The following is a 56,635-nucleotide window of genomic DNA, read 5'->3' as shown; positions in this document are numbered from 1 at the left end:
GCGGGATTGCTCGAAGCGGAGCGGGTTGGCAAGTGGACCTTTTACCGGAGGAATGAAAAGACCATTCAGGCGTTCGCGGAGTACATCCGGACCGAATTGTAAACCGAAGGCTTATTCCCGTTACGACATATCGCCTGCCAAGCCTCTGAACAAGGCAAGGGGAGCTGAATATCATCGTGAGTGTTGGTTAGGAAAAAGGAGGAAACTCCTTTTTTTGCGTGCACGTATTTACATATCTAGATAAATGGATATATAATGGCACAGGACTGCGGAGTGAGGCAACCGCGAACGGAGAGTAATGAAAGGTATTGTTCTGTCTCAACATATCTACATATTTAGATATGTAACTTCAACTTGTGAAATGGAGAGATGATAAGATGAATCGAAAAGGGCCGCTGCTTATTTTGATATTGGCCTTGGGCGTTTTTGGCATTATTACGACGGAAATGGGGATCGTGGGCGTTCTTCCCGAGGTGTCGCAGAAGTTCCATATTTCAACCGCGCAGGCGGGGCTTTTGGTCAGCATTTTCGCGCTGGTGGTGGCGGTTTCCGGTCCCTTTGCCACGCTGCTCGCCTCCGGAATGAACCGGAAGCTCGTCCTGGGATTGTCAGTGTTGATGTTTGCGGTATCGAATGTGGTCTACGCGGTGAGCGGCCAATTCGAAACGCTGCTGATGTTCCGTGTCATCCCGGCGTTGTTTCACCCGGTTTTTTTCTCGATTGCACTGGTGGTTGCGGCACAGCTGGTTTCTCCCGAAAAGAGCGGTCAAGCCGTAACGAAGGTATTCGCCGGCATCACCGTCGGCTTTGCGTTTGGAGTGCCTTTGACGTCTTTTCTGGCGGAGCAGATTTCGCTTGAGGCGGCGTTCCTGTTCGCGGCTGCGGTGAATGCGGCGGCTTGCGCGGGGATTTGGCTGTGGCTGCCGTCCATGCCGGTCACAAAGAAAATGTCCTACGGCAAGCAGCTGGGCATTTTGCGCAAACCGGCCGTCTGGTTGAACATTGCGGCGGTATGCTGCTTGTTCGCGGCCATGTTCGCGGTATACGGCTATTTTGCCGAATATCTCGGCCAGGTTACGCACATGAACGGCTCTTGGATCAGCGCCATGCTGATGGCCTTCGGGGTCATTATGATCGCGGGCAACTTCCTGTTCGGAGCTTCGCTAACGCGGAATATGCTCGGGACCGTAATCGCATTTCCGCTGCTGTATATCGTCATTTACCTGCTGGTATACCTGCTGGGTGCATCGCCGCTGCCGATGGCCGCTATGGTTTTCCTCTGGGGCATGATTCACTCGGGCGGCCTGATCGTCAGCCAAACCTGGCTGATGACGGAGATGCAGGAAGCGCCGGAGTTTGGCAACAGCCTGTTCGTCTCGTTCTCGAATCTCGGCATTACGCTGGGGACCTCGCTTGGCGGCTGGTTTATTTCGCGGCTGGGCATTCACCAGCTGATATGGTGCGGGATGCTGTTCGCCGCGCTGGCGCTCGCGCTGGTGCTGCTGAAGCTGAAAGTATACGGCCACAATGCGAAAGAGCAGACCGAGGCCGCCTGACAACAAACCGTTACCTCAGCAGGTGAGTCAGCGCAATCATAGTCAGCAGCCCGAATATGAAGGAGAACGTCGATGCCCGCTCGTTGCCGTCTCCATGGCTCTCGGGGATCAGCTCCTTGTAGACGACGAACAGCATGGCCCCCGCGGCAAAGGCAAGACCGTAAGGAACGACCGCGCGGAAGCTTGCGGTGAATTCAAGCCCGATCCAGCAGGCGGCCAGCTCCAGCACGCCGGTCAGCGTGGCCAGCAGCAGGGCGGTGTGCGCCGGCGAAGTCCATGCGTAATGAGAAATAGCGCGGTGAGGAAGCCCTCGGGAATATTTTGCAGGCCGATGCTCAGTGCGACGATCGTGCCGAGATCATGATTGCTGCTGCCGTAGCTGACGCCAACGGACAATCCCTCCGGGAGGTTGTGCAGGCCCATGGCGGACAGGAACAGGAAGATGCTTGTCCGGCCGCTGTTTGCGCGCTCCGGCGCGTGTTCGAGATTCTGATGGGGAATGAGCAGCTCCAGCAGGGTCAGGACAGCGGTTCCAAGCAGTGTGCCGATCGTCAGAATCCACAGGTTGGACAGCTTGAGCGCGGAAGGAATCAGACCGTAAGTAGAAGCGGCCACCATGATGCCGGCGGTAAACGCCAGCAAAATATCTTTCCCCCGATGCGTCACCCTGTTAAACAGCAGGGCAGGCAGCGCCCCCAGGGCCGTGCAAATGGAAGTAGCCAGACAGCCCATCAAAATGGTGTTCATTAGGTCCTCCTGGATATGGAATGCACAGCTCGACGGCTGCTTGTATCAAAATATGATCAAGCCCTGCGCTCTATGCGCAAAACCATTCCCAAGAATTTTACTCGGAATTTACGGCGAATCTATTGCTAAATGAGATACTTATAAGGTATGATACGACTTAATATTATCTTATCAATTACAAATAAAGTGGAAACAGGTGCTTGAGGAGAGTCACTCCCCTTAAGCTTAAAAGGGAAGTCCGGTGGAATACCGGCGCGGTCCCGCCACTGTAACAGAGGAGCGTTCCTGCATTCGTCCACTGGTCGCCTATGACCGGGAAGGCGCAGGAGCTGCTGAGATTCTGGAGCCAGGAGACCTGCCTGTTTTGACAGCACTGCTTTACCTACGGGAGATAGGGAGGTGTTAAAGATTTCGGAGGCGTTTATTTGTCATACGCTGATAACGGGCATCTTTACCCTTTTTTGAGCTGAGGGGAAGGATGTCCTTTTTGTATTGAAGTCGATGATCACAGATTATGAAGGAGGCTCATTATGGGCAAATTGACAAGCAGCAGCCTGGGATACCCGCGCATCGGCGCGAACCGGGAATGGAAAAAAGCACTGGAAGCGTTTTGGTCAGGAAAACTGGAGGAAGCGGCATTTCTGAAGGAGCTAAAGGCCATTCGCCTGCATCATCTGCAAAAGCAGCAGGAAAAAGGGATCGATCTGATTCCGGTGGGCGATTTCAGCTTCTACGATCATATCCTGGACACGGCAAGCATGCTCGGACTGGTTCCCGCCCGATTCGGCTATGAAGGCGGCATAGTGCCGGTTTCCACCTATTACGCGATGGCCCGCGGCAATAAAGAGGCTTCCGCATGCGAAATGACCAAGTGGTTCAATACGAATTATCACTATATCGTGCCTGAACTGAACGGCCTGTCGCCGGTGCTCACGCAGAACCGTCCGCTGGAAGCGTACCGCGAAGCCAAGCAGGAGCTCGGCATCGAAGGCAAACCGGTGCTAGTGGGTCTGTTTACCTTCCTGAAGCTGTCCAAAGGCTATGAGCCGGCACAGCTGGATGAGCTGATTGGCCAGTATTTGCCGCTGTATGAACAGATCGTGCGGGAGCTGGCGCAAGAGGGCGTGCAGTGGGTTCAAATGGATGAGCCGATCCTGGTCACTTCGCTGGAGCCGGAGGATGTGCAGCGGATTCGCCGCATTTATGAAGCTCTTCATGCGGCAGCGCCGGAGCTGAATATGATGCTGCAAACGTATTTCGAGTCGGTCGAGTCGTACGAAGAGATCGTTCGCCTTCCCGTTCAGGGGGTTGGACTGGACTTCGCTCATGGAGCCCAGCGCAATCTGGAAGCGATTGAAAAGCACGGCTTCCCGCAAGATAAGGTGCTTGGCGCGGGCGTGATCGACGGCCGCAACATCTGGCGTGCGGATCTGTCCGCGAGCCTGGATCTGCTGAACCGGTTGTCCGCTGCCGTCCCGTTTGAGCGCATGATCGTGCAGCCGTCCAGCAGCTTGCTGCATGTACCGGTTACGACGGCTCCGGAAACGGCGCTGGATCCGGTATTGTCCGCGGCTCTGGCCTATGCCGATGAAAAGCTGGACGAAGTGGTCCTGCTCGCCCGCGCGATTCGTGAAGGAGCGGATGCGGTGCAGGCTGAGCTCGATGCTTCCGTGCAGGCCGTTGCCGCGCTGAACGCGTCCGCTTCGCGCAGCAACGTCAAGGTACGCGAGGCTGCCGCTAATATCGACAGCCAGCCGTGGACCAGACACAGCGCGTTTGCAGAACGCCGAGTGCGGCAGCAGGAGCGCTTCCGGCTTCCATTCCTGCCGACTACGACCATCGGCAGCTTCCCGCAGACGCCGGAAGTGAGATCCGCACGCCAGAAATGGAGAAAAGGCGAGTGGAACGACAGCCAATACGAGGCTTTCGTGCAGAACGAAATCCGTACCTGGATGGATCTGCAGGAAGAGATCGGGCTGGACGTGCTCGTGCACGGCGAATTTGAGCGGACGGATATGGTGGAGTTTTTCGGCGAGAAGCTGGCCGGCTTCGCATTCACGAAAAACGGCTGGGTGCAGTCTTACGGCTCCCGCTGCGTCAAGCCGCCGGTCATTTACGGGGACGTTGCCTTTATCGAGCCGATGACCGTCAAGGAGAGCGTATACGCGCAGTCGCTGACTGCCAAACCGGTGAAGGGCATGCTTACAGGTCCTGTTACGATCCTCAACTGGTCTTTTGTCCGGAATGACATTTCCCGGGAGCAGGTGGCCTACCAGATCGCCCTGGCTTTGCGCGAGGAAGTAGAGGCGCTGGAAGCTGCGGGCATCGAGATGATCCAGGTCGACGAACCGGCCATCCGCGAAGGCCTGCCGCTGAAGCAAAGCGAAACGGACTATTACTTGGACTGGGCTGTCCTGGCATTCCGTCTTTCCACTTCGACGGTGAAGGATACCACGCAGATCCATACGCATATGTGCTACTGCGAATTCCATGATATGATCGAGTCCATCCGCGCGCTCGATGCCGATGTGATCTCCATCGAAACCTCGCGCAGCCACGGCGAGCTGATCCACAGCTTTGAGGAATTCACATACGACAAAGGCATTGGCCTCGGCGTGTACGACATTCACAGCCCGCGCGTGCCGGAGGTAGGGGAAATGGTATCGATGATCAACCGCGCGTTGGAGGTGCTGGATCCTACCTTGTTCTGGATCAATCCGGACTGCGGACTGAAAACGCGCGGACTGACCGAAACGGTGGCGTCGCTGCGCCATATGACCGAAGCCACGCGTCAAGTACGGGAAGAGCGCAAAGAGGGAGCGACCGTCTGATTCGTCATTTGAACGAGAACGAATGAAGCTGTCCTCTTAGCCTGCAACTTGATGTTATAGGCTTTTATACACCATAAAAAGAAGCGCCCGTCAGCAGAGCTGAAACGGGCGCTTCTTTTCATCGTTATCTGAAAGCATAAAATCCGGTCCTTGGCAGAATTTATTTTTCCTTGATGTCGATGCTGTCGATCGTTACTTTCTCGGTTGGCTTACTTAACTCGCCGCGAGCATCGGCTTCGACGGGAGTTGCGGCGATTTTTTGCACGATGTCCATACCTTCGGTCACTTTGCCGAAGATTGTATAGTTCGGCTGCTGATTCAGGAATTCGCTGTCCGCGCCGGTGCAGATGAAGAACTGGCTGCCGTTCGTATTCTCGCCTGCGTTCGCCATGGCGACGATGCCGGGCTCGTATTTGTAGCTCGTTTTCTCATCCTCGAAGGCATATCCGGGACCGCCTGCGCCGGTACCCGTCGGGTCGCCGGTCTGGATCATGAATGTCTCCATAATGCGGTGGAACGTAACCCCGTTATAGAAGCCTTCCTTGGACAGGAATACGAAGTTGTTGACGGTTTTGGGCGCATCCTTGGCAAACAGCTGGATCGTAAACGATCCTTTGGACGTTTTGAATGTAGCCTCGTAGGTTTTATTGGTGTCGATTTGCATCGCCGGAGGGCTTGTCCAGCTTTTCGTTTCCGTCTTTGCCGGTTCTTCTGTTTTAGCCGGTTGTTCCGATGTGGCTGGTTCCTCTGTTTTGGCCGCATTCGTCGGTTCGTTTTTCTTGCCGCAGCCGCCGAGCGCAAGCACCAATACGATCAGCAGGATCAGCGGAAGGGCTGCTTTTTTCAATTTCATGAAATGTATGTTCACTCCTTTGTGCAATCTTCCCTAATCATATCGATTTTCGGCCGTAAAATCTAGCATGCCTCCGAATGGGCAGCGGCATACGGTAGCCGGGCAGACCGGACGTAATTTATTGAAACTTCTCGGGGGCATACGCGTTAAAGAAGGTAATGAATGTAAACTCTCGTATGGAGATGGAGGCTGGCGAATGTTTGAAACCGAGAATACACGTCTGACGGAATTGAAGGAAAGCATGAGAAACAAGGCCAAGTGGGAGAAGCGTCTTCAGGAGCTGGACGATGAGCTGAAGACGCGGGAAGGGGAGGTGGAAGACTGGAAGCGGCGGCTTGCGGAGGAAGAGAAGGACGTGGATCGCTTGACCGGAGCTTCTTTATCAAGCCTTTTCTATGGGATGATCGGCAAAAAGGAAGAGAGGCTGGAGCGTGAGCAGCTGAAGGTTCTGGAGGCTAAAGCCAAGTATGACGCGGCCGTACGGGCAGCCGAAGATATCAGGAAGCAGATTGGGGATATGACGGAGCTGCTGAAGGATGTGCGTTTTTCCGATTTCGAGTACGAACGCATTTTGAAAGAAAAAGAATCGATTCTTTTGCGCCAGGACGAGAAGCTGGCGGAGCTTGCGGAACGGAGGGCGGATACGGAGCTGCAGTTGAAGGAACTAAAGGAAGCGGTTCAGGCCGGGCACGCCGTTCTCTATGACCTGGAACAGGCACGGGACTACCTTCAATCGGCCCGTAACTGGGGAACCTACGACATGCTTGGCGGGGGGATGATGTCCACGTATCTCAAGCACGGCAAAATCGATGAGGCGATGGACTATATCCATGATGCGCAGCGGAGTCTAAGCAGGTTCGGGAAAGAGCTGCGGGACGTGCAGATGAATCTGTCCATCGAAATCGACATTGGCAGCTTCCTCCGCTTCTCGGATTATTTCTTTGACGGCTTTATTGCCGACTGGATGGTGCAGGGACGTATCAAGGATACGCTGAATCAAGTGGAGGATAAGCTGGATGCGGTCAAGGATGTCGTGCGTCATCTGGAAACGGAAGCGCGGAGCCTGGAGACCCGGTTATCCGATGTCAGAAGAAGATATGAATCGTTCATCGAGCAGGCGGAATGAAATATCCTAAATCATGGAAAATGAAACTTTAGCCGCATGACCCCGCCGGGGAGGTCCTTTATAATTAATTCTTAATACCTAACATCACGATGCTTTCAGAACAAAATTCGAAAGGAGATGAGGTTGTATGAGTTTTTTTGACAAGCTGAAATCGGGCGTTGCCGAAGCGGGCAACAAGGCCAAAATCGCGGTGGAAGTGAATCGTCTCAAAATGCAGAATTCCACCAAGCAAAAGGAGATCGACCATGAGTACCAGCAGATCGGTAAAATGGTGTTCAATTCCCTGAAGCGGGAAGAAGGAATGTGCGGTCCGGAGCAGCTTCAGCCGATGGTCGAGCGCATTTTGCAGCTGCAGGATGAGATTCAGCTGAACCAGCATCAGATCAATGTGATTTCGGATGAAAAGAAATGCGCTTGCGGACACACTGTTCCGATTGCGGCGCGCTTCTGCCCGGAATGCGGCCACCAATTCGTGGAGATTGAGAAGCAGGAGGAAGATGTGTAATGCAGCAATTTTCCGTGGTTTTGCAGGAGACGAGGAAGTGGTTCCAGTCGTTCCGGCTGTACGGGGTGCTGGCCCCGTTTGAGCTCTATTTGTTGTTCGGGGGTCTGGGAATCCTGTTTCTAAATAAGCTGCTGTATTCGATCTTTCCTATCACGTCCTATCATGAGTTGAACGTTATTTTCTACACGATTCCGCTTAGTACCGTCGCCCACTATGCATTCTGGGTTGGAGCCTGGCTGACGCTCGTTTCGGCCAACGTCAAATATCTTCCGTACGCGCTCTGGATGAATGCATTCCTGATTTTATTTCCGTTTACACGGATCGGATTATCCGGGCTGATTAGTGCGCTGGTTTACGTGTTTATGGGGTATATGCTGTTCCGATATACCGCTTCATCCTACGCCCATGTCCATTCAGGCAGCCGGGAAACACAGACGTCTACACGATAAGCTTCATAAAGAACGAACATACATAATGCAGTATCCAAAAAAACCCGGGAAGGTTCTCCTTCCCGGGTTTTCTTTGCTTATGCGTCCTTCCATTCCACGCTGTGAAGCAGCTGATGCTTCATCAGGGCAAGAACAAAGTCCGTGTAGTACGATTTGCGCACGATCGCGCCGTATTCATGATTTTTGTAAATATAGAAAAGCGCATCCGTGTAAACGTCGTTATCTTCAAAATAACGCCTGATTTCTTTTAAACGATGGAGATACGGCTCTTCCTGAAGCAGATGAATGCGAAATTCAACATCCTCTTGATTGACGGTTTCGGTAATGAGGGCAACGTCCTCGTTGCAGCGATAGGTTAGCATGCGGGCGCCTCCATTTCGTTTGAATGTGGTGTTCCCCTTACTTCATGTATCACATTAAATATCTCAAATATACATAAGCGCTGGACAAACCGATGGACAAAATCAGGATCGGAAATCCATATTTCATGAACGTGGTGAATTTCAGCGTATACCCTTCTTTGGCGGCCATGCCGGCGACGATCAGATTGGCGCTGGCACCGATGAGCGTACCGTTACCGCCGAGGCAGGCACCAAGCGCAAGACTCCACCATAACGGCTCCAGATTGCTGACGCCCATGCTGCCCATGTCCTGAATCATCGGGATCATCGTCGCGACAAACGGAATGTTGTCGATGAAGGCGGAGGCGATCGCGCTCAGCCACAGAATCAGCATGGAGGTGGAGGCAACGTTTCCTCCGGTAAGAGCAACGGCTTTTTCGGCTAACGTGGCAATGACGCCGGTTTCGATCAGGCCGCCTACCAGAATGAACAGCCCGACAAAGAAGAAAATCGTCGGCCATTCCACTTTGGCGAAAGCCTCTTCGAGCATATGCTCACCCGTGAGCAGCAGCAGCAGGAAGGCTCCGGCCAGCGCCACCGTGGCAGACTCAATGTGTACGAGCTGGTGGATGAAGAAGCCGAGAATCGTGAGTCCAAGCACCGTAAGGCATTTGGCCAGCAGCTTTTTGTCCGTCAGCAGCTCTTTTTCATCCAGATCCATTATGCTCTGCATCAGCTCCGGCGTCGTCTGGATATGTTTGCGGAACAGCAGAATGAATATCGGGATTAACAGAACCAAGATGAATAGGGCGATCGGCATCAGGTTCTGAATGAAAGCCATAAAGGTCAGTTCCTTGACCGCGCTGCCGATCATAATGTTCGGCGGGTCGCCGATCAAGGTGGCGGTGCCCCCGATATTCGACGCAATGATCTGCGTAATCAGAAAAGGCAGCGGATTGACTCGCAACTGGCGAGTAATACTAAACGTGACAGGCACCATCAGCAGCACCGTGGTCACGTTATCCAGAAAGGCGGAGCCGAGGGCGGTCAGCAGCATGAGCACGATCAGGATGGCCAGCGGCCGTCCTTTGGCTTTTTTGGCAGCCCAAATGGCCACGAATTTAAAGAGCCCCGTTTCCGCGGTAATATTAACGATGATCATCATCCCGATCAGTAGACCGAGCGTATTGAAGTCGATATGATGAATAGCCGTTTCCTGGCTTACGATGCCGAAGATCACCATCAGTGCGGCACCGATCATGGCGACGATGGTCCGGTGGATTTTCTCCGAAATAATAAGCGCATAAGCGATTAAAAAGATAGCAATAGCCAAAATTGTTTGTTGTTCCATAGGTTCTAGGATCCTCCCACTTGAGTCTTGATGCGGCTGCAGCAATAGATTTAGCTTTAGGTCATGCTTCCATCCTCCTTTTGCATCAGGAGAATATTGCCACATGCGGACCCCAAGAAGGACGAGTAGGCTAAAAAAGACAAAAAGAGCCCGCACGTGGCAGGCTCCTCCGAATGTTATCTATGCGATTTAAAATAACTTGCCCCGATGTGAAAGGGGATTTGAAAAATGGTTTACAATAATTATAAAGTGTTTGCCGCGACTTGTAAAGAATAGTCGGACCTTAGAGGGGAAGGAGACGGTCATGAACAAAAAGTGGTGGAAGGAAAGCGTTGTATACCAAATTTACCCGATCAGCTTCTTGGATACGAACGGGGATGGTATGGGAGATCTGCGGGGAATTATAGCGAAGCTGGATTACCTGAAGGAACTGGGGATTGATGTCATCTGGATCTGTCCCGTCTATAAATCGCCAAACCATGATAACGGGTATGATATTAGCGATTATCAGGACATCATGAAGGAATTCGGCACGATGGACGATTTTGACCGGCTGCTGTGGGAAGCGCACAGGCGCGGCCTGAAAATCATGATGGATCTGGTGCTGAACCATACTTCGGACGAGCATCCGTGGTTTATCGAATCGAGAGCCTCGAAGGACAATCCGAAGCGGGACTACTATATTTGGCGCAAGGGGAAAAACGGCGGGCCGCCGAATAACTGGGAATCCTACTTCAGCGGTTCAGTCTGGCAGTACGATGAAACAACGGACGAGTACTACCTGCATTTATACTCCAAGCATCAGCCTGACCTGAACTGGGAAAACCCGAATGTGATCAGCAGCATGCATGAGATGGTGGAATGGTGGCTGAAAAAAGGGGTGGACGGCTTCCGTTTCGACGCCATCGCCCATATTGCCAAGGCTGCCGGCCTGCCCGACGGTGCGAATCCGAACCATTTGCCGACCGTGCGGGCCTATGACCTGTTCTCCAACCTGGAGAATGTGCACACCCTGCTGAACAATTTATATGAGCAGGTCCTTTTCCATTACGATATCATGACGGTGGGAGAGACCTCGGGACTCGGTCCGGAGCAGGCGCTCAGTTATGTCGGCGACACCCGAAACGAGCTCAACATGGTGTTCCAGTTCGAACATATGCAGCTGGATGCCGCATCCGGGGGATCGGGAAAATGGAATATCCGTCCCTGGAACCTGCTGGAGCTTAAGAAGGTCATGACGGCATGGCAGGTGGACCTGCATGACAAGGGCTGGAACGCGAACTATTGGTGCAACCATGATCAGCCACGCTGCGTCTCGCGGTTTGGAGACGACAAGAAATACCGTGTGGAATCGGCCAAAATGCTGGCGACCTTCATGCATATGCTGGAGGGGACTCCTTATATTTATCAAGGCGAGGAAATCGGCATGACGAATATTGCCTTCCAGTCGATTGATGATTACAGGGACGTGGAGACGCTCAATTTCTATGAGGAGCAGATGAACAAGGGCGTACCGGAAGATAAAATTATGGAGGTCATCTGGAAAAAAAGCAGGGACAATGCCAGAACGCCAATGCAATGGGACAAAAGCGAGGAAGCCGGGTTCAGCAAGGGCAGATCCTGGATCCGGGTGAATTCCAATTACCCGATGATTAACGTGGAGGACGCGCTGAAGGACCCGGATTCGATCTACTATTATTACAAAAAGCTGATCGCGCTTCGTAAAGAGCATGAAGTGATCGTGTACGGCAAATATGAGCTGCTGCTGCCTGAAGACCCGGAAATCTATATGTATACAAGGACGCTTGGCGATGTCCGTCTGCTCGTCATTCTCAATTTTTTCGGCGGGGAGCCGGAGCTCGAGCTGCCGCAGGGCATGAATCCGAATCCCCGGGAGCTGCTCATCTCCAATTATCCGGTCAAAGGGAACGAGGATCTCACCCGGACGCTTCGCCTGCGGCCGTACGAATCCAGAGTGTACAAGCTCCAGGCATAAGGGCTTGACAGGATTAAAAATCATTGGTAAATTTACCTCATCCTAAACCAAGGGAGAGATTTTGATGACGGTGGTTGTTCTTAACTAATCAAATTCCATATTGAACCACAGGAAAGAGGCTGAGCAAGCTGACCCGATGGAGGCAGCTTTGTTTGCTTACGCTTTTTCCGGCAGGCTAACGGCAGGGCGAACCGGTTATTTTTCGGACGCGGCTTTGCTTGTGTTTCTGCATGGTTCTGGAAATAGTTAAGAACACGCGAAGCATCAAACGGCACCTTGGCTGCTGTTTCATTCTTTGTTATCCATAGGGCTGCTTGATCCGGAGAGATTCCGGAGCGACGCCTTTTGAAAACCGTGCTCTTGCAGCACGGTTTTTTTGCGTATATAGGAGTTGGTTCGGAGCCTGTATACGCATGGAAAAACGGGCTGCTCGATGAGAGCTCGCTTTTCGAGGACGACAAGGATATGAAGCGGAACGGATCACCAAGGGACAAGGAATCGCGTATGCGTTCTTTGTCCTTTTTTTGTTTTTTAAGATTATAGAATTTATAGATTTCAGCGAAGCTGAACCATTCTATAATCGCAAGAAAAACTACAGCTAAACGCGGTCTGACTTCTTTGAAAGTACGTCGATAGACGTTTTTCTTATAACCTTGAGAACATAAAGGAGGTTCATGACATTCATGGACAACATTACGATGAGCATGCTGGAGTATGACAAATTGAAGGAAAGCTTGCGGGAATACGCGGTATCCTATGCCGGCCGGCATCATATCGATGCTTTGGCGCCGGGGAGCCATTTGCGGGCAATCGAAGCCGCGCTGCGGGAAACCGCGGAAGCAAAGTCCTTGCTCGACAAAGGGGCGAGCGTGCCGCTGCCTTCCCTCGAAGGTATTGAGCATATCGCTTCATTGCTGCATACCGGCTACCTGTTCACGGAGCAGGATTTCAGCGCGGTCCAGATCTTTCTGCACAGCTGCGGGCAGCTGCGGAAGTACATGGCGGGCAAAAGTGACATTGCGCCCACGATCAGCATGTATGCATCCTCGATGCAGGAGCTGCCCCGCCTGAAAAGCGAAATTGAGCGCTGCATCCGCTTCGGCAAGGTGGATGATCAGGCCAGCAAGCAGCTGGAAAAGGTTCGCAAGAAAATCGCCGTCGTCAAAGAGCGCATTCAGAAAAAAATGAGCTCCATCCTCTCGCGGCACGGCGCGATTCTTCAGGAGCATCTGGTCAGCGTGCGCGGCGGGCGCTATGTCGTGCCGGTAAAACGCGAGTACCACAAGCAGATTAAGGGTGCGGTGCTCGATCAATCCACCAGCGGCCAGACGGTGTTCGTGGAGCCGGAGGAAATCTCCATGCTGCAAACGGAGCTGGGGATGCTGGAGGCCGACGAGGCGCGCGAGGAAAGCGTCGTGCTGAGCATGCTGACGGGCATGCTCGAGGCGGCGGGCAGCGATCTGCAGCTTAATATCGACATCACGGGCAACTATGATTTTATATTTGCGAAAGCCAAATACGGCCGCTCCATCGGGGGAAGGACGGTTCAACTAAACGATAAGGGATGGATCAAGCTTCGGGGCGCGAAGCATCCGCTCATGCTAAAGACGATGGTACCATTAAACATGGAGATGGGGACCGGATACCGCTCCCTGATCATTACCGGACCCAACACCGGCGGGAAAACCGTGGCTCTGAAGACGCTGGGTCTGCTGACGCTGATGGTTCAATCCGGATTGCTGGTACCTGTGGAGGAAGAGAGCGTATTTGCCGTATTCGGCCAGGTCATGACAGCCATCGGCGACGGGCAGAGCATCGAGCAGTCGCTCAGCACCTTCTCCGCCCAGATCCGCAGGCTGATCGCCATGGTGAATACGGCCAACCCATCGACGCTCCTGCTCATTGACGAGCTTGCGGCCGGAACCGATCCGGGAGAGGGCATGTCCCTTTCCATTGCGATACTTGAGGAGCTGAACCGCCGCGGAGCGATGATGATGGTGACCACGCATTTTAATGAGCTGAAGGGATTTGCTTCCCGTACCTCCGGCTTTCAGAATGCGCGGATGGAATTTGACGTCAACACGCTCGAGCCGCTGTACCGTTTGACGATCGGCGAATCGGGCCAAAGCTACGCGATTGAGATTGCCACGAAGCTGGGCATGCCGCGCGGCATTATCGACCGCTCACGGGATGTGCTGCAGCACCAGAAGCCGCAGCTGACGGCAGCGGAGCCGGCTGAACAGGCCGGATTGGAGAAGCAGGCGAACGATACTTGCGAGAAAGCGGCGATAGAGCCAGAGCCGTCTGAACCGTCCGGAAGCCCCCGGATGACAGGCAGGAAGGGGAAAGAGGGTCTTCGGGAACAACAGGCGGCAGCCGAGGGCTCACGTATGGACATAATGGAACCGGACCCGGAGGCGATCAGGAACAAGCGCCGCCTGGAGGTCGGGGACGCGGTATACGTCAGCTCCTTCGGGCGTACCGGTATTGTCTACCAAGAGGAGGATGCGAAGGGCATGGTCGGGGTCATGATCCAGAAGCAAAAGCTGAAGATCAACCGGAAACGGCTGAAGCTGTATATCGAGAAAGGGAATCTCTATCCGGAAGATTACGACTTCGATATTGTATTTGAAAGCAAGGAGAACCGGAAGAAGAGCAAGCTGATGCAGAAGAGGCATGTGGAAGGGCTCCAGATCATCCGCAAGCCGGAGGATATCTGAATAAGAAAAGGCAGGGAGAGGCCGGATACAGGCTGTCACCCTGCCTTTTCGGCATTTTCGTCTATCCGCCGCTTGAAGCGGTTGATTTTTGATGGAAGGGGTAATGAAAAGTAGGTGATATGTTCTCTTTTGCGCCATAATGTATCGAATGATTCACGGACAAAGCTGCAGGTCCGATCACGCCTTTATGCCATTTAACCATTATATAGATAGAAGAAATAAAGTCTAAGACAGATATTGGAGGGAAATCAATGTATGAAACCAGAAGAAATGGAACGTAAACTGATGCCGGATGTTCAAAGGTTGCCTGAGCAGGATGTGCTGAGTCCTTTCAGCGATGCCTCCGGCGACCGGATTCTGGAGAGCAAGGCCAAAATGCAGCAGTGGACGAAGGAGGATTATCTCAATTCCCAACAGCAGGTGGACCGGATTAACCGTACATTGGCGGAAGCCATCACGGACGGAGAGTCGCCGGAAAGCTCGCGGGTGCAGCATATTATCCGTCAGCATTATGAGTCCATGACGCAGTATTACACGCCAACCGCCGATGTGTACAAGGGGCTGGGGGAACTCTACGTAGAGCAGCCCGATTATAAAAAGCTGTTCGATTCCTATCATCCTCTTCTTGCGCAGTTTCTGCGCGCTGCCATGGCCTATTTTGCCGAACATGAATTAAAGTGAAGCGGTACGGAAGCAAAAAGCCTGGTCCGCCGTTTGCGGCAGAAGACCAGGCTTTTGAAGAGAATGACAGAAAATTACATTTTCAAACTGATGATTTGCGCAAACTGTTCGAGAAACTGGCGTTCTTCGTGATCAAAACGTCCTTTTAGCGGACTGTCGATGTCGAGTACGCCGAGAAGCTGCCCATCTTTTACGAGCGGGATGACGATTTCGCTGTTGGAGGCCGCATCGCAGGCGATATGTCCCGGGAATTCATGCACATCATCGACCACAAGCGTTCTGCGTTCGGCAGCAGCCGTGCCGCACACACCGCGGTTCAGGGGAATGCGGATGCAGGCCGGAAGGCCTTGGAAAGGACCGAGTACCAGCTCTTGTCCATCGTACAAATAGAACCCGACCCAGTTAATATCCGGCAGAAAGCTGTTCAGCAGCGCTGAGGCATTGGCCAGATTGGCGATGGAGCTGGGTTCATCGTGAATGAGAGATTTCAGTTGCTCCAGAACGGCCGAAAACTGCTCGCTCCGGTTTCCTTCATAAGGAAGTGCTTGGAACATCATACTCCACCCTTTCTTTTAACCGATGGTTAATTATTAAAGATAGTATACATGATTACTCCCTGCGTCAAGAAAAAGATGAGGGCTCACGGCGAACAGGTGAACCAGTCTTTGTTTCCTGGCCTTAGAACCAGGGTAAACAATGGTAACGAGCCGAGGACAAAGTCAAGATGGCCGTAAAACAAGCCACTATTGGAGGGAGAGAGGCAGCATGCGTGCAGATATGCAAAACTTATTTATGGGAATTCATATGCTTTTCCATGCCCACTCAAAGGATTTGACCATACGGGATATGGAGCCGGAATTGGCGCGCCATGGCTACAAGGTAGGCGAGCGCGAGGTCAAAAAAGAGCTGGAGCACCTGACCGATCTGAATTTCCTGACTGCGCACGGTGAGGAGTACAGCCTGACGGGAACGGGGATTGAGGAATTCAAGGAAATCCAGGCGATGCTGAAGGAACTGTGCAGCGAAGTGCTGGACCCCGTCGAGCAAAAAGAAAAGGCGAGAACCGAAGCGTAAACATGCTCGGAGCCTAAAGACTCAAGGTTTGTCTGACATCTTAGAAGGAGCAAAAAGATATGATGAAAAGAATAGGAATGACCATCTGGCTGGCTGGTCTGGGCTTGGTGACACGGACGTATGCAGCTTCCGGAACCGAAGTGTCCGGGGAGAAGCAGGCCGCGCATGGAACCTGGTACTGGCTGGTATACAGCGCAGCGATCCTCTTGGTTGGATTTGCGATTTATGTGATGTCGGGAGCCCGCATGAAGCGGCGCGTAAATATGCTGAGAGTCGCGCTTCAGGCGGAGCTGGACAAGGTTAACAGCCTTCTGGCGGAGAAATACGGTTCGGATTTGACCGATCCCAGGGCCGGCCATGTGCAGGAGAGCCGGATTAAGGACCTGAATGAGCTGAAGTCCCGTCTGACGGCCGATCTCAAAGAGCTGAACAGCATGGACGTATCCGTGTTTAACCTGGCGGGTCTGAGTGGCATTGCCAAACGTTTTACCTCTGAGAAGAGGGCGATTCGCGCCCAGCTGCAGAAGATCTGATATTCCGTAAAGGAATCGATGCTTTTCATGTTCTTCGTGGTAAAGATGGGGCGGATCGCGCTTTCGTGACGAGGTCTGTATTGCTAAAAAAGAAGCCGTTGTCCAGAGACAACGGCTTCTTTTGCTTCGTTTTTACCTAATTCCTTACGAAGCATCTCATCTACATTTCATTCATCATTACGTCAGAGCGATGCCGGGATAATCAGCCTCGGCTTCCTCCCGAAGCATGTCCGGAGATGCGGATTCCAAGACGGGTACCGCGCTGCCGCGGAAGGAAAGAGCTTCCTGCACGAATTCCTTGACCGAACGCTTGTACACGCCGGGGTCGGCATCAATCGCAAAGCCGTGTGCCGCGCCTTCGATCAGAACAAGCCGCTTCAAGCCGGATTTTGCCGCGAACAGTTCCTCGCTCATTTGCGGTGGAATGTAGTGATCCTTGGTACCGTGTATGAACATCACAGGGATCGAGCTTGCCGCTATAGACCGGACAGGGCTGACCTGATCGAGTGTAAATCCCGCTTTCCGGCGCAGCTGTGCATTGACCAGCGGCAGGAACAGGGCTGCCGGAATATGATTCAGCTTTTGCATCTGGTGATGCATCAGCCGGGTGAGATCCGAATAAGGACAGTCCGCAATGACGAACTGTACCGCCGGATCAGGAAGCGACAAGTATTCAAGGCAAGTCCCGCCTCCCAAAGAAACCCCGTGCAAGCCGATGATGCATTGATCGCCATAAGTGCCGGTCAGGAACTGAATCCAGGCGGCGACATCATGCTTTTCGCGATAACCGTAGGTCGTGTATTTCCCCTCGCTTTTGCCGTGACGGCGCTGGTCGATCAGCAGCACGTTGAACCCGTCCTCAAGGAACATCTCCATGAAGGGAATCGATGCCGGCAGGGAGGTTGTATACCCGTGCACGAGCATCACCCATTTGTCCGAAGGCTGGTCAGCCTTGACGATCACACCATGCAGCCGCAGGCCGTCATGGCTGTGAATGTGTACTTCCTCCTTTGGAAGCGGATCATAGTATTCCTTCAAGCGGGCTCCTGCCTGTTCCAGCGCGTCAAAGATTTGCCGGTAATTCATGGCTTTCATCTGCGTCATCTGCATGAAAGCGTACTGGGTAATGCCGGCAGCCAAGGCCGCGGCGGCAACAAGCGGGGCAATCCACCATGCCATTTCCCTTCAACCTCCAAACTGGATGCAAATTCAGTAGGGCTTAGTATATACAGGAATATCCATATTTAATCCGTTTCTCATCAGAGAATTTATAAGTTTTCAGCCTGGATGAACCATTTTATAATCGTATTTATAATTGTAAAAAAAGCTATATCCCAAATCGGTCAGTCTTCTGTGAAATTCGCTGATCATGCTTTGCTTCATCAGTCCCATCAAAATCTGTGTATAATTTTCGACGAAAGAACCTTTACCCGGCAGAAGGCGTGCATAACGGCGCTCTATCATATAGCCTTTCAAAGAGTTAGATGCTAGAATAAAGTTGTAGAGAAGTGCTTTGTCACGTCTTATTAGAACATGAACTAAAAGCGATCCAGCAAGGCGCCTCTAACTTTAGTTCGAAGAAAGGAGACGGCTCGCGATCTATGAAACCCAAGAAACAGCCGGTGAATAAGGCGGCACAGCGAAAAGCCGAACGGGAACGGCAGGAGAAGCGAATGAAGCGGGTCATTTGGATCACGGCGGCATGCATCGTCGTACTGGTCGTGCTGATGCTGGTGATCAAGCCGAATTCATCCAAGGGAGACTTCGATTACAGCGCGCTGCCTGTGATGGGCAATCCCGATGCGCCGGTCAAAATCGTGGAGATGGGCGATTACAAATGTCCAAGCTGCCAATACTTCACGCAGGATATTTCTCCGCAGCTGAAGAAAGATTATATCGATACGGGCAAGGCGGCACTATATTTCAGCAATTACCTCATTATCAGTCCGGAGGCGGATTCCAATACCGCCGCATTGGCTGCGCAATCCGTGTTCCATCAGAACAAGGATGAGTTCTGGAAATATTACGAGGTCATTTATAAAAACCAGGGGGATGAGAGTACCGAGTGGGCAACCCCGGATTTCCTGGTTAATCTCGCGAAAACGGAAAATATTAACGTCGATTATGACAAGCTTCGCAAGGATATCGACGAAAGAACCTATCAAAAAGAAATCGACAGCCAAAACGAGACGGCCAGAAGCCTGCATGTCATGAGCACGCCGACCCTGTTCGTAAACGGCGAAAAAGCTTCCGAAAAAGCATCCATGGACTATTCCGAGCTGAAGCCGTTCATCGAGAAGAAACTGGCTGAACAAAATACAAAATAAAAGCTTGGAAATAAAGATGGAACCGATCCTGGGTGAAAAGGAGTTTTAGGCGATGGAAAACAATCGATTCATGGCGTCCATTCGCCCGTATGCCCTCTACTTGGCATGGATTGTATCTATCGTGGCTGTGGGCGGAAGCTTGTATTTAAGCGAAATCATGCACTATGAGCCGTGCAAGCTATGCTGGTTTCAGCGGATATTCATGTATCCGCAGGTCATCCTTCTGGGAATCGCAAGCTATAAGAACGATCGTAAAATCATTCCCTACGCCATGACGCTCAGCGTTATTGGAGGCTGCATTTCCGTATACCATTATGCGGAGCAGAAAATTCCGGCGCTTGCCAAGGCTCTTCCCTGCACCGTCGGCATTCCCTGCGATTTCGATTATTTGAACTGGTTCGGATTCATCACGATTCCGCTCCTCGCTTTGATCGCATTCATTCTGATCGTTCTGCTTCTGATTGCAGGACGCGAGAAGGAAGAAGGCGCGCAAGAAGCATAAGGAACGAAGGCGCTTGCCCATGAAGGGCAGGCGCTTTTTTTCAGGAGATCAGCAAGGATAACGGCTGAAGCGAGTTCAGCCTGACATCGCAAGAAAACAATGCAGAATGCGTTTCGTCTTCTTTGGAACGACATCGATCGATTGACGTTGATCAATAAGAAACTTGGCTTGGGCTTGATCCACTGCCGCCCTGAGGTGTACAGTGAATGTGATTTTGCAGGAAGAGGAGGACCGACTGTCATGACATACCGGTGTGAAGGACGAATTCCCGAACTTAAGGGAGAACGTGTGATTCTGCGCCCGCTCAACAGAAGCGACGCCGAGGCGATGTTCGCCTGCTGGTCGGACCCGGAGGTGCGACGTTATGCCGATCTGCCGGATATGCCATCCGCATCGGAAGCGGGTGAGATGATCGGTATACTGAACGATTTGTCCCTGACCGAGGATGGAATCCGGTGGGGGATCGAGGCCGAGAACGGCCGGCTGATTGGCAGCTGCGGCCTCAACTGGTGGCAGCTCGAGGGAGCTTACCGCGGGGAAATCGGCTGTGAGCTGGCCCGTTCTTATTGGGGACAAGGATATATGCGGGAAGCGGTGGCGCTGCTGATGGCGTATGCTTATGCCGTGATCGGGCTGAACCGGCTTGAGGCGCTGACGGATTCGCGCAATATACGTGCCGGCCACCTCTTTCAATCGCTCGGATTTAGGCTCGAGGGGACTTTAAAGCAGTACCGCCATATGGACAGCGGATTCGTGGATGCGGATATGTACGCGCTGCTGCGTCATGAATGGGAAACGTTGAACGGCTAGGAGGAAAAAGATGATCGCTTATCAACAACAGCAAACATCGCAGCTTCATCGCATCGACCCGCTCAGCAAGCTGGTGCTGCTGTTTTGCATTGCATGGTTGACCATGCGGCTGCATTCGTCTCTGGGTCAAGCGCTGCTATTGTTTATCGTCCTGCTGACGGCCAGATGGGCGGGAGGAATGCCATGGGGGAGACAAGCCAAGGCACTGGCCTTGCTTGCGGGGTTCGCGATTCCCTACTTTCTGGTTACGCTGCTGACGGTTCCGGGCGAGCAGGTGCTGCTGCATTGGGGACCGCTGAGATTAACCGTCGAAGCCTTGGATACGGCGGGTTCGGTGACGATCCGCATGTTTACTGTCTTTTTGTCCTCCTATGTGTTCATGTTTACGACCGATCCGCGCGATATGGTTCAATCGTTGACCGAGCGGCTGCGGATTCCTTACCGCTTTGCTTTCGGCATATCGATGGCGCTGAGCTTTCTGCCGCTCCTTGAGGAGGAAGCGAGGAGCATATCGGCTGCCCATCAAGTCCGAGGCCAGGGGAAACCGGACGGGCTGCACGGCAGACTGGAGTGGTGGCGCATATTCGCTTCCGCCCTGATCCATAATGCGGTCAGACGAATGCAGCAGACCGCCGGCGCGATGGAAGCGAAGGGCTTTGGAGCCTATCCGGACCGCACGTTTCTGCGAGAAGGCATGCCGATGCGAAAAGGGCTGGCTTTGGCCGTATCTGCCGTCATGTTAACGGCCGGATTATGCTGGTATATCTATATTGTTAACCTTTGAAAATATAAAAAAGTTGACGCTTGGCTTAGGAGGATGCAAAATGACATGGAGAGCTTCAGCGGATGGAAGCGCGCTACAGCATGAGCTTCATCCCACCTCAAAGCTCATCCTTTTTACGGTTTAGGAGTTGACATGAGATGGAAACCTCATCAAAATCTAAGAGACGTTATCTTTCCTTTACAACACTGGATATTGTGCTAATGGCTATGCTGGCTACAGCCAATGCTGTCATGACTTTTTATTTGTCCTATATCAATAAAATGCTGAACAGCCTGGGCGGCCCTGTAGCGACATCAACCATCGTCGGGGTGTATATGGTTTACGGCCTGCTCGCATATTACATTATACGCAAGCCCGGTACGGCCGCCATTACATACGGAATAGGCGGAGCCATCCAGTGCTTTGTAGGGACGACTTACGGGATCGCGTCCGCCATCGTGGCGGCGCTGTGCTACATGGTGGTAGCGGAAGCGGTATTCGCGCTTACCCGCTACAAACGCTGGGGCACAGGCATGATGATGCTTGCCGGAGGAGCCATGGTTCCTCTATGGTTTGTGTGCGCAGCCAATATGTTTGGCTATACGGCGTGGAGCGGGCAGGTGCTCGCCATCACGCTGGTCATGCGTCTCTTAAGCGGTATCGTACTTTGCGGTTTACTGACCAAGGTGCTCGGCGACATGCTTTCGCGAAGCGGACTTCTGCGGCGGTTTGCCATTGGAAGGAAGAAGGCGGAGCATGCACAGGGTATCCATTAAATGTTCGAATCTATCCTATTATTACGATGACGAGCGGGAACCCGCTCTGCAGGAACTGACCCTGTCGATTCCGGAAGGGGAATGGACGGCGGTCATCGGCCCGGGCGGCAGCGGCAAATCTACGCTGTGCCAGCTGCTGAGCGGCTATCTGCCGCGCAGCGGCGGGGGGACGAGAGAAGGCAGCCTTGAAATCGCCGGCATCGATCCGGCGGCCTGTGATATCGCGGATATCGCGCAGCGGTGCGGGATCGTATTCCAGGATCCCGATGCCCAGCTGGTGCAGGGAACGCCTGAGGATGAAGCAGCCTTTGGCCCGGAAAATCTGCGGGTGCCGCCGCCGGAAATAGGGCGGCGGGCCGAGGAGGCGCTGGCGGCGGTGAATCTTACCGACCGGCGCCACTCCCCGGTGCGCGAGCTGTCCGGTGGACAGCGCCAGCGCACGGCGATCGCCGCGGTGCTCGCGCTGCGCCCCCGCATCGTCGTATTCGACGATGCGTCGGCAAGCCTGGACCCCGCGGCGCAGGAGCAGTTCGTGCAGCTTTGCCGCAAGCTGCACGGGGAGGGCCGGACGCTGGTGACCGCGTCCGGCCGGTTCGACGATGCCGCGCGCTCTGCGGAGCGCGTCATCGTCCTGGACGGCGGCCGCGTCCTATTGGACGGGCCACCGCAGGAGCTGCTGCGCGACAGCCGGGAACGGCTCGCGCAGCTCGGGCTGCTGCCCCCGGTGAAGGGGGCAGCCCTCCAGGCGGGTCCCGGCCGCAAGGCGGACCCGCTTGCTCCGGAGGCGCCGGCGCATACGTCCGGCAGCCTCCTTCGAGTTGAGCGGCTGAGCTATGCCTATGCCGGCGGCTCGCGGGCGCTTCACGAGGCCAGCTTCACGATGAAGCCGGGGGAGTGGGGCATGATCACCGGCGAGAACGGCTCGGGCAAGACGACGCTGGCCCGCCTGCTGATGGGGCTGCTCCCGGTGCCGCCGGGAACGGTCTTTTGGGAAGGACGGGACTTGGCTGCATGGCGCGTCCGGCAGCGGGCCGCAGGGATCGGCTATGTCTTTCAGCAGCCCGAGCATCAGTTTGTCGCCCACACGGTATGGGATGAGCTGGTGTACGGGCTCGGAAGCAAGAAGGGGCGCGTTACCGTTCTGGATGATGCGCAGCGCACAGCTGCCGAAGGGCTGCTGACCGCAGCCGGGCTTGAAGGCAAACGCGGCGTCTCGCCGTATTTGCTCAGCCAAGGGGAGAAGAAGCTGCTCAGCATCATCGCTCAATTTGTTCATCCGAAGGCGCTGTATATTTTGGATGAGCCGACCTCCGGGATCGACTACGGCGCAGCGAGCAAAGTGCTGCAGCTGTGCCGCGAGAAGACGGGTTCCGGTGCCGCCATATTGATGATCACCCATGATCCCGCGCTTGCGGAAAGGGATGCATCATTCCTGTTGAAGCTTCATCCGCAGGCTGCGGCCGAATATGTAAGGCTTGCACCGGCCTAGGCAACACCTGCTGCAGCGATTCGCTTGCCGCAGGCTGTAAATCCGCCTTTAGGCAGTAGAGCCTTCGTTCTCCCGGGACGCACGTGCCGCTTAACTCTTGCGCGGGCGGATATGTTTCGTTTCAGGGATGCCGCTCCCGTCTCGTCAGAAGAGAAAGGAATCCAATGTCTGTACATTCTGGCATCAACCCGATGCAACGCAAATTTATATTGACCGGAATTCTGGTCTCGACCTTTTTATCTGCTATAGAGGGCACGGTTACGGGGCCGGCCGGACCGGCTATTATCAGCAGCTTCGGAGGGATGAAGCTGCTAAGCTGGATTTTCACGGCCTTTTTGCTTACGATGGCCGTATCTACCCCGGTTTTCGGGAAAATCAGCGACCTTTACGGCCGCAAGCCGGTATTTCAAATCGGCTCGCTGCTGTTCATCATCGGTTCCCTGCTCTGCAGCTTTTCGCAAAACATGGAGCAGCTGATCTTGTTCAGGGCCATCCAGGGGATCGGCGCGGGAGCCATCGTGCCGGTCACGTTCACGATTATCGGGGATGTGTACCGGATTGAGGAGCGTGCCAAAATCCAGGGCATGATCAGCTCGGTATGGGGCATCTCTTCGCTGATCGGACCGCTGGTTGGCGGTTATTTTGTGGATTATTTGAACTGGCGCTGGATTTTCGGCTTTAATGTGCCGTTCGGCATCGTGTCCATGTGGCTGATCGCCAGGTATTTTCACGAGAGCCGCGAGAAGCGGGAGAAGACGCAAATCGATGTGGCCGGGGCGGGAACCTTTACCGTCGGCATGACCGCGCTGTTATTCGCGCTGGCGACGGGCGGACAATTTTTTGCCTGGACCTCGCCGCTCCTGATCCTTTGCTTTGTCCTGGCGGTCTTGTTTCTGGGCGCCTTTATTTTTATTGAGAGCCGCGTCGCCGAGCCGATGCTTCCTTTGAAGCTTTTCCGCATCCGCGACATATCGGTGTCGACGGTGGCCAGCATTTTGACCAGCGCGCTGCTGATCGGCCTGACCACCTATACGCCGCTGTGGATACAGGGGGTCATGGGCAAGAATGCGACGATGTCCGGTCTCACCATGGCGCCCATGTCGATCGGATGGCTGTTCGGCTCCGTATTCGGCAGCCGGCTGATCCTGACCGCAGGCTCCCGCAAAACGACGGTCATCGGCCTGGCCGGCATCGTGATCGGCGCTGCCGGACTCGCGATAATCACGGGCTCGACCCCGCATTATATTTTGCTGATCTATACCTTTATCTATGGTCTCGGCTTTGGCTATTCGACCACGGTTTTTACGATCATTGCCCAGTCCTCGGTCGGCTACTCGCTTCGGGGCGCTTCTACGGCGCTGAATACGTTCGTGCGTTCCTTGGGACAGACCGTTGGCGTTGCGGTATTCGGGACCTTCATCAATGTGAGCATTGCGAACCGAATCGCAGCCCAGCCCGGGCTTGAGAACGTGAAGCAGGAGGAAGTGAACCAGCTGCTGACTCCAGAGGGCAGCGCGAGCATGCCTCAGGAGCTGTGGGGCGAGCTGAAGCATATTCTGGAGGGAAGTCTCCATTCGCTGTATGTGGTCATGGCGGTCATTGCCGTGGTCAGCCTGATCTCCGTGCTGGCGCTGCGCAATACCGTGCCTTCGGCAGAGGAAGAAGTGCAGCCGGCTGAGCAAGCCTAAGCCTTCGTGCGCAAGCCGATGAAAAAGGACACCTCGTTTACGGTCATCGTAGACGTGAAGGTGTCCTTTTTGCTGCCGGTATGTTGTTTAACCCAACGTCAGACGGATATAGAAGCCTGTTACTTACGCAAGGAAGGCGTCAGTCTTTCCGCCTGCATGCCCAGTTTTTTCAGCAAATGGATCAGCTGAGACTTTTCCTCATCGTTTAGGCCGCTGAAGGCATGATGAATGCGCTCGGAATATTTGGGATATAGATCGTTCATCAGCGCCTCGCCAACGGGCGTGAGCTCCGCATAGATGACGCGGCGGTCATTCGGGCAGGGTCTGCGGTGAATGTACCCGCGCTTCTCTAGCTTGTCGATCACGTAAGTGACGTTTCCGCTCTGCAGAAGCAGCTTGGAACCGATTTGCTGAATCGGCTGCGAACCCTTGTAATACAAGACCTCCATAACCGCAAAGGCCGTAGGGTTAAAGCCTTCGACTTTACTGCTGATCACGGCATGCTCGTTGATGCTTTTAAAGCTTTTGGCGAACACGCGGTACAGGTGCAGAGATAACTGGGCATCACGTTCCTGTGTTTGAATCATGATTATTCCCGCCTTTATTTTCAATTAATGCTGCATTGCGTAACATGCCGGATTCCTGCCGCAGAAGGGGAAAAATGGACATCGCAGAAGGCTTGCAAAAGCCATTTCGAGCCATTAAGGGCGCAATTTTGCATAATCCTTAGTTTCGTATGTTTATCATAGCGCTTGACCCGCGCGAAAAACATGTGATTTGTCACATTCCATCGGGGTTTGAAACTTTAAAATTTGTAGTAAATTTCATTCTGCGGATCGAAGCGGCATCGGTCTAAGGAAGGATGGATGAACGCCCCATGTATATTAAGGTTACGGTATCGATTGGTTTGCCTGCTCGCTTTGACCCATGTATTCTTATTAAGAGAGGTATGTTGGCCGTTTTACTGTAATTGACGGGGAATGGTGAATTGAACGATACGTTGCCGGAATTGCACTCATGCACGAAAATCATCATCTGTATTCATATAAGGGGGATCGGGATGGAAACGATCAACGCGGAGTCTGCGATGCTGGACGTAAATATTGAAGAAGCAGGATATGAAGAAGGCCATCCGCGAATCCGCGGCATTGCCTTCCGGATTCAGGCCGGAGAGCTGCTGGGACTGATCGGCCCGAACGGGGCCGGAAAAAGCACGACCATCAAAACGCTGCTGGGACTTCTGAAATATGCGAAAGCCGGCGTTACGATCGGCGGCAGATCCGGAAGATACGCGTATGTTCCGGAGCAGCCTGTTTTTCATGATGACTTGACACTGTGGGAGCATATGGATTTGGCAGCAGCCGTATACGGTCTTGAATACGACTCCTTTTGCCGGTCGGCGGATCTTCTGCTGCGCCAGTTCGGCATGGAGGAGGTAAAGCATGATCTTCCGGGAGGGTTCTCCAAAGGGATGAAGCAGAAGATGATGCTGATGCTGGGATTCCTGAGCGAACCGGATGTGTACATCGTGGACGAGCCTTTTATCGGTCTTGATCCCCGCGCAACCAAGGATTTTTTGCGGTTATTGGATGAAGAACGCAGGCGCGGCGCAGCCGTATTGATGTCCACGCATGTGCTGGACACGGCGGAGAAAATATGCGACAGGTTCGTCATGATATCTTCCGGCCAAACGGTGGCGGAAGGGACGCTGGAGCAGATCCGGGAAAGCGCCGGGCTACCCGCAGCGTCGCTGTTCGACTGCTTTGATACGCTTACATAAGAGCTTCATCCTTGGATCTTCCCTCATGCCGGGTTAGGGCATCTGAAGAAAAAACGGAAGAAAGGAGAGATACATCATCGGAACGAAAAACCAAGGTTATACGTTTCCGAATCCTGCAAACCTGTTCAGGAAGCGGCTGATAAGCCATATCCGAGACCGGGTTCGTGTCTTGCGTTCGGTAGCGGATGACTGGACCGTGTTTTTGTATATTTTGATTCCGGGCTTGCTGCTGGGCGGAAGATTGTATTATGGCTTGTGGAAAGAACCCCTCCCGGCGTGGGCTGCGCAGCTTCCGTTTTCCGTGGTGCTGGCGCTGCTGCTCCTGACCGCTTCCCTCAGCAGTATTTTACTGCTGATCCGTGAGGCTGACGTACTGTTCGTGATTCAGCGGAAGGCGTGGCTTCATGGGGTAATGGTTCGCAGCAGTTTGTACAGCATGGCTGTCGCAGCGCTTAAAACCTCGATCTTTTACCTAATCGTGCTCCCGTTTCTAGTCAGGCAATTTCATCAGGACAGCCTGTCACTCGTCTCGCTGCTGCTCTTTACGATTGCATTCGAATGGGTGCTGATGTGGTCCAAGCATCTGGTCCGTGTACAGACGGGCGGGTGGAGGCGGCGGCTTCTGTATATTCCGTTCGTGTTCGTACCGTCCGGGATGTACGGAGCTTTTGCCGCTTGGTTCAGGCTGCAGCCGTTTGCGCTTGGCTTGGGGACGATCATCCTTGTTGTGGTAAGCCTCCTGCTGATTATCGTGAGGCTTCGGCTCCGTGGAACCTTCATGAATGATGTGCAGGAGGATTTGACGAACCGGACGGATCTGACCAGTGTTGTGCTAAGCCAAACCGTGGACAAGCCGCGCCGGATTCGTAAAAAAACATGGATATACCGCCGGTCGGGACATGTGTTCAGGTCGACGTTGCCTTCCCGGAGAATAGCCGGAGCGATGATCAAAACGCTGCTGCGCCATCCGAAGCAATCCATGCTGTATTTGCAGTTTACGGGCATCAGCTTGCTTGTTCTGCTGACTCTGCCGATCGGGATCAAGGTGATCGCTTTCGCCGGACTGATCATGCTGCTGACCTATTGGCTGTTTCTCCAGTGGTTCGGATTCCGGCAGGATCCGTTCGTGTCCCTGCTGCCCTGGCCGGATGATCAGCATTTGCAGGGAAGCCATCTTGCCATGGGGACGCTCCTGTCTCCGTTCGCTGTGCTGACTTCGGCAGCAGTGCTGTTTACCTCCCCGGTGAATGTTTGGATTGCCGTCATCGGATTTGTCCCGCTGGCGGCTGCGTCCGCATGGATTGCCCCGCAAGCCATGCGCATGTTCATGTTGAATAGAAAATATGGATCCCCTTGAGCCGCATTTATCCGTTTATGACAAGGGCCCGGATTTCTTGTACTGAAATCCGGGCCCTTTGTGTATGTGTCTTCTATATCATTTAAAAGAAAGATCAGATGCACCTCCGGCACGCTTCATGGAATCTAGGAGATGGTCTGCGCCGCATGTTTGCCGGCGGTATAGCCGGTGGAAAAGGCAGCAGTGATGTTATAACCTCCGGTGTAGCCATGGATATCCAGAATTTCGCCGCAGAAAAACAGGCCCGGCATCAGCTTCGATTCCATCGTTTTCGGATGGATTTCCTTCAGGTTAACCCCGCCGCCGGTTACGAACGCTTCCTCAATCGATTTGGTGCCGGTAACCTGAATGACAAACTTCTTCAGCACATCGACAAACGCCAACCACTGCTGTTTCGGCAGATGGGCGAAGGTAGCGTCTCCGTCCAGGTCGGCGCGGTTCAGGAGCAGCGGCAGCATCCGTTCGGGGACATCTGCCTTCAGCACGTTTTTGATGGCCTTTTTCGGCTCTGCGGCGAGCTTGTCCCGCAGCATCCGGTCCAGTTCATGAGGAGGCAGGTCAGGGAACAGATCGATCGCCATCTCCACCTGATTGACCTTGAATTTATGCTTCACCTGGCGGATAAACTGGCTGCATCGCAGGGCGATCGGGCCGGACAGTCCGAAATGGGTGAAGATCATATCCCCGCGGTGTCCGATCGTCTTTTTGCCTTTCGGATTCCATACCGACAGCTCCACGTCGCGCAGCGACAAGCCTTGAAGCTCCTTGGAAGCGATCCAGCTTTCACGGGAAACGATCGGAACCTCGGTGGCATACAGCTCGGTTATGGTATGTCCTGCGGCCTCCGCCCACGGATAGCCGTCGCCCGTTGAACCGGTATGCGGCACCGATTTGCCGCCTGTGGCTAAGATCACGGCCGACGCTTTGAAGGCGCCGCCGGATACAGTACGTACTCCGGAAACCTGCCCATTCTCGTACAGCACTTCCGCTACCGGCGTATCGGTCTTGATTTCTACCCCAAGCCTGCGGACCTCTCCCACGAGCGTGTTGACCACACTGGCCGCCTTGTCCGATACCGGGAACATGCGCCCGTTATCTTCCTCCTTCAAGGCAATGCCCAGGTTTTCAAAAAAGTTCATGATATCGCGATTGTTGAAATGCTGAAAAGCGCTGTATAAGAAACGGCCGTTGCCCGGAATGTGTGCGATGAGCTCTTCGGTTTCCTTGGCGTTGGTCACGTTGCAGCGGCCGCCTCCGGAAATACCGAGCTTGCGCCCAAGCTTGCTTCCTTTGTCGAGGAGCAGTACCTTGGCACCGTGTGTGGCTGCAGCGATGCAAGCCATGAGGCCTGCGGAACCGCCTCCGACGACAATGACGTCATATTGTTTCACGTTTTTCTCTCCTTCAGACAGATGACTCCAGGTCAGGTGTTTTAAATGTACCTTTTTAGGATATATCAGGGTATATTGTAATATAGTGTAGGCTGTGATTTAATCAACATGTACATCACTTTTTTTAAGTTAATTTATTTTCGTCGCTATTTCCTGCAGAATCAGATTTTCCCTGTTTAGCTATCCAAGTGAAATGAATCTGTATTTACGCTGCCCGTATGGGGAGGAGGGGACTTGCGATCATTTATGCACTGAAAAATATTATAACACAGGTGCTCATAGCGGGTTCGTTTGCTTTTTTGTTCCCGCTCACGCTGGATAAATACGTCCGTACCCTGAGGCGTAAGAAAAAGCTGGGTTCCGCGGGCTTTGAATTTGTGATTATCATTTCCAGCGCGTTCAGCATCTTGCTGTGCTCGGTGTTCTCCACCACGCTGCTCCAGCTGATCCCCTTGAACTTGGGTATTCTGCCGCTCTTTATCGGCATGCTTTACGGAGGATACAAAAGCGGTCTTCCCTTGGCAGGGCTCTATCTGCTTTGCGATTTTTATTTTAACGAAAAATGGTCATTCTCCGGACTTTTTCTACATACTGGGTTGTTGTTTTACCCCTTGCTTGTCTGGATGTCCCCAAGTTTCCGGAAGGGTACCCTTACCGATAAGGTCAATAAGCTGTGGATGTGCCTTCTGCCAGCCATGCTCCTCGTTACGGCGTCCCCGATTATTGAGGATCCGGCTTTAAACTTATCTAATGCAGGCCCACTGCTCCTCCTGATGTTTTATATCATGGTTAGCGTCTTCGTCGGAGGCGCGTTGATCTATGTCATCGAATTCGCTCTGGAAAAGCTGCTGCTCAAGGAGCAGATCAAAGGCATTTCCGAAAAATATTTGCGCGAGGAAGAGAAGCTGCAGCAGGTCATGGATGTGGCCCCTCTGTGCATGGTATCCGTCGATACGGATGGCAATGTTACCAGTATTAATGAAATGATGATGAATTTATTCAAAACCAGAATGCCGGAGCTGAACAAAAATGATATTCTCGGGCGGCCGCTCGGGTCTTTCGTCGACATTACCGAAAAAGACTATATCAGTTACCGGATTGCCCAAGCCCTGAAGGGCGTAAAAATGAACAAAGAGCTGATTCGCATCGGATCCCAGATCCACTATACAAGCACCTCGCCACTCACCAATACCTTTACCGGGGAAATTTTGGGGGCAGTGCTGGTTATTCAGGATATAACGGAGCTTGAGAGGCTGCGCAGTGAGCTGGGAAATGTGGAGAGGCTCAGTCTGGTCGGACAGATGGCGGCGAGCATTACCCATGAAATCCGCAACCCGATGGCCGTGGTGCGCGGATTTCTGCAGCTGATGAAGGAGAAAAGCCCGGAATCGCTTGATCATTACTACCGGATCGTCATGGAGGAGCTGGACCGGGCGAACGGCATTATCAATGATTTTCTCTCCTTGGCCCAAAACCGGATCTCCGAAAAGGAACAGTGGCATCTGCACCAAATTATCAATGATTTAAGCCCCTTGCTTTGGGCCGATGCGAATTTGCGCGGCCAAACGATTGAGCTTGTGCTGGATGAGAATGTGCCGAAGCTGAACCTCAATGCCAAAGAAATTAAGCAAATGCTGCTCAACCTGGCCCGCAACGGGATGGAGGCGATGGAGGAGAAAGGGAAGCTTAGCATCCAAACACGCCTGAAAAAGAAGGAGCAAATCGTGGAGCTGGTCATCAGGGATACGGGCGTAGGGATGTCCAAAAGCCGTCAGGAACGGCTGTTCGAGCCCTTTTTTACGACCAAGGCCAAAGGGACAGGGCTGGGATTGGCCCTCTGCCTCAGCATCGTGGAGCGCCATGGAGGCAAGATTATGGTGGAATCGGAGGAAGGTCAAGGCACGACATTTGTGATTCAGCTTCCGCTCGTGGAATCTTGAGCATGTTCCCTGAAGGAGGGGGAGAGCCTTGGATTCCGGTGTTGTCTCTTGATTTCAGACTTGTTGAGGGTATAATATTATTTGTGTGCAATATAAAATGAAAGAAGGGCTTGTCTTCTCTTCATCGGAAGATCTCTATCTTCACGGAGGAGGTTCGCCTTCGTTCAGGTTATATATTTAGCGGATTAGGAGTGATAAGAAAATGTCTATGTCTTTTGACAGATATATGAAGGATATGATTCAACCGATGCGCGATGAGCTTACAAGCCTCGGAATTAAGGAGCTCAGAACGCCGGAAGAAGTGGAAATGCATCTCCAGGATGCTCCCGGAACGACTTTGGTCGTTGTCAATTCGGTATGCGGCTGCGCAGCCGGACAATGCCGTCCAGGCGTAGCCCTGGCGCTGAACAATGACTTGGTGCCGGATCATCTGTTCACGGTATTTGCCGGACAGGACAAGGAAGCAACGGCGAAAGCCAGAGAATATTTTGCCCCATACCCGCCATCCTCTCCTTCCATTGCTGTATTGAAGGACGGCGAGCTCGTTCATTTCATCGAGCGCCATCAAATCGAAGACCGCTCGGCTCAAGAAATCGCCGAGGATCTGACAGAAGCATTTGATCGTCTGTGCCGTTAATCGGCATGCATCTGCATACTGCCCCGAATATCGGATGTCCGATAGGCGGGGCTTTCGTTATTTTTAGGCCTGTGACAGTTTGATGTAAGGGCTGATCTGGACGACCTATTCAGAGATCGACGAGAAACGGGGTGTGCTTCATGAGCTTGCAGGAAGAAATGATTTCGGCACTCGGCGTAAAGCCGGCGATAGATGAAGAAACAGAAGTCAGAAGAAGAGTGGATTTCCTGAAATCCTACGTAAAGGATGCCGGGGTCAAGGGGCTGCTGATCGCCATCAGCGGCGGCATCGACAGCGCCGTCGCGACGGGGCTGTGCAAACGGGCAACGGATGAGCTGACCGAGGAAGCCGGCGAAGAGTATATGACGCTGGGCGTGTTCCAGCCTTACGGCGAGCAGGAGGATATCGACCACAGCTACGCCGTGGCTGAGGCCTTCGGACTGAAGCATACGGTAGAGACTAATATCGAGGATACGGTGACCGAGATTGCGCTGGAAGCGGAGCAGGGCCTGAAGCGGCTTGGTATCCACCGCCACCTCACGCCGCAGGGGAAGGGCAATGTCAAAGCCAGAGCCCGAATGGTCATGCAGTATGCGCTTGCGTTTGAGCTGAAGCTGCTGGTCGTCGGCACGGATCACGCTTCCGAGGCGGCTACGGGCTTCTATACCAAGTGGGGCGATGGAGCCGTGGATATTACGCCGCTCAGCAGCCTGAACAAGCGTCAGGTCCGCCAGCTGGCCCAGTACCTGGGAGTTCCACAGGAGATCCTGGATAAAGCGCCCTCGGCGGGCCTGTGGGCCGGTCAGACCGACGAGCAGGAGCTGGGCATCTCCTACGAGGAGAACAGCGATTATCTGGAAGGCAAAGAGATCAGCGCCAAGGCGAAGGAACGCCTGGAAAGCTATTATGTTAAAACGGCGCATAAACGGAACGCGATTCCGGGAATTTAGTCAGAGGATGCGTACGTGAGTGAAGGTGCATTTTCGCTTTAAATAAGAGAATGAAATAGAACGGGCATTCAAGGTTCCGACCTTGATGCCCGTTTTTGTCGTTTAAAAGTTGAACTACATGCTAGAGCAGCGGAGAGTCTGCTAGAACACGATTGTCTATCATGCGTGGTGACTGTGTCTTGAGCAGTTACGCCATCTCTTTGGTGGAACCGGAAACGCCGGGCACAGCGGGATTCTTTTTCAGGCTGAACACGAGCCATAAGCAGTGCAGGAGAAGGATGATCAGAATAACATAGTCCCATACGGAAACCCCGCGGCCGTCTTGGCCGAGAAACTGGATCAGATTATGAATAAAGTGGTAGATGATGAGCGGAATGATGTTATGGTTCTTCACGATCAGCAGGGCGAGGGCTGCGCCGGTGAGGAGGGCATATACAAGCTGTACGAGGGTATCTTCGGCGCTTTGTCCGGACAGCATGTTAAGGACATGCGTGACGGAGAACAGCAGGCTGGAGGTCAGGACGGCGGCGGTGACGCTTTTGTGCCGAAGCAGAATGTGGAGGATCAGCCCCCGGTACACCGTCTCTTCGACAAATCCGACCATCAGGGTAAAGAAGACGAAAAACATGGCCTCCTTAAGCGTAAAGCTGCGGAACCCGTTCAATGCGACGATCAGCAGCGCGAGCGCGAGCGGCAGGTAATACATCCAGTTGCGCGCGGGAATGGTGCTCAGCGGCCTGAAGCCGTAACGTCCCCAGCTCTTTTTCCAGGTCAGGCAGGCGATCAGGACGATGGAGATCGGAATGAAAGCAATCAGCACGGGTGCAGTATAGCTCAATTCTTGAATGGTCGCATAGGCTCCGGCGACGAACATCGCCACCAGGAGCAAAAGCTCGATCATAACGACGCTCAAAACGGGACGCTTGTCGGTGAATCGGGCGGGGCTAGGGTTTACTTGATTGGCCTGGGCTTTCATGATTCGGATCAGCTCCTTGGATTAATTGTTCGACATACTCTTTTTCCATCTTAAAAAAATGCTTGCCGTACGATAACACGGAGACTCTGAAAAAATGCTTTTGCGGATCGGGAATTTCAGCCAGCTCGCCGGCCACGATCTGCTCTACCGCCTGCAGACGGCCGATTTCCTGATTCAGCTTGCTTCGGTATTCCTCAAGCCGCAGGTTCCGGGTCCCCTCATCAAGGTAATCGTAGAAAAAGACCTTCAGCAAAAACTCGTTCCGGTTCAGGGTGAGGGGCTCGCCAAGCCAATGGAGCAGCTGCTGCCGGCCCTCGGGAAGGAGAGAATAAATTTTCTTGTTCTTGCTGCTGCCTTCCTCTTCCGCTACCGACACCCATTCCTTGTCCGTAAGGCGCTTCAGCGCAGGATACAGGCTGCCGAAGCTGGCCTTGTAAAACATGCCGATGGACAGGTCGATCGTTTTTTTCATGTCATAGCCGCTCATGTTGCCTTCCATCAGCAGCCCCAAAATGATGTATTCAAGCATGTTAGTCACCTCTTATGTATCGGATCGATATATCGTTTCGATATATAATATAACGGAGGAATGATGAACGGTCAATCCTTTTTTTACAAATATTTCTTCGGGCCCGGATGTGAAATCATGCAGACATGGCTCGCATCCCGGAAGGTCTCCTGCTACAATAGGGTTTGAATGTCTTCGGAAGGATGGTGTGGTTCAGTGATTCACGGGATCGGGCATGATGTGCTGGAAATCAAGCGACTTTCGCTTTTGCTGAGCGGACAGCTCGGATACCGTTTCATGGAGCGGGTGCTTACGGAGAAAGAGCGGGAAGAGGCCCGGAGAAGGGGCGGAAAGCTGACGGAATTCGTAGCGGGGCGCTTTGCCGCCAAAGAAGCGATCTCCAAGGCTTTCGGCTGCGGGATCGGGAGCATCATCGGGTTTGCGGACATGGAAATTTTGCCGGATTCCTGGGGGAGGCCCATCGCCGTCCTGAGCCGGGCAGCATGGGAACGCCTTCAGCTTCCGGGTGAACCGGAATATATTATTCACTTGACCATATCGCATCAGACAGAGCTGGCTTCGGCATTCGCAGTCGTGGAGCGGATCGTTTAGAAGCTTTTTCAGGGAGAAGAAAGCCGGAAGGAATTGAATACGTCTTATGAACCAAACAGAGCAGAAGAAGTTCTTCAGCCATCATTTGCTGGAGTGGTATATGCACAACAAAAGGGATCTGCCGTGGCGCCGCCACCGTAATCCGTATTATATCTGGGTATCCGAGATCATGCTGCAGCAGACGCGCGTGGATACCGTGATCCCGTATTTTAACCGTTTCATTGAAAGGTTTCCGACCGTCGAGGATTTGGCGGGCGCGCCGGAGCAGGATGTGCTGAAGTGCTGGGAAGGGCTCGGCTATTATTCGCGGGCAAGAAATCTTCAGGCGGCGGCAAAGCAGGTGAAGGAGCTGCACGGCGGTCAGGTGCCCGATGACAAGGCGGCGGTGTTTGCCCTCAAGGGCGTAGGCCCGTATACGGCAGGCGCAGTCCTCAGCATCGCGTTCAACAAGCCTGAGCCGGCCGTGGACGGCAACGTCATGCGCGTATTGTCGCGCTACTTCCTGATCGAGGAAGATATCATGAAAGCTAGCACCCGGTCGTTTATGGAAGGATTGGTCGTGGAGCTGATTCCGGAAGGACGGGCTTCCGACTTCAATCAGGCGCTGATGGAGCTCGGCGCGCTCGTATGTACGCCGAAATCACCGCACTGCCTGACCTGTCCGGTCATGGAGCATTGCGCGGCCAGGCTGGAAGGGGTAGAAGAGTCGCTGCCGGTGAAGACGAAAGCGAAGCCTCCGCGCCCGGAACACCGGGTGGTAGCCTTGGTAGAAGGCTCCGGAGAGCATGCCGGCAAGGTGCTGATCCGCCAGCGGCCGCAGGAGGGACTGCTCGCCAGAATGTGGGAACTGCCGCATGTGCAGGTTCCTCAAAGCCGCAGCGGGCGCATACCGGACGAGCCGGCGATGGATATCGCGATCGGGTCCTTATTGGAAGAAGGCATTGCCGCGCGGCCGGAAGGATATATGATGGACGCCGAGCATACGTTCAGCCATATCCACTGGAACCTGCAGGTGTACCGCTGCCGGGAAGAATTCATGCCTTTCACGGCGGAGACACGGGCGGCCTATGAAGCGGACGCGGCTGTCCCGGAAAGCACGGCAACCGAATACCGCTGGATCGCGGAAGAGGATATGGCGCTTTATGCTTTTCCGAACGTGTTCCTGAAAATATTGCGCGAGTATTTCAAGTCGCTGCCGGCAGCGACGTAACGGCCTCATAGTGATGAACGCAAAAAAAGAACCGTCCACAGAAGTGGGCGGTTCTTTTGCTATCGGCTAGGCCGCTTGAGGATTGCCTTATTTTACGGCTTCTTCGTAACGTTTGCCTACAGCATCCCAGTTTACAACGTTCCAGAAGGCAGCGATGTAGTCAGGGCGTTTGTTTTGGTATTTCAGATAGTAAGCATGCTCCCATACGTCCAGGCCGAGAACCGGAGTTTGGCCTTCCATGATTGGGTTGTCTTGGTTAGGCGTGCTCGTGATGGCAAGCTTGCCGTCTTTCACAACCAGCCAAGCCCAGCCGCTGCCGAAACGGGTTGTAGCCGCTTTGGCGAAATCTTCTTTGAACTTATCGAAGCCGCCCAGTTCGCTGTCGATCGCAGCAGCCAGCTTGCCGCTTGGTGCGCCGCCGCCGTTAGGTCCGATGATTTCCCAGAACAGGGAGTGGTTCGCATGACCGCCGCCGTTGTTGCGGACAGCAGTACGGATGCCTTCAGGCACGCCGTCGAGGTTCGCGATCAGCTCGTCAAGGCTTTTATTTTGCAGTTCAGGAGCGCTTTCCAGAGCTGCATTCAAGTTGGTTACATACGTGTTATGGTGACGATCGTGGTGGATCTCCATTGTTTGTGCGTCGATATGAGGCTCGAGCGCATTGTTAGGGTAAGGAAGTGCAGGTAATTGAAATGCCATGATAAATACCTCCTGTAAATGTTTTTTATATGGAATCAATTCACATTGACTCCTGTTCATAAAGAAACTTTTGCGGTGCAAAAGCGTCCTTTATTGACCGGATTATGTAGCTCGAAACGTATCCAAGTACAATTAAACCGTATTTTTTCAATTAAATCAACATTTATGTTTAAAAAGTCGGCCGAAGTTTGCAGGAGCGCACATAACCCGTATTATCCATTACCCGATATCCGTATTTTTATGCGTGACAGGTTATCCATAATATGGTTATTTAACTGATATTACAATGAAAACGCTTGCTATAAAGCGCTTTCAAAAGAAAATGCGTGTTTTTTAAAGAAAACTATGATTTAATGAATGATAAAGAAGGAATTTAACGGTTTTTGTCGTAATATTTATTCTGGATTAAAAGAAGAGCTTGATCTTCCAAGGATCCAAACAAGCTGACGAAAAGGGAGATTTAAGACATGCATGTTCGTTCCTTTCAGTTAAGTGATTGTACCCGTGTCACCGAGTTGATGCAGGTTGCCTTGTCCGAAGAGTGTTACCGGAATACGATGGGACCGTTCTCCAGGCAGTTGTCCTGGGATTCGGAGCTGATTATGGTTGCGGAGGAAGACGACGAAATCGTAGGAGCCTTGATCGGCACGATCGAGCATAACCACGGCTGCTACTACCGCATCGCCATCCATCCGGACTATCGCCGCCGAGGAATCGGCAAAGCGCTCGTATCCGCCATGGAGCAGCGTTTTCAGGTTCGCAAGGTAAGCCGGATCATGATTGCCGGAGATGAGCACAACAAAGCCGCTTTGCCTTTATATGAAGCGATGGGCTACGGTGCCAACAAAATTTTGGAAGCCTTTCAAAAGCTTAGCATCATTAGTCCCCAGCACTGATTTATCAGAAAAGAAACGGACGTCAAGCTGATACAAATTATAAACTTCTTGCCGATTCCGTTCAAATGATTCACGTATTTAATCGTAGAATTTTCAAAGATGGACAATCTATTGTGATGACTCATAAACAATATTTTCTATATTGAGCATATCTTTACTGCCGTTGCAAAACGGCGTGAGATATGCTTTTCTGTATATAAGGGGAATTTGTCTAAAATGAGGTGTAGCATGAATCAAGCTCAACAGCATGAACACGGGCCATCGGGCATGGTGCCGGCGGACAAGCCGGGAACGGAACCGAAGCCGCGCAGTCTATCCTCCGAGGTATGGGACTGGGTGAAAACGATCGTGATCGCTTTTGTCATCATGATGCTGCTTAATTTGTTCGTATTCAATCTGTCGATGGTCAAGGGACAGTCCATGCAGCCGACGCTGTATGAAAAGGAAAGGCTGTTTATCGATAAAATCGTATATGATTTCAAAGCGCCCAGCCGGGGGGAAATCGTCGTGCTGCATGATCCGAGCGACGGGCCGGACAAGAAGGAATACCTGGTCAAACGGGTCATCGGCATTCCCGGCGATATGATTGAAGTAAAGGACCACAAGCTGTATGTGAACGGCCAGCTCAAGGTCGAGCCGTATACAGAGGTGGAGATTCAAGACCCCGACTTTGGCCCGCTTAAGCTGGACGAGGATCATTATTTCGTAATGGGTGACAACCGGCATGAAGGAGCCAGCAAGGATAGCCGCTCCTTCGGCAGCGTGAGCGCTAAAGCCATCGTTGGAAGGGCGGAATTTATTTTCTGGCCGATATCCCAAATCCGAGGCTTGTAATGGCGCATCATCCAGGCTGGAAGGAGGCGAGAGAGATGACAGCAATGACAACCTCGGCGTATGCTCCTCCGCCTTCCTACTGGGAGGAGCTGAAGCGTGAGATCAAGGAGGCTGCGGCAAGCTTCGGCATCGACGAAATCGGCTTTGCCGCGGCAGATCCTTTTGTGTCTTTGAAATCCATTTTGCAAAACCACCGGGATCTTGGTTACGAGTCCGGCTTCGAAGAGCCGGATCTGGATAAACGCGTTACCCCCGCATTGCCTTCCGCAGAACCCGCTTCCCTTATCTCCATCGCTGTAGCCTATTCTTCCAAAATGCCGAACCCTCCCAAAAACGAGCCGGGCAAATACCGGGGCGTCTTGTCGCGTTCCTCATGGGGGAAGGACTATCATCATGTGCTGCGGGAGGCGATGGGGAAGCTGGAGGCGTTTATTCGCGAGCGGGTGCCCGAGGCTGTCATGGAGAGTATGGTCGATACCGGAGCGCTGGTGGACCGGGCCGTCGCGGAACGCGCCGGGATCGGCTTCAGCGGCAAAAACTGCTGCATCATTTCTCCGAAGTGGGGATCCTGGATATTCCTTGGCGATATGGTGACGAATATCCCGTTTCCCCCGGATACCCCGGTAACGGAGGATTGCGGGGATTGCACCCTGTGCATCGACGCTTGTCCGACAGGAGCGCTGGTCGGTCCAGGGCAGCTGAACGCGCAGCGCTGCATTTCTTTTTTGACGCAGTCCAAGGGGTTTTTAACGGACGAAGTCATGCGGAAAATCGGCAACCGTTTGTACGGCTGCGATACTTGCCAGGTGATTTGCCCGAAAAACAAAGGGAAGCACTGGACGCATCATGAGGATTTGCTGCCGGTGCCGGAGAAGGACAGACCGCTGCTGTTGCCCATTTTGGATTTAACCAATCGGGAGTTCAAGGAGCAATTCGGGGAAAGCGCCGCCGCTTGGCGGGGGCGTAAACCCATCCAGCGCAATGCCGTCATTGCGCTCGGAAATTACAAAGATTCATCTGCGGTGCCCAAACTGGGAGAGGTGCTGCTGAATGACCCAAGGCCGGAGCTGCGGGGAACCGCTGCCTGGTCGCTGGGACGCATAGGAGGCGAAGAAGCATTGAACATCATGAATAAAGCCCTAGCTTCCGAGCAGGACGAGAAGGTCCGGGACATGCTCGGCGAAGCGAAGGAACAACTTCAATCGCAAACGAAAGCGAACGCAGCAGATCAAGAGAATGAAGCAACGAGGTTTACCGCGACGCTGGACGGTAAGCCTGAAACAATATTTTACGATGAAATGCAGTCCAAGATCGGGCCGCTGACCTTGTGTGCAACGGAGAAGGGGTTATGCCTGATCGAATTTGGCAGCTTCAGCGTCAAGGAAGCCGTTCTGCAGCAATGGTCGCGTACCTGGTGCGGAGGCGGCGACTTCGAGCATGATGATGAGCGGCTTGCCGAGGCCAAGCGCCAGCTTGGAGAGTACTTCGCAGGGCAGCGAAAGGAGTTCGATCTGACCTTGGATTTGCGCGGCACGCCGTTTCAGCTACAGGTTTGGGCGACTCTTGCCGATATTCCATATGGAGAGATCCGTTCTTACGGGAATATAGCGGAGCAGATCAAGAGACCCAAAGCGATCAGGGCAGTGAGCGGAGCGGTGAGCAAAAATCCGGTTCCGGTCATCGTTCCCTGCCACCGGGTGCTTGAGAGCGACGGCAGCCTGACAGGCTACCGCGGCGGTCTGGAAACCAAACGCCAGCTTCTTGGCTTGGAGGAAGCACTTCCCGAAAGAAACACGCGGATCGAAGAGTAAAGCGGTGAGCAGCCGGCCGATTTGAAAGGCAGCCGCTGAAAATCGGGGGAAGAGTCATGAGATATATAAGCATTGATAATGTAGAGCCCGGACAATTTTTAGGGAAAACGATATACTCCGGCAACGGAACCGTTCTCTTGTCTGCTGGCGTGCAGCTGACGGTTTACATGATCAGCACGTTGAACCGGATCGGCGTCACGATGGTATACATCCAGGATCCGCTGTTTGAGGATGTGGACACCGACGATATGCTGAGCGATGCGACCAAGCAGGGGATCATCCAGGAGATGTGCAACATGTTTGAAGCCGTGCGCTCGGGGAAGGATTGGAATACCCATCAAATCGGCAGCAGCGTGGAGAGCCTGCTGGAGGACGTGATGAGCAACAAGGAGATGCTGGTGCAGCTGACCGATATCCGAACGTCCGACAACCACCAGTATATCCATGCGATGAATGTATGCCTGCTGTCATCTGTAATCGGCATCAACATGGGGCTGAATTATCAGCAGCTGAAGGAGCTGGCAACAGGTGCGCTGATGCATGATATCGGGAAAAGCGGCATGGACGAGGAGGACGAGATTCTCCCGGGCCTCAAATCCCATCATACCTGGAGGGGATTCGAGAAGCTGAAAAACAAGAGGGACTTCAGCCTTCTGGTTGCCCATGTGGCGCTTCAGCATCACGAGCGAATTGACGGCTTTGGCCTGCCGCGCGGGCTTACAGGCGATGAAATTCATCTGTATGCCAAAATCGTGGCGGCTGCGGACACGTATGACCGCCTGATTCATCCGATCCTGCCGCAAGCGAAGAACCTGCTGCCCCATGAAGCCTGCGAGGAAATGCTGACCATGTCGGAGAAGCAGCTGGACTACGAGGTGCTGATTCACTTTAACCGGATGGTGTCGATCTATCCGAACGGCGCCGCCGTGAGGCTGTCCACCAAGGAAACGGGTGTGGTGGTCCGCCAGCACCGCGGCCTTCCCGGCCGGCCGGTCGTTCGAATCGTACGGGGCGAAGGAAGCCATTTCGACGTCAAGGAGCTGGATTTGGCCCAGGAAACGACCGTTTTCATTGAAGCGGTTTTAACGTAGAAATCCATTTGCTAGGCGCCTGGGGAAATGCTATGATAGGTTCGTGTTGCTATGCACACGAGAGTATTGATCTATAAATATGAGGTGGCTGAACATGCAATATGTCATTCCTGTGATTACGCTGATTGTCGGTTTGATCGGCGGCTTTTTTATCGGCGTGTTTTATTTGCGCAAGCAAATGGAAAAAATGCAAAGTGATCCGCAAATGCTGCAAAAAATGGCCAAACAGATGGGGTATAATCTGAACAACCGTCAAATGCAGAAAGCTCAGCAAATGATGAAGAACAACCCGCAGTTAACAAACAAAAAAGGCGGGAAACGCAAGTAAGCACGCATTCCGCGATACGCGAATAGTAGATCATTAGGTCACGAGAGGAGGTAAGTGCCGTGGCTGGCGTAAAAGATTACGTAAATACCCAGGTTCAGAATAATCGAGAACAAGTTGAGTATCACATACAAGAAATTTTGAAATTAATCGGTGAGGACCCGCAAAGGGAAGGGCTTCTGGAGACTCCTGCGCGCGTAGCCCGCATGTATGAGGAAATTTTTGCGGGATACGAGGTCGATCCGAGGGATGTGCTGGGCGTTACCTTCGACGAAAACCATGAGGAACTGGTCATCGTAAAAGATATCGTGTATTACAGCCAATGCGAGCATCATATGGCGCCGTTTTTCGGCAAGGTCCATATCGGGTATATTCCTAGCGGTAAAATCGCAGGGCTCAGCAAGCTGGCCCGCTTGGTCGAAGCCGTGACCCGTCGCTTACAGGTTCAGGAGCGCATCACATCGCAAATCGCCGACATTATGGTTGACGTGCTGCAGCCTCACGGCGTGATGGTCGTTGTTGAAGGCGAGCATCTGTGCATGTGTGCCCGCGGCGTGAAAAAGCCGGGCAGCAAAACGGTAACCTCCGGCGTTCGCGGCATTTTCCGTGAGGATTCTGCGTCCAGAGCCGAATTCCTGTCGCTCATAAAAGGATGATTTGCAAATAAAGAGGCATTTCCGAAGCGGGCTGATCCAGCCCGCCGGGAATGCCTCTTTTTGCATGCTCATGAAGATTAGGGTTTGTTTTTGACGAGCGGCGCGTTGTCGATATCCTTCTGCTCCGCCAGCTTCACGTTGCCGAGGAAGGTGGAGACGCGGCGCAGGTATTCGCGCGGATGCTCCCGGAATATAAGCTCATGATGGCTGCCCTGCACGACCCATGCTTCAGAGTATGGATTGGTCTGGTTGGACGCCAGCTTTTCGGCGATGGGATAAGGAGCTTTCTCGTCTTCCGTCCCGTGAATGAAGAAGATCGGAAACGGGTAGTCTTCCTTTTTCACCTGCTGATAAGGAATTTGGTGCAGGCTGGTTCCGTTCAGGACAGGGAAGAGCAGCTCCAGGATTTCAAGCGACGGGTGCCGCGGCAGATCAAGCTGGTTTTTAATGTTATGGTACAGCGTATCCGGCTCCAGCAAAAAGGTGCTGTCCAGGATCATCGCATCGACATCCTTGGTCTGCAGTCCTGCCTGCAGGGCCGTGCCTGCGCCCATTGAAAATCCCCAAACCACGATTTGCTTCGCGCCGCGCTGTTTGGCAAGCTCGATCGCTCCGAGCAGCTGCTGCGATTCCACTTTCCCGCCGGTAGCCACGGCCTTGCTGTTCTGGGATGCAAAGCCGTAATCGAACATGATGACGTTGAAATTCATCCGGTGGGCGTAATGGGCCAGATCATACATCGGAATCCACGTTTCCTCGCGGTTGGCCCCGTATCCATGGCTGAATACGATCGTTTTCTTCGATCCGGCGGCGGGAATGTACCATCCCTGCATCATCCGGCTTCCATCCAGCGCGGGAAAGGTCACGTTCTCATATGCCATATGCTTCGCCTGCATCGGATTGGAATACAGCGGCGCAACGGTGGGATTGGAAAGCACCCATGCGATATACGCGTGCAGCGCGATGAAACAGAAGATCAGGAAGAACAATACCGATAGCAGCAGGGCTACCAAAATATGCTTCACGCGTATGAGACGCGGCGTCAGCGGAAAGGGCGTTTCGGTCGGGGGGCGAGAAAATTGGGCGTCATTTCGTGTTGCCATGCTCATGCTAGCCCCTCCTTAGATCAAAATTGCTAAATAAAATGAACTTCGTTCAAATTATATAGTTATAGTTTATCTTGTAGGTACAAAAACGGAAACAGATAAAATTTTACTCTATATCCTATGCTGTGGGACGCCTAATGTCAATCAGCCAGGCCCATTTGTAAATGAAATGTAATAGAAGATGGACATCTTCTCCGCCTTCTATGGTAAGTGCGCGTATTTTACCGAAAAAGTAGACTTTGGGCGTTGAATTTCATATAATTATTGTAACCATGTTTCATGTGGTGAAACATTAAGAGGGGCGGGAGCTTGAATGGAAGACCGCAAACTGACCGTACGCGCCGTCGAGCGCGCACTTGATATATTGATGTGTTTTACGAGAAGCAGCGAGCTTGGACTGACGGAAATTGCCGGTCAGATTCATCTTCATAAAAGCACGGTGCATCGTCTGCTGACCACGCTCGAAGAAAAGGGCTTTGTGGTGCGGGATGCGGCAACGGAGAAATACCGCCTGGGACTGAAGGTATGGGAATTGTCCACGCATTTATCCAAAAGCGACGATCCTGCGGTCCTGTTCCTCCGGGGGATGGAGCGCCTGCGCGATCGGCTTGGCGAGACGGTGAGCCTGTATCTCAGGGACGGCAAGGACCGCCTGCGGATCCAGGCCGTACAGAGCAACCAGGCGATCCGCAGAGTAGCCCAGGTCGGGGCCCGGCTTCCTTTGTACGTCGGGGCTTCAAGCAAGGTGCTGGTTGCCTTCGCGTCGAAGGAAGACCAGGAGGAGCTGTTTCAGGATCCCGAATGGCCGGATATGCCGGATCCCGGCTCGTACATGCGCATGCTGGAGGAGATCCGCGAGCGCGGATACGCAACGAGCTTTGAGGAGCGGGAGCCGGGCGCGGCCGCGGTTGCCGTGCCGATCGTGAACCGCAGCGGCGTCGTGGCGGCGGCCCTGTCCGTGTCCGGACCTGTCGGCCGGATTTCAAGCGAAACGCTGCATGAATTCGCCCCTGTGCTCAAGGAGGCTGCCCATGAAATGGGCTTGATGCTATAACGCTTCAGAAACGGGATTGAAATGTGCGGGCAGCGGCAATAGCCTCGTTCCCGTCTCTCTGACCAGGAGACAGAATGGATGTATACGCAAAAAGACCACTGGATTGTTCTCCAGTGGTCTTTCTTTAAATAGATCAGAAACAGCGTCTCAGGCCTTTATGAAAGTACGCCGTTTGATTTATTTATCGACGGCTTATCGCTCGATATTCTCTTCAAACCAGCGCACGATATGGGTGAGGCGGCGGGTCCGCAGATGCGGGTTGCCGCTTCGGGACAGATTGTGGTCCGCGCCCGGGAAGCGGATGAGCTGCGTTTTTTTGCCCAGACGCTTCAGGGCGACGAACATCTGCTCACCCTGCTCGATCGGACAGCGCAAGTCCTGCTCGCCGTGAAGAACCAGCAGCGGGGTCTTCACATGGCCCACGTAAGCCAGCGGAGAGTGCTTCCACAGCTTCTCCACATCATCCCAGGCATTGCCCCAGATTTGATCCTCCGTAAAGTGATAGCCGATATCGCTGACGCCGTAGAACGACAGCCAGTTCGAAATCGAACGCTGGGTTACGGCCGCTTGGAAGCGGTCCGTATGACCGACGATCCAGTTGGTCATAAAGCCGCCGTAGCTGCCGCCGGTTACGCCAAGACGGGAGCCGTCCACGTAATCGTAAGTGTTCAGCACATAATCGGTGAATTCCATCAGGTCCTGATAATCCCGGCCGCCATAGTCGCCGCGGACCGTGTTCACATGCACTTGCCCGTAGCCATGCCCGCCGCGCGGATTCGTATAGAAAACCGCGAAGCCGGCGGCAGCGAGCAGCTGGAATTCATGCATGAACGTGTGGCCGTACATGGCCTGCGGACCGCCGTGGATTTCCAGAACGGCAGGCACCTTGGAGCCCTCCTTGAAGCCGATCGGCTTCATGATCCAACCCTGCATCGGCCAGCCGTCGCCGGCCGTGAACCGGAATTCCTCAGGCTCGCTCAGCAGAAGCTCGCTCCAGAGCCCCGCGTTGCAGTCGGTCAGGCGGGTTTCGGTGCCGCTGGCGAGATCCAAACGGAACAGATCTCCCGGATGCAGAGGATCGGCCGCAGCGAGAATGAGATCGCCGCTCGGCGTCAGCGCGAACTGGTAGATTTCGCGATCGCCGCCGGCCATAATCTCATAGTCGGAGCCGTCCAGCGCGAAGCGGGCCACCTCCACGCGGCCGTTCTGGCTGACCTGGATAAAGACGGACCGCTGATCATGGCTGTATACCGGCGGCGTCCCGGCGCCCGCACGCATGTCACTCACGGCGCTGTGACCGAGCTGGATGTCCAGGTCGGTGTACAGCGCTCTGTACTCGCCGCCTTCCGCCGGAATCAGGTAGATGCGGGTCAATGTTGCATAACCGCAGGACAGGTCGTCGGCGAGCATCAGAATGGATTTGCCGTCAGGGGTATAGCTGACATGTCCGATGCTGATTTTGCCGTCCGTCAGCTGACGCGGTGTGCCGCCTTTACGGTCTGTGACATACAGGTCATTGGTGGGTCTGAGATCGGCATCCGGGATGTCCTCTGTAGGCAGCTCCGTCGTATACGCGATGGCCGTCCCGTCCGGCGACCATGCGAAGGCGCCGATATCCAAAGCGCCGGACGTGATCTGTTCACCCGTTCCCGATGCGATATCAAAGACGAATAAATGCGTTCTGCGGCTGCCCATCAGGCCCGCGCCGTCAGCTTTATACCGGATGCGGTCCACGATTTTTTCCTCGGGCAGCGCGTCCTTCGAGTCCGTCTTTTCTTCCTCTCCATCCGGAGCCTCCGCCTTCAGCAGCAGGGCGCTTCCATCCGGCGACCATTTATAAGCGCTTACACCATGTTTGAGATCGGTCACCGCCTGTGCTTCGCCGCCATGCGCCGGCAGCAGCCATACCTGGCGGGCATCGCCTTTCTTGCGGAGAAAGGCGAGCTGTGAACCGTCAGGGGACCACTGCGGCGCTCCGTCCTGCTCGCCTGCGGTGAAGGGTGCGTCGCTGCTTCCATCCGGCTGGATCAGACGGATTTGGGTCACATACCCGTCATGCTTGGTGCTCACCGACTTCAGTATGTACGCAGCCGCCCCGTTTTCAGGAGAGACTGCAGGATCGCTAACCCAGTGCATGCGGTACAGGTCGCCCGCTGTCATCACGCGTTTTTCACTCATCGAAAAAGACCTCCCTATAAGAAAATGAACAATAGCATGTGTTCATTATCCCAGAGAATGGGCAGGAAATCCATCCCAGGACGGTTGAGATGGAGGGCCGGCAATCGGTTTATTTCCGCTTATTCACCCAAGCGGCGATATCGTGAATGAGCTGAGGCGATACGTTGGAAGGCATGGCGTATTCCCCGCCGGTGGATACGCCGTCAACGTCGGCAAGCAGATGGTTCATGCGCGGATACGATTTGAATTCGACGTCTTTGCGGTTCTCCAAGGCGTTTTTCCACCCGTCAAACTGCTTCATCGTCACCTGCCAGTCATTTTCGCCCTGCAGGATCAGCATAGGAATCCGCTGCGTTTGCGCCATTTCGGCCGGCTTGTAATTTTTCTGCTCGAACCACCAGTAGGCAGGGGACAACGGGAACGAATCCGGCATATGATCCGCCGTATACTGAGGGTCGTTGACGAGATTGGCGATACCGTTCCAGACGGCAGCCTGTTGTTCATACGGTGCAGGATCCTGTCCCAACGCCTTGATCCGTTTGACCAGCTCCTGCTGCTGATCGATAAGGGTGTCGGCAAAGCTAGTGCTCGGGCCGGATAGCAGGACGGCGCCCGCAATATCGTGATCCGGGTCGGCCGCGAGGATCAGCGGCATGGCGAAGCCGCCTTGGCTGTGACCGGCGACGAAGATCCGTCCCGCATCGATTTCCGGGGTTTGTTTCAGCAGCTTGACTGCGGCTATAGCGTCATTCACGGTTTCCTTGTGCAGCGTGAACTTGGAATCGGCCGCAACCTTGAAGGTATGCTCATACGTCACCTTGTCGTATCGAAGCACAGCAATGCCCTTGGCCGCCAGACCGACAGCCAGGTCACGCAGCGGCTTGGCAGCGCCTATGGACGTATCGCGGTCCTGCGGGCCGGAGCCGTGAACAAGCACCACGGCAGCGAAGGGTCCTTCGCCTGCAGGCAAGGTCAACGTCCCTGGCAGAGCGAGATCGCCTTTTCCAATGCGTACTTCCTGTTCCGTATACGCGGAAGGATGATCATACGCAGGTTTTTGGTACCCCGCTGCGCTGACAGGCGAGAGGTACAGATCATCGATCTGCCCGCTGTTATCCGATCGCAGCGTGACAGTCAAAGGGACCTGACCCAACTGAAGCGTGTAGATGACATTATGATGAACCGCATTATCCTGCGCCGTGCGGAGAGGTTGAGCGGTTCCCGTCTTGCCGTACAGCTTCTCGTAATTGCCCCACAGCATATCCAGGGTCTGTACCGGAATAGCCTGCTTCAACGCGGGGCTCATAAAGCCAGCCGCCTTGGAGCCGTCTCCGTTTCGCAGCTCCTCGAAGAAGCTCTCCGCGTTGCTATCTGAAATGGATGAACCGTCAGCGCTTTCCCGGCCGGCAGCTGCTTCCGGCTGGAAATCCGCCGCATTGGCGACTGCGGGCAGAGAGAGGGCCAGGGCAATAGAAGCCGCGTCAGCCTTGATCGTTTCTGAACTTTTTTTCGGCATGTTTAATCCTCCTTGGAAGACGAATGACTACAGAATGATGGAGGGCATCCTTTGACTCGGGAGAAGCACGCGATGATCGTCAGGATGCCGTTAAATCAGAAATGGGCTGCGGGCGGTAGAGTTCCTTTAAAACGTCAAGCGAATTGCTTAACCGGCAAAGTAAGCAGCGACAGACACAACAACCAGCGTAATGACGAGCACCATCCAGGCGGCCGGACGGGCGAAGTTGACGGTCCAGCCGATCCCCATGCGCTTTTCTACGAATAGGGCCGGGTCTCCGGGGTTGAAATAGATGGAGCCGAGCTTCCAGAACCGGTCATCATTGGCCGCGGTTCTCCCTGTACCGATTGCCGTCGATCCGCCGATTCGGCGTCCGCCCTGCCCGGTTGTGAGCGAGAAAATTAAGGCCATGATGATTACAAGCGCCGGCATCAGCAGGCTGACCAGCATGACGATGCTCCCATGCAGCTCGAATCTCATGTTGAGCTGGATAAAGGAAAACAGGAGCACCATGATCATCGCCGCAGCCGCGTTAAACATTGACCAGCGAAGGCGGAATATGGCATTCCGGCGGGCGGACAGCTCCGGATGATCGGGATTAATCTGCTGTTTACTTTTCAGAATCATGCGGTTGATGAACATGAAGAGCGCGATCATGACCAGCTGCATCAGATTCGGCCCCAACACCGTCCGGATGGATTTTGGCACGGATCGCGTCACTTCGCCCTGCCAGTCGAATTTCATGGCCAGGTTGGCTGGGAATTGATCATAGTTGATTAGGGCCAGTATAGCGCTGATGAGCATGACGGCGATATGAAACGCGAACCAGCGGTTGGAAATGGTCATTTTATGGCTGCGGAAACGGGTGTCGATGGCGATTTTACCGGTTTCCATCACCGCTTGCGGCATAGAAGCTTTCAATTTTTTCATGTTGAAGTAGTAAATCAGGTTCATCGCTACGGAGCAGATGACCGTCCCGGTAATATACGAGGTCAAGACGTAAGGCTGCTGAGCTTCGTCAGCCGATAACAGCATCACCAGGCATGCGGCAAGCAGCACGGTATACAGTCCGCCGCTGATCCAGGCGTATTGCTTCCGCAACCGGCGGAGCTTCGGGCTGTGATACATTTCCTCGCTGACGAAACGCCGAAGCTGACGGTTTCCCGGGTCAGGAACGGCATGGCAATCAGCGTGATGCAGATAGGAATCAGCATGACGACAGTCAGTAAGGCAGAGATCCAGAACATTAGGCATTCCCCTTTTCGGCGTGCGAGATGTCTTCGTAAATCGATGATACGATATGAAGCAGCCGTTCTTTGCTCATGCTGCGGCAGATCGCCTCGGCGATCATCGGCCTGAGCTGCTCCGATTGCTTCTGTTCATATTCCGGCGTAATCCCCGGCATGCCATCAGGATTGATGACGACGCCCTTTTGCCGGTGTATCTGGATAAAGCCTTCCTGCTTCAGCAGCGTGTAAGCTTTGTTGATCGTATGCAAATTGACGCCGATATCCGATGCCAAACTGCGCACGGAGGGCAGATCTTCTCCAGGCTGCAGCTCGCCGCTGGCAATTCCCTCGATAATCTGGTTCATGAGCTGCGAATAAATGGGAAGATCCGACTGCATATCCAGACGGATGATCATAGAAGGCCCCTTCTTTCGGAAAATGAATTTAGTTATGTCTGTTATACTACAAATATAACAGATGTAACATTAAGGTGTAAATAGCGAAAGAAACCTTTTGCACGTAAAAAAAGAGCGGCTGCATCTGCAGTCGCTCTTTTAACAACAATCTTGTGTGTGGAAGGGGAGGCCACTCACAAGGCGGGATATACGATGGTCGTAATGTAATCAAGGCCGTTTCTGGTTCAGCTTGTCCATCAACACTTCCTTAAAGGACATAGGCTTCTCCATAGAGGGGTCCTTTTTGGGCTGCGCTGCAACCTGAGGTCTTGGATAAGCATGGTGAAAGGGCATCATTTGCGGAACGTTCATCATTTTCTTTCCTCCTCATGCAGGTCCTTTAACTTTCACAGGTAAGTATGTATGAACCAGTGACGGCTTGCTGCCCATCCGGTTCTTTTTTTCTTTACCCGGCTGGGTCCGCGTTTAAACGGATATTTCCGAAAATGGGAAGATGGTCATGCCGAATCTGGGACAGACGGATGAGTCTGGGACCGGAGTGCCAGCCCGGAAAATATATTTTGATGCGACATTTTATGTCGTACCTTCTGGCCTATAATGGGGCTGTGTACGGATACCTGACGGAAGGGAGGTGAGACAACCATGGCAAAAACCAAAAGAGGGCGCATTCTGTGGAGCCTGCCGTCCAGAGGCCGCGGAACCTGCCCTGTGTGCGACAGCAAGCGGATCAAGCTGCTCTATACGCGCACGGCTAAGGACGGTACAGCCCTTAAAGTGTGCAAAAAATGTTTCAAAGCAGATCAAGTAAGAATCGACGCCGCCGGGACGAAGCTTTGAAAAACGGGCTGTATGCTCGAAAGGCATCCGTTTCTTGCCGGAAAACAGGAAAAAAATGGCTTGAAACCCTGGACCTGCAGATGCTTCAATAGAAACGCAGGGTTCCATCTGCGGGAGAAGGGGGAGCCGGAATATGAGCAACATGCACAGGATTCATTGGTTTGATCAACGCATCCGGGAAGGACATTACCCGAGCAGCAAGGATATGGCCCTACAGTTTGAAATATCCAGGAGGCAGGCGCAGCGGGATATCGAGTACATGGCCGTTTCCCTGCGCGCTCCGCTTCTATACATCGCAAAACACCGGGGATACAGCTACGAGGATAAGACCTATGTGCTGCCTCATTTATACATAACGGAAGAAGAAAAGGACGTGCTGAGCTTTTTGGCGCGAAAGTACGGGCAGTACAGCAGCGATCAGCCGTCAAGGGTTCAACGGGTCGCGCATCTGCTCAGCCGCTTTACGGGGGAAGAGCCGCCCGAATCTTTCGGACAGCTGCCATTCTTCGAAGCGCAGCCGCGCCTGATCGAAATCAACGGGCAGCTTGCATTCGCGATTTCACACCGGGCAATCGTCCATATCCGCTACCGCGATGAGGCCGGGGAGTCGAGGCTGGATATTTGTCCGGTACAGCTCGTGTCGAAATACAACGCGGATTACGTGGCGGCTTATGGCACGGACGGGAGCAGGAAGCGGCTGTACAGGGTCGACGGGATCATGGATTTACAGGTTACGTCCCGTCTGTTTGAGGATAGGGATGAGCAGGACGCCGCGGTGGTCGAGCGCGATCTCCCGGCCATAAAGCCGTTTACGGCCAGAATCAAGCTGATCCATGAGCTGGAGGAAGCAACGTGGTTTGGATACGCGGCGAGACCGGTCGGAGAGCTTCTGTATGAGATTGATTTTTATGATACGGAGTCTTTTATGCAGCAGCTGATGCAGGCAGCCTGGCAGCGGCTGGATGCGCCCAAATGGCTAAGGGCAAGGCTGCAGGCTCGGTGCGAACAGGTATTGAGCCGCCTAAACGGAGAGGAGATGCTGTGATGTCCGGTGTTATTTTGCATGATCTCGTCGTCCAAAGAGAATCGAAATCCTTTACGGACAGCTTATATGCGATCCTTACCGCAGCGGGGCTGTTCGAAGGGCCTAAATATATGCTATCCGCGTTAAGCGGCATGGCTTTCATCTTTACGGTACATGAACGTCTGCTCCCCCTTTCGGTTACGGCATACGGACAGTGGGTGACGGTTCATAAGCGCGCGGCCGACAGCTTGGGGATCTATACGGTCACGGATGGCGGACGCACGCGGCATCCGACGTTTGCGTACTATCAGCAGGATGCTGTGCAGTGGATTAAAGCGAGCCTTGACAGGGGGCTTGGCGTGATTTATTGGATTCCGGAATTTGGCGTGATCCATGGTTATGATGACGAGGACCGTATTTTCTATGTGCAGGATGGTAATTCCAAGGAAAACCGGATGGTGCTGTATGATAATCTGGGGCTTAATTTCACGCCGTTCTGGTATGCCCAGATTTTTGGTGACAAGGTTGAAATTCCGGCGTCTGATCGGTTGCTTGAGTCGCTGCGGATGGCCATTGACGACTGGAACGCTCCTTATCCGGTACCCCCGGATTGCAGCATCGCCTCCGGAAGAAATGCGTATTCGTATTTGACCCGGGCTCTGCGGCAGCAAGACTTTGACGCGTCCGGCGCGGTTTATATTTTGGAGTCCTATCAGCAGTCAAGACAGGAAATGATGTATTTCCTGCAGGACGCGATCCTTCTTTTTCCCGAGTTAAAAGAGGCGTTCATTCTGTATGAACATATTGTAGGCCTATGTAAAAGCCCAGATATGATGGACTGTTTGGACGTGAAAAATAGAGCCATTCGCTTAAGCGGGATCCCATCGTTGATTTTAGCGATGGAGGAAGCGGAGAGCCTGGAGGAAAAAGCGGTGAACGTATTTCGCGGCATCGCTGGAAATTACCCCGATTTAAAGCGCTCTACGATCCCCCGCTGGGGACTGCACATGGCAAGGTAGGAGGGAAGAGATGGGAGCTAAAACGCTTGAGGGGCTGCATATGACGATGGAGTCCGGATCCTATATCGATGCCATGCATGCCGTGCTTTCCCATGCCGGTTGGACGGTTTATCCTAAGCCGATTCTATCGGGAATGACCGTGAACGGTTTTCGTTTTGTGGTCAACCGAAGCCTCAGCTGCGAGTCGGCCACAGCCTATAACTGGATGGCGGAGAATTTTCTTGCCGCCGATTTTATTGGGGTTACCACGGGGCAGGCTGCCGGCTTTTCCTTCGAACCGACGTTTCCGCTGTATCAGCGGCAGGCCGTTTCGCATTTGAAGGCATCGATCGACCGGGGGAGGGGAGCGGTATTTGGGAAGGATCGCTTCGTTGTCGCCGCAGGGTATGACGATGAAGCGGGTGTCTTACTGTACACGGACGGCTGTAGCCCGGCATGGCGGCAGCTGCCTTACGGTGAATTCGGCCACAACCAATCTCCTTATTGGTATTATCAGATGTTTGAAGACAAAGTAGAGCTCGATCCGATTGAAATATACAAGGAGTCGCTCATGCAGGCTGTATACAAATGGGAAACGCACGACATAATGCTGCCCCGGGAAGAGTATGCATGCGGCATGGAGGGATATGACGCGATTCGGCATGCGCTTGAGCATGGAAGCTTTGATCCGCTGCAGGCTGCCGGGGTGTTCCGGTCTTATACCGCCGCGAAGCTTGAGGTCAGTAAATATATGGACATGCTGCAATCTTTATGGCCGCAGCTCGGCGGCGCAGCCGAAGCATACCGGACGGTCGCGGTTTCATTTCAAAAGGCGCTGGCCATCATGACGGAGCAAGGCGAGGTCAAGGAAAAGACGCATCTCCGGGAACAGATCCATTGGTTTGAGCAAGCGCATCAAGCGGAGCAGGAAGGGATTGATCATCTTAAAAGGTTTATGCGTGAGCGGATCGGCAACCGCTTCGACCATGTCGGCCAGCGGTAGCAGCACAAAAAAAGGCGTCCCTGGAGCCGTTACGGCTCCAGGGACGCCTTTTCCTATTACAATCCGAAGCGCGGATTATTGATTCGCGATCATTTGACGAAGCACGGTTTGCAGAATACCGCCGTTATGGTAGTAGTCCACGTCCACCATACTGTCCAGACGCGCAGTAACCGGGAACTCGAACTTGGTTCCGTCTTCGCGAACGGCCATGACCGTCAAGCTTTCGCCTGGCTTCACGTCATTGCTGAGTCCAACGATGTCAAAGGTTTCTTTGCCGGTCAGACCAAGGCTCTTCCAGCCGTGGCCTTCCTGGAATTGGAGCGGAAGAACGCCCATACCTACCAGGTTGCTGCGGTGAATCCGTTCGAAGCTCTCAGCGATAACCGCTTTGACGCCCAGGAGGAAGGTACCTTTCGCAGCCCAGTCGCGGGAGCTTCCTGTACCGTATTCCTTGCCTGCGATGACGACGAGGTTGCGGTCGCCGTTTTGATACTTCATGGAAGCATCGTAAATGGACATGACTTCATCCGTAGGCAGGTAAGTCGTTACGCCGCCTTCCGTTCCAGGAGCAACCTGGTTGCGGATCCGGATGTTCGCGAAGGTGCCGCGCATCATGACTTCATGGTTACCGCGGCGGGAGCCGTAGGAGTTGAAGTCTTTGCGCTCTACGCCATGCTCTTTCAGGTACAGACCTGCAGGGCTGGTTGGCGAGATGTTGCCGGCAGGAGAGATATGGTCCGTCGTAACGGAGTCTCCCAGCAGGGCAAGCACGTTAGCGTCTTTGATGTCCTTGATGTCATTCAGCTCGGTACCGAGGTTCTCGAAGAACGGCGGATTCTGGATGTACGTGGATTTTTCATCCCACTCGTACAGCTCGCCTTCAGGAACCGGAATAGCGTTCCAGCGTTCGTTGGCGGTAAATACGTTCGCGTATTTTTGACGGAACATTTCCGCATTGACGGACAGGCTGATCGCTTCCTTGATTTCCTCGGAAGTTGGCCAGATATCCTTCAGATATACAGGCTCATCGTTTTGGTCATAACCGATCGGATCGTTCTTCAGGTCGATGTTCACCGTTCCTGCCAGGGCATAAGCAACCACGAGTGGAGGCGATGCCAGGTAGTTGGCTTTCACCTGGGCATGAACGCGTCCTTCGAAGTTACGGTTACCGGACAGCACGGCAGCGACCGTCATGTCGTTGTCTGCAATCGCTTGGCTCACTTCGTCCGGAAGCGGACCGGAGTTACCGATGCAAGTTGCGCAGCCGTATCCCGCAACATAGAAGCCGAGGGCTTCAAGGGATTCGAGCAAGCCGGCTTTCTTCAGGTACTCGGTTACCACGAGGGAGCCTGGAGTCAAGCTGCTCTTCACGTAGCCCGGTTTTTTCAGGCCGCGTTCCACCGCTTTCTTCGCGAGGATACCTGCGCCCAGCATAACGCTTGGGTTGGAGGTGTTGGTACAGCTGGTGATCGCTGCGATCACGACTGCACCGGTTCCCATTTCTTCCACGGAGCCGTTTTTATGCTTCACAGGCACTTTTTGTTCGATCTTTTCGTCACTCAGCCCGTATCCGCCTTTTTCGATCGGCGTACGGATAATGTCATTGAACGACTGCTTCATGTTCGTCAGCTCAATGCGGTCCTGCGGACGTTTAGGTCCTGCAAGGCTCGGTACGACCGATGCCAGGTCGAGCTCGATTACGTCTGTGAACTCCGGATCTTCGGTTTGGGCTGTACGGAACATGTTTTGTGCTTTGTAGTAGGCTTCAACCAGTTCCACTTGCTCATCGGAACGGCCGGTATTGCGCAGGTAAGCGAGCGTTTCGCTGTCAACCGGGAAGAAGCCGATCGTTGCGCCGTATTCCGGTGCCATGTTGGCAACCGTTGCACGGTCTGCAAGGCTGATGTTGGACAGGCCAGGGCCGAAGAATTCCACGAATTTGCCGACAACGCCTTTTTTACGCAGGATTTGCGTAACGGTGAGCGCAAGGTCGGTTGCTGTAGCGCCTTCGGACAGGCTGCCAGTCAGCTTGAAGCCGATGACGTCAGGAGTGACGAAATACAGCGGTTGTCCGAGCATGCCGGCTTCCGCTTCGATACCGCCAACGCCCCAGCCGACAACGCCGAGACCGTTGATCATGGTCGTATGGGAGTCCGTACCTACGAGAGAGTCAGGATATACCATCGTTTGGCCATCAATCGTTTTGGTAGCTGCAACCGATGCCAGATATTCCAGGTTAACCTGGTGAACGATACCCGTTGCGGGCGGCACCGCACGGAAATTGTTGAACGCGGTTTGCGCCCAGCGAAGGAAGCGGTAGCGCTCTTCGTTGCGCTCAAATTCAACTTCCATGTTATAGTTGAGGGCTTCCGGCGTTCCGAATGCATCCACCATAACGGAGTGGTCAATAACAAGATCGACCGGTACGAGCGGGTTGATCGTCTTTGGATCTCCGCCGGCTTTTTTCACGGTGTCACGCATAG

Annotated in this window: 53 protein-coding genes, 1 pseudogene and 1 riboswitch (2 of these 55 only partly in view); of the genes and pseudogenes, 36 read left to right on the top strand and 18 right to left on the bottom strand. The window is 53.6% G+C overall.

Annotation, left to right across the window (positions count from 1 at the left end; genetic code table 11):
- A protein-coding gene (locus tag PCH05_RS19300; RefSeq protein WP_127604855.1) for an ArsR/SmtB family transcription factor crosses the window boundary here: on the top strand, positions 1–102 show its end. Its footprint begins 210 nt before the window's first position; the window shows 102 of its 312 coding nt (coding positions 211–312); its start codon lies beyond the left edge, outside the window; the stop codon is at positions 100–102.
- Positions 103–377: 275 nt separating this feature from the next.
- On the top strand, positions 378–1,556 hold the full coding sequence (locus PCH05_RS19295; RefSeq protein WP_127604853.1) for an MFS transporter: 1,179 nt from the start codon (positions 378–380) through the stop codon (positions 1,554–1,556).
- 10 nt (positions 1,557–1,566) lie between these two features.
- Here the strand turns inward: PCH05_RS19295 and PCH05_RS19290 are convergent.
- Positions 1,567–2,303 (bottom strand): annotated as a pseudogene (locus PCH05_RS19290) (ZIP family metal transporter).
- Positions 2,304–2,480: 177 nt separating this feature from the next.
- A riboswitch (cobalamin riboswitch) is annotated at positions 2,481–2,680 on the top strand.
- 153 nt (positions 2,681–2,833) lie between these two features.
- On the opposite strand from PCH05_RS19290, the gene metE reads away from it, so the two are divergent.
- A complete protein-coding gene (gene metE / locus PCH05_RS19285) occupies positions 2,834–5,134 on the top strand; it encodes a 5-methyltetrahydropteroyltriglutamate--homocysteine S-methyltransferase (protein ID WP_127604851.1) in 2,301 nt (766 codons plus the stop codon).
- Between the two features lie 160 nt (positions 5,135–5,294).
- Here metE and PCH05_RS19280 read toward each other — a convergent pair whose 3' ends face one another.
- Positions 5,295–5,987 carry a peptidylprolyl isomerase gene (locus PCH05_RS19280; RefSeq protein WP_127604849.1) on the bottom strand — a complete coding sequence of 231 codons (693 nt, stop codon included), beginning with the start codon at positions 5,985–5,987 and terminating at the stop codon, positions 5,295–5,297.
- A gap of 196 nt (positions 5,988–6,183) precedes the next feature.
- On the opposite strand from PCH05_RS19280, the gene PCH05_RS19275 reads away from it, so the two are divergent.
- The 3 genes from PCH05_RS19275 (at position 6,184) to PCH05_RS19265 (ending at position 8,067) form a co-directional block, all read left to right on the top strand.
- Entirely contained in the window at positions 6,184–7,113 is a 930-nt protein-coding gene (locus PCH05_RS19275) for a hypothetical protein (RefSeq protein WP_127604847.1), read from the top strand.
- A gap of 127 nt (positions 7,114–7,240) precedes the next feature.
- Positions 7,241–7,618 carry a zinc ribbon domain-containing protein gene (locus PCH05_RS19270; protein WP_127604845.1) on the top strand — a complete coding sequence of 126 codons (378 nt, stop codon included), beginning with the start codon at positions 7,241–7,243 and terminating at the stop codon, positions 7,616–7,618.
- Positions 7,618–8,067 (top strand): hypothetical protein, encoded by a 450-nt coding sequence (locus PCH05_RS19265; protein ID WP_127604843.1) that lies wholly within the window; start codon positions 7,618–7,620, stop codon positions 8,065–8,067. The genes PCH05_RS19270 and PCH05_RS19265 overlap by 1 nt, the downstream gene beginning before the upstream one ends.
- 77 nt (positions 8,068–8,144) lie before the next feature.
- Here the strand turns inward: PCH05_RS19265 and PCH05_RS19260 are convergent, their stop codons facing one another.
- Positions 8,145–8,429, bottom strand: a complete 285-nt coding sequence (locus PCH05_RS19260) for a hypothetical protein (RefSeq protein WP_127604841.1) — start codon at positions 8,427–8,429, stop codon at positions 8,145–8,147.
- Positions 8,430–8,478: 49 nt separating this feature from the next.
- Positions 8,479–9,759 carry an ArsB/NhaD family transporter gene (locus PCH05_RS19255; RefSeq protein WP_127604839.1) on the bottom strand — a complete coding sequence of 427 codons (1,281 nt, stop codon included), beginning with the start codon at positions 9,757–9,759 and terminating at the stop codon, positions 8,479–8,481.
- Positions 9,760–10,063: 304 nt separating this feature from the next.
- On the opposite strand from PCH05_RS19255, the gene PCH05_RS19250 reads away from it, so the two are divergent.
- The 3 genes from PCH05_RS19250 (at position 10,064) to PCH05_RS19240 (ending at position 15,156) form a co-directional block, all read left to right on the top strand.
- Positions 10,064–11,755: a glycoside hydrolase family 13 protein gene (locus PCH05_RS19250; RefSeq protein WP_127604837.1), complete on the top strand. Its 1,692-nt coding sequence runs from the start codon at positions 10,064–10,066 to the stop codon at positions 11,753–11,755.
- A 683-nt stretch (positions 11,756–12,438) separates the two neighbouring features.
- Positions 12,439–14,475, top strand: coding sequence for an endonuclease MutS2 (locus PCH05_RS19245; RefSeq protein ID WP_127604835.1), 2,037 nt, complete (start codon positions 12,439–12,441; stop codon positions 14,473–14,475).
- A 255-nt stretch (positions 14,476–14,730) separates the two neighbouring features.
- Positions 14,731–15,156 carry a TipAS antibiotic-recognition domain-containing protein gene (locus PCH05_RS19240; RefSeq protein ID WP_127604833.1) on the top strand — a complete coding sequence of 142 codons (426 nt, stop codon included), beginning with the start codon at positions 14,731–14,733 and terminating at the stop codon, positions 15,154–15,156.
- A 74-nt stretch (positions 15,157–15,230) separates the two neighbouring features.
- Here PCH05_RS19240 and msrC read toward each other — a convergent pair whose 3' ends face one another.
- A complete protein-coding gene (gene msrC, locus PCH05_RS19235) occupies positions 15,231–15,710 on the bottom strand; it encodes a free L-methionine (R)-S-oxide reductase MsrC (protein WP_127604831.1) in 480 nt (159 codons plus the stop codon).
- Positions 15,711–15,921: 211 nt separating this feature from the next.
- On the opposite strand from msrC, the gene PCH05_RS19230 reads away from it, so the two are divergent.
- Together PCH05_RS19230 and PCH05_RS19225 are read left to right on the top strand one after the other, a co-directional pair.
- Positions 15,922–16,230, top strand: a complete 309-nt coding sequence (locus PCH05_RS19230; protein WP_127604829.1) for a hypothetical protein — start codon at positions 15,922–15,924, stop codon at positions 16,228–16,230.
- Between the two features lie 59 nt (positions 16,231–16,289).
- Positions 16,290–16,763 (top strand): hypothetical protein, encoded by a 474-nt coding sequence (locus PCH05_RS19225; protein ID WP_127604827.1) that lies wholly within the window; start codon positions 16,290–16,292, stop codon positions 16,761–16,763.
- A gap of 177 nt (positions 16,764–16,940) precedes the next feature.
- Here the strand turns inward: PCH05_RS19225 and PCH05_RS19220 are convergent, their stop codons facing one another.
- Positions 16,941–17,942, bottom strand: a complete 1,002-nt coding sequence (locus PCH05_RS19220; protein WP_127604825.1) for an alpha/beta hydrolase — start codon at positions 17,940–17,942, stop codon at positions 16,941–16,943.
- Between the two features lie 422 nt (positions 17,943–18,364).
- Here PCH05_RS19220 and PCH05_RS19215 point away from each other — a divergent pair, with 422 nt between their 5' ends.
- From PCH05_RS19215 to PCH05_RS19185, 7 genes are all read left to right on the top strand, one after another.
- Positions 18,365–19,090: a DsbA family protein gene (locus tag PCH05_RS19215; protein WP_127604823.1), complete on the top strand. Its 726-nt coding sequence runs from the start codon at positions 18,365–18,367 to the stop codon at positions 19,088–19,090.
- 52 nt (positions 19,091–19,142) lie between these two features.
- A complete protein-coding gene (locus PCH05_RS19210; RefSeq protein ID WP_246049757.1) occupies positions 19,143–19,592 on the top strand; it encodes a disulfide oxidoreductase in 450 nt (149 codons plus the stop codon).
- 240 nt (positions 19,593–19,832) lie between these two features.
- On the top strand, positions 19,833–20,402 hold the full coding sequence (locus PCH05_RS19205) for a GNAT family N-acetyltransferase (protein ID WP_127604821.1): 570 nt from the start codon (positions 19,833–19,835) through the stop codon (positions 20,400–20,402).
- A gap of 10 nt (positions 20,403–20,412) precedes the next feature.
- A complete protein-coding gene (locus PCH05_RS19200) occupies positions 20,413–21,186 on the top strand; it encodes an energy-coupling factor transporter transmembrane component T family protein (protein WP_127604819.1) in 774 nt (257 codons plus the stop codon).
- A gap of 137 nt (positions 21,187–21,323) precedes the next feature.
- Positions 21,324–21,941, top strand: a complete 618-nt coding sequence (locus tag PCH05_RS19195) for an ECF transporter S component (RefSeq protein ID WP_127604817.1) — start codon at positions 21,324–21,326, stop codon at positions 21,939–21,941.
- Positions 21,922–23,430 (top strand): ABC transporter ATP-binding protein, encoded by a 1,509-nt coding sequence (locus tag PCH05_RS19190; protein ID WP_127604815.1) that lies wholly within the window; start codon positions 21,922–21,924, stop codon positions 23,428–23,430. The genes PCH05_RS19195 and PCH05_RS19190 overlap by 20 nt, the downstream gene beginning before the upstream one ends.
- Positions 23,431–23,621: 191 nt before the next feature.
- Positions 23,622–25,118 (top strand): MDR family MFS transporter, encoded by a 1,497-nt coding sequence (locus PCH05_RS19185; RefSeq protein WP_127604902.1) that lies wholly within the window; start codon positions 23,622–23,624, stop codon positions 25,116–25,118.
- Positions 25,119–25,237: 119 nt separating this feature from the next.
- Here the strand turns inward: PCH05_RS19185 and PCH05_RS19180 are convergent, their stop codons facing one another.
- Positions 25,238–25,705, bottom strand: a complete 468-nt coding sequence (locus PCH05_RS19180; protein ID WP_127604813.1) for a MarR family winged helix-turn-helix transcriptional regulator — start codon at positions 25,703–25,705, stop codon at positions 25,238–25,240.
- 473 nt (positions 25,706–26,178) lie between these two features.
- Between PCH05_RS19180 and PCH05_RS19175 the strand changes: the two genes are divergently transcribed.
- Both PCH05_RS19175 and PCH05_RS19170 read left to right on the top strand, forming a co-directional pair.
- Positions 26,179–26,898 carry an ABC transporter ATP-binding protein gene (locus PCH05_RS19175; RefSeq protein ID WP_127604811.1) on the top strand — a complete coding sequence of 240 codons (720 nt, stop codon included), beginning with the start codon at positions 26,179–26,181 and terminating at the stop codon, positions 26,896–26,898.
- Between the two features lie 73 nt (positions 26,899–26,971).
- Entirely contained in the window at positions 26,972–28,255 is a 1,284-nt protein-coding gene (locus PCH05_RS19170) for an ABC transporter permease (protein WP_127604809.1), read from the top strand.
- Between the two features lie 125 nt (positions 28,256–28,380).
- On the opposite strand, the gene PCH05_RS19165 is transcribed toward PCH05_RS19170, so the two are convergent.
- Positions 28,381–29,646, bottom strand: coding sequence for a BaiN/RdsA family NAD(P)/FAD-dependent oxidoreductase (locus PCH05_RS19165; RefSeq protein ID WP_127604807.1), 1,266 nt, complete (start codon positions 29,644–29,646; stop codon positions 28,381–28,383).
- 218 nt (positions 29,647–29,864) lie between these two features.
- On the opposite strand from PCH05_RS19165, the gene PCH05_RS19160 reads away from it, so the two are divergent.
- The 3 genes from PCH05_RS19160 (at position 29,865) to nadE (ending at position 33,173) form a co-directional block, all read left to right on the top strand.
- Positions 29,865–31,586 carry a two-component system sensor histidine kinase NtrB gene (locus tag PCH05_RS19160; protein ID WP_246049753.1) on the top strand — a complete coding sequence of 574 codons (1,722 nt, stop codon included), beginning with the start codon at positions 29,865–29,867 and terminating at the stop codon, positions 31,584–31,586.
- Positions 31,587–31,788: 202 nt separating this feature from the next.
- Positions 31,789–32,223, top strand: coding sequence for a BrxA/BrxB family bacilliredoxin (locus PCH05_RS19155; RefSeq protein WP_127604805.1), 435 nt, complete (start codon positions 31,789–31,791; stop codon positions 32,221–32,223).
- 140 nt (positions 32,224–32,363) lie between these two features.
- Positions 32,364–33,173, top strand: a complete 810-nt coding sequence (nadE, locus tag PCH05_RS19150; protein WP_127604803.1) for an NAD(+) synthase — start codon at positions 32,364–32,366, stop codon at positions 33,171–33,173.
- A gap of 187 nt (positions 33,174–33,360) precedes the next feature.
- Here nadE and PCH05_RS19145 read toward each other — a convergent pair whose 3' ends face one another.
- Entirely contained in the window at positions 33,361–34,149 is a 789-nt protein-coding gene (locus PCH05_RS19145) for a CPBP family intramembrane glutamic endopeptidase (RefSeq protein WP_127604801.1), read from the bottom strand.
- Positions 34,118–34,678 (bottom strand): PadR family transcriptional regulator, encoded by a 561-nt coding sequence (locus PCH05_RS19140; protein ID WP_127604799.1) that lies wholly within the window; start codon positions 34,676–34,678, stop codon positions 34,118–34,120. Before PCH05_RS19140 ends, PCH05_RS19145 begins: the two co-directional genes overlap by 32 nt.
- A gap of 195 nt (positions 34,679–34,873) precedes the next feature.
- Here PCH05_RS19140 and acpS point away from each other — a divergent pair, with 195 nt between their 5' ends.
- Both acpS and mutY read left to right on the top strand, forming a co-directional pair.
- Positions 34,874–35,269 carry a holo-ACP synthase gene (gene acpS / locus PCH05_RS19135; protein ID WP_127604797.1) on the top strand — a complete coding sequence of 132 codons (396 nt, stop codon included), beginning with the start codon at positions 34,874–34,876 and terminating at the stop codon, positions 35,267–35,269.
- A gap of 46 nt (positions 35,270–35,315) precedes the next feature.
- Complete coding sequence (mutY, locus tag PCH05_RS19130; protein WP_127604795.1) at positions 35,316–36,479, top strand: A/G-specific adenine glycosylase; 1,164 nt, start codon at positions 35,316–35,318, stop codon at positions 36,477–36,479.
- A gap of 87 nt (positions 36,480–36,566) precedes the next feature.
- On the opposite strand, the gene PCH05_RS19125 is transcribed toward mutY, so the two are convergent.
- Positions 36,567–37,178: a superoxide dismutase gene (locus PCH05_RS19125; RefSeq protein WP_127604793.1), complete on the bottom strand. Its 612-nt coding sequence runs from the start codon at positions 37,176–37,178 to the stop codon at positions 36,567–36,569.
- Positions 37,179–37,645: 467 nt separating this feature from the next.
- Here PCH05_RS19125 and PCH05_RS19120 point away from each other — a divergent pair, with 467 nt between their 5' ends.
- The 6 genes from PCH05_RS19120 to folE all read left to right on the top strand — a co-directional run bounded on the left by PCH05_RS19120 (position 37,646) and on the right by folE (position 42,791).
- Complete coding sequence (locus tag PCH05_RS19120) at positions 37,646–38,074, top strand: GNAT family N-acetyltransferase (RefSeq protein WP_127604791.1); 429 nt, start codon at positions 37,646–37,648, stop codon at positions 38,072–38,074.
- A gap of 228 nt (positions 38,075–38,302) precedes the next feature.
- On the top strand, positions 38,303–38,908 hold the full coding sequence (gene lepB, locus PCH05_RS19115) for a signal peptidase I (RefSeq protein WP_371860563.1): 606 nt from the start codon (positions 38,303–38,305) through the stop codon (positions 38,906–38,908).
- A gap of 35 nt (positions 38,909–38,943) precedes the next feature.
- Positions 38,944–40,719: a tRNA epoxyqueuosine(34) reductase QueG gene (gene queG / locus PCH05_RS19110; protein WP_127604789.1), complete on the top strand. Its 1,776-nt coding sequence runs from the start codon at positions 38,944–38,946 to the stop codon at positions 40,717–40,719.
- A 56-nt stretch (positions 40,720–40,775) separates the two neighbouring features.
- Positions 40,776–41,810, top strand: a complete 1,035-nt coding sequence (locus PCH05_RS19105; RefSeq protein ID WP_127604787.1) for an HD-GYP domain-containing protein — start codon at positions 40,776–40,778, stop codon at positions 41,808–41,810.
- A gap of 94 nt (positions 41,811–41,904) precedes the next feature.
- On the top strand, positions 41,905–42,138 hold the full coding sequence (locus tag PCH05_RS19100; RefSeq protein ID WP_127604785.1) for a YneF family protein: 234 nt from the start codon (positions 41,905–41,907) through the stop codon (positions 42,136–42,138).
- 59 nt (positions 42,139–42,197) lie between these two features.
- On the top strand, positions 42,198–42,791 hold the full coding sequence (gene folE, locus PCH05_RS19095) for a GTP cyclohydrolase I FolE (protein WP_127604783.1): 594 nt from the start codon (positions 42,198–42,200) through the stop codon (positions 42,789–42,791).
- Between the two features lie 77 nt (positions 42,792–42,868).
- On the opposite strand, the gene PCH05_RS19090 is transcribed toward folE, so the two are convergent.
- On the bottom strand, positions 42,869–43,900 hold the full coding sequence (locus tag PCH05_RS19090) for an alpha/beta hydrolase (RefSeq protein WP_127604781.1): 1,032 nt from the start codon (positions 43,898–43,900) through the stop codon (positions 42,869–42,871).
- Positions 43,901–44,210: 310 nt separating this feature from the next.
- Between PCH05_RS19090 and PCH05_RS19085 the strand changes: the two genes are divergently transcribed.
- Complete coding sequence (locus tag PCH05_RS19085; protein WP_127604779.1) at positions 44,211–44,951, top strand: IclR family transcriptional regulator; 741 nt, start codon at positions 44,211–44,213, stop codon at positions 44,949–44,951.
- A 192-nt stretch (positions 44,952–45,143) separates the two neighbouring features.
- Here the strand turns inward: PCH05_RS19085 and PCH05_RS19080 are convergent, their stop codons facing one another.
- From PCH05_RS19080 to PCH05_RS27365, 5 genes are all read right to left on the bottom strand, one after another.
- Entirely contained in the window at positions 45,144–47,129 is a 1,986-nt protein-coding gene (locus PCH05_RS19080; RefSeq protein WP_127604777.1) for an alpha/beta hydrolase family protein, read from the bottom strand.
- Between the two features lie 109 nt (positions 47,130–47,238).
- Positions 47,239–48,645, bottom strand: a complete 1,407-nt coding sequence (locus tag PCH05_RS19075; RefSeq protein ID WP_127604775.1) for an alpha/beta hydrolase — start codon at positions 48,643–48,645, stop codon at positions 47,239–47,241.
- A gap of 147 nt (positions 48,646–48,792) precedes the next feature.
- Positions 48,793–49,899, bottom strand: coding sequence for a DUF1648 domain-containing protein (locus PCH05_RS19070; RefSeq protein ID WP_164766717.1), 1,107 nt, complete (start codon positions 49,897–49,899; stop codon positions 48,793–48,795).
- Positions 49,892–50,290 carry a GntR family transcriptional regulator gene (locus PCH05_RS19065; RefSeq protein ID WP_127604771.1) on the bottom strand — a complete coding sequence of 133 codons (399 nt, stop codon included), beginning with the start codon at positions 50,288–50,290 and terminating at the stop codon, positions 49,892–49,894. Before PCH05_RS19065 ends, PCH05_RS19070 begins: the two co-directional genes overlap by 8 nt.
- A 207-nt stretch (positions 50,291–50,497) precedes the next feature.
- The gene (locus tag PCH05_RS27365) at positions 50,498–50,641 is read right to left on the bottom strand and encodes a hypothetical protein (protein WP_164766716.1); all 144 of its coding nucleotides are present in this window, start codon (positions 50,639–50,641) and stop codon (positions 50,498–50,500) included.
- A 291-nt stretch (positions 50,642–50,932) separates the two neighbouring features.
- Between PCH05_RS27365 and PCH05_RS19060 the strand changes: the two genes are divergently transcribed.
- From PCH05_RS19060 to PCH05_RS19045, 4 genes are all read left to right on the top strand, one after another.
- A complete protein-coding gene (locus tag PCH05_RS19060) occupies positions 50,933–51,127 on the top strand; it encodes a hypothetical protein (protein ID WP_127604769.1) in 195 nt (64 codons plus the stop codon).
- Between the two features lie 133 nt (positions 51,128–51,260).
- Positions 51,261–52,172: a helix-turn-helix transcriptional regulator gene (locus PCH05_RS19055; RefSeq protein WP_127604767.1), complete on the top strand. Its 912-nt coding sequence runs from the start codon at positions 51,261–51,263 to the stop codon at positions 52,170–52,172.
- Positions 52,172–53,170, top strand: a complete 999-nt coding sequence (locus tag PCH05_RS19050) for a cysteine peptidase family C39 domain-containing protein (protein WP_127604765.1) — start codon at positions 52,172–52,174, stop codon at positions 53,168–53,170. The genes PCH05_RS19055 and PCH05_RS19050 overlap by 1 nt, the downstream gene beginning before the upstream one ends.
- A 10-nt stretch (positions 53,171–53,180) precedes the next feature.
- A complete protein-coding gene (locus PCH05_RS19045; RefSeq protein ID WP_127604763.1) occupies positions 53,181–54,152 on the top strand; it encodes a hypothetical protein in 972 nt (323 codons plus the stop codon).
- Between the two features lie 75 nt (positions 54,153–54,227).
- Here PCH05_RS19045 and acnA read toward each other — a convergent pair whose 3' ends face one another.
- Positions 54,228–56,635: the 3' portion of an aconitate hydratase AcnA gene (gene acnA, locus PCH05_RS19040; protein WP_127604761.1), read on the bottom strand. 307 nt of this gene lie beyond the right edge of the window; 2,408 of the gene's 2,715 nt are visible here — the last part of the coding sequence; its start codon lies beyond the right edge, outside the window — the gene reads right to left on this strand; the stop codon is at positions 54,228–54,230.

It is taken from the genome of Paenibacillus chibensis (genome assembly GCF_004001045.1).
Classification (GTDB): Bacteria; Bacillota; Bacilli; order Paenibacillales; family Paenibacillaceae; genus Paenibacillus_AQ; species Paenibacillus_AQ chibensis.
This window is presented reverse-complemented; position numbering and strand designations above follow the sequence as displayed.

Bases quoted from the DNA above. Each gene is read 5' to 3' on its own strand.
- PCH05_RS19295 (WP_127604853.1), top strand. From the start codon at position 378: ATGAATCGAAAAGGGCCGCTGCTTATTTTGATATTGGCCTTGGGCGTT.
- metE (WP_127604851.1), top strand. From the start codon at position 2,834: ATGGGCAAATTGACAAGCAGCAGCCTGGGATACCCGCGCATCGGCGCG.
- PCH05_RS19280 (WP_127604849.1), bottom strand. From the start codon at position 5,987: ATGAAATTGAAAAAAGCAGCCCTTCCGCTGATCCTGCTGATCGTATTG.
- PCH05_RS19275 (WP_127604847.1), top strand. From the start codon at position 6,184: ATGTTTGAAACCGAGAATACACGTCTGACGGAATTGAAGGAAAGCATG.
- PCH05_RS19270 (WP_127604845.1), top strand. From the start codon at position 7,241: ATGAGTTTTTTTGACAAGCTGAAATCGGGCGTTGCCGAAGCGGGCAAC.
- PCH05_RS19265 (WP_127604843.1), top strand. From the start codon at position 7,618: ATGCAGCAATTTTCCGTGGTTTTGCAGGAGACGAGGAAGTGGTTCCAG.
- PCH05_RS19260 (WP_127604841.1), bottom strand. From the start codon at position 8,429: ATGCTAACCTATCGCTGCAACGAGGACGTTGCCCTCATTACCGAAACC.
- PCH05_RS19255 (WP_127604839.1), bottom strand. From the start codon at position 9,759: ATGGAACAACAAACAATTTTGGCTATTGCTATCTTTTTAATCGCTTAT.
- PCH05_RS19250 (WP_127604837.1), top strand. From the start codon at position 10,064: ATGAACAAAAAGTGGTGGAAGGAAAGCGTTGTATACCAAATTTACCCG.
- PCH05_RS19245 (WP_127604835.1), top strand. From the start codon at position 12,439: ATGGACAACATTACGATGAGCATGCTGGAGTATGACAAATTGAAGGAA.
- PCH05_RS19240 (WP_127604833.1), top strand. From the start codon at position 14,731: ATGAAACCAGAAGAAATGGAACGTAAACTGATGCCGGATGTTCAAAGG.
- msrC (WP_127604831.1), bottom strand. From the start codon at position 15,710: ATGTTCCAAGCACTTCCTTATGAAGGAAACCGGAGCGAGCAGTTTTCG.
- PCH05_RS19230 (WP_127604829.1), top strand. From the start codon at position 15,922: ATGCGTGCAGATATGCAAAACTTATTTATGGGAATTCATATGCTTTTC.
- PCH05_RS19225 (WP_127604827.1), top strand. From the start codon at position 16,290: ATGATGAAAAGAATAGGAATGACCATCTGGCTGGCTGGTCTGGGCTTG.
- PCH05_RS19220 (WP_127604825.1), bottom strand. From the start codon at position 17,942: ATGGCATGGTGGATTGCCCCGCTTGTTGCCGCCGCGGCCTTGGCTGCC.
- PCH05_RS19215 (WP_127604823.1), top strand. From the start codon at position 18,365: ATGAAACCCAAGAAACAGCCGGTGAATAAGGCGGCACAGCGAAAAGCC.
- PCH05_RS19210 (WP_246049757.1), top strand. From the start codon at position 19,143: ATGGAAAACAATCGATTCATGGCGTCCATTCGCCCGTATGCCCTCTAC.
- PCH05_RS19205 (WP_127604821.1), top strand. From the start codon at position 19,833: ATGACATACCGGTGTGAAGGACGAATTCCCGAACTTAAGGGAGAACGT.
- PCH05_RS19200 (WP_127604819.1), top strand. From the start codon at position 20,413: ATGATCGCTTATCAACAACAGCAAACATCGCAGCTTCATCGCATCGAC.
- PCH05_RS19195 (WP_127604817.1), top strand. From the start codon at position 21,324: ATGGAAACCTCATCAAAATCTAAGAGACGTTATCTTTCCTTTACAACA.
- PCH05_RS19190 (WP_127604815.1), top strand. From the start codon at position 21,922: ATGCACAGGGTATCCATTAAATGTTCGAATCTATCCTATTATTACGAT.
- PCH05_RS19185 (WP_127604902.1), top strand. From the start codon at position 23,622: ATGCAACGCAAATTTATATTGACCGGAATTCTGGTCTCGACCTTTTTA.
- PCH05_RS19180 (WP_127604813.1), bottom strand. From the start codon at position 25,705: ATGATTCAAACACAGGAACGTGATGCCCAGTTATCTCTGCACCTGTAC.
- PCH05_RS19175 (WP_127604811.1), top strand. From the start codon at position 26,179: ATGGAAACGATCAACGCGGAGTCTGCGATGCTGGACGTAAATATTGAA.
- PCH05_RS19160 (WP_246049753.1), top strand. From the start codon at position 29,865: ATGGGGAGGAGGGGACTTGCGATCATTTATGCACTGAAAAATATTATA.
- PCH05_RS19155 (WP_127604805.1), top strand. From the start codon at position 31,789: ATGTCTATGTCTTTTGACAGATATATGAAGGATATGATTCAACCGATG.
- nadE (WP_127604803.1), top strand. From the start codon at position 32,364: ATGAGCTTGCAGGAAGAAATGATTTCGGCACTCGGCGTAAAGCCGGCG.
- PCH05_RS19145 (WP_127604801.1), bottom strand. From the start codon at position 34,149: ATGAAAGCCCAGGCCAATCAAGTAAACCCTAGCCCCGCCCGATTCACC.
- PCH05_RS19140 (WP_127604799.1), bottom strand. From the start codon at position 34,678: ATGCTTGAATACATCATTTTGGGGCTGCTGATGGAAGGCAACATGAGC.
- mutY (WP_127604795.1), top strand. From the start codon at position 35,316: ATGAACCAAACAGAGCAGAAGAAGTTCTTCAGCCATCATTTGCTGGAG.
- PCH05_RS19125 (WP_127604793.1), bottom strand. From the start codon at position 37,178: ATGGCATTTCAATTACCTGCACTTCCTTACCCTAACAATGCGCTCGAG.
- PCH05_RS19120 (WP_127604791.1), top strand. From the start codon at position 37,646: ATGCATGTTCGTTCCTTTCAGTTAAGTGATTGTACCCGTGTCACCGAG.
- lepB (WP_371860563.1), top strand. From the start codon at position 38,303: ATGAATCAAGCTCAACAGCATGAACACGGGCCATCGGGCATGGTGCCG.
- queG (WP_127604789.1), top strand. From the start codon at position 38,944: ATGACAGCAATGACAACCTCGGCGTATGCTCCTCCGCCTTCCTACTGG.
- PCH05_RS19105 (WP_127604787.1), top strand. From the start codon at position 40,776: ATGAGATATATAAGCATTGATAATGTAGAGCCCGGACAATTTTTAGGG.
- PCH05_RS19100 (WP_127604785.1), top strand. From the start codon at position 41,905: ATGCAATATGTCATTCCTGTGATTACGCTGATTGTCGGTTTGATCGGC.
- PCH05_RS19090 (WP_127604781.1), bottom strand. From the start codon at position 43,900: ATGAGCATGGCAACACGAAATGACGCCCAATTTTCTCGCCCCCCGACC.
- PCH05_RS19085 (WP_127604779.1), top strand. From the start codon at position 44,211: ATGGAAGACCGCAAACTGACCGTACGCGCCGTCGAGCGCGCACTTGAT.
- PCH05_RS19080 (WP_127604777.1), bottom strand. From the start codon at position 47,129: ATGAGTGAAAAACGCGTGATGACAGCGGGCGACCTGTACCGCATGCAC.
- PCH05_RS19075 (WP_127604775.1), bottom strand. From the start codon at position 48,645: ATGCCGAAAAAAAGTTCAGAAACGATCAAGGCTGACGCGGCTTCTATT.
- PCH05_RS19070 (WP_164766717.1), bottom strand. From the start codon at position 49,899: ATGCCTAATGTTCTGGATCTCTGCCTTACTGACTGTCGTCATGCTGAT.
- PCH05_RS19065 (WP_127604771.1), bottom strand. From the start codon at position 50,290: ATGATCATCCGTCTGGATATGCAGTCGGATCTTCCCATTTATTCGCAG.
- PCH05_RS27365 (WP_164766716.1), bottom strand. From the start codon at position 50,641: ATGAACGTTCCGCAAATGATGCCCTTTCACCATGCTTATCCAAGACCT.
- PCH05_RS19060 (WP_127604769.1), top strand. From the start codon at position 50,933: ATGGCAAAAACCAAAAGAGGGCGCATTCTGTGGAGCCTGCCGTCCAGA.
- PCH05_RS19055 (WP_127604767.1), top strand. From the start codon at position 51,261: ATGAGCAACATGCACAGGATTCATTGGTTTGATCAACGCATCCGGGAA.
- PCH05_RS19050 (WP_127604765.1), top strand. From the start codon at position 52,172: ATGTCCGGTGTTATTTTGCATGATCTCGTCGTCCAAAGAGAATCGAAA.
- PCH05_RS19045 (WP_127604763.1), top strand. From the start codon at position 53,181: ATGGGAGCTAAAACGCTTGAGGGGCTGCATATGACGATGGAGTCCGGA.